General features: G+C 62.6%; 54 protein-coding genes (1 of these 54 running past the window's edge). 15 read left to right on the plus strand and 39 right to left on the minus strand.

Translation table 11 applies throughout. From position 1 onward, the window contains the following. Window positions 1-397, minus strand: partial view of a beta-galactosidase BglB gene (gene bglB, locus NKH05_RS20915; RefSeq protein WP_352494368.1) — the 5' portion only. Its footprint begins 704 nt before the window's first position; only the first 397 of its 1,101 coding nucleotides appear in the window; it begins with the start codon at window positions 395-397; its stop codon lies beyond the left edge, outside the window. Between the two features lie 110 nt (window positions 398-507). On the opposite strand from bglB, the gene NKH05_RS20920 reads away from it, so the two are divergent. Beyond that, a complete protein-coding gene (locus NKH05_RS20920) occupies window positions 508-1,575 on the plus strand; it encodes a LacI family DNA-binding transcriptional regulator (RefSeq protein ID WP_352494369.1) in 1,068 nt (355 codons plus the stop codon). On the opposite strand, the gene NKH05_RS20925 is transcribed toward NKH05_RS20920, so the two are convergent. Both NKH05_RS20925 and NKH05_RS20930 read right to left on the minus strand, forming a co-directional pair. Continuing rightward, complete coding sequence (locus NKH05_RS20925; RefSeq protein ID WP_352494370.1) at window positions 1,560-2,042, minus strand: flavin reductase family protein; 483 nt, start codon at window positions 2,040-2,042, stop codon at window positions 1,560-1,562. The genes NKH05_RS20920 and NKH05_RS20925 overlap by 16 nt on opposite strands. Beyond that, entirely contained in the window at window positions 2,042-3,199 is a 1,158-nt protein-coding gene (locus tag NKH05_RS20930; RefSeq protein WP_023716968.1) for an LLM class flavin-dependent oxidoreductase, read from the minus strand. The genes NKH05_RS20925 and NKH05_RS20930 overlap by 1 nt, the downstream gene beginning before the upstream one ends. Before the next feature lie 224 nt (window positions 3,200-3,423). Between NKH05_RS20930 and NKH05_RS20935 the strand changes: the two genes are divergently transcribed. Next, window positions 3,424-4,080, plus strand: a complete 657-nt coding sequence (locus NKH05_RS20935; protein WP_245278494.1) for a GntR family transcriptional regulator — start codon at window positions 3,424-3,426, stop codon at window positions 4,078-4,080. 60 nt (window positions 4,081-4,140) lie between these two features. After that, window positions 4,141-5,214, plus strand: coding sequence for a Gfo/Idh/MocA family protein (locus tag NKH05_RS20940; protein WP_502895933.1), 1,074 nt, complete (start codon window positions 4,141-4,143; stop codon window positions 5,212-5,214). 30 nt (window positions 5,215-5,244) lie between these two features. On the opposite strand, the gene NKH05_RS20945 is transcribed toward NKH05_RS20940, so the two are convergent. From NKH05_RS20945 to NKH05_RS21005, 13 genes are all read right to left on the minus strand, one after another. After that, the gene (locus NKH05_RS20945) at window positions 5,245-6,303 is read right to left on the minus strand and encodes an ABC transporter ATP-binding protein (protein WP_023716965.1); all 1,059 of its coding nucleotides are present in this window, start codon (window positions 6,301-6,303) and stop codon (window positions 5,245-5,247) included. A 39-nt stretch (window positions 6,304-6,342) separates the two neighbouring features. After that, complete coding sequence (locus tag NKH05_RS20950; RefSeq protein WP_023674179.1) at window positions 6,343-7,164, minus strand: carbohydrate ABC transporter permease; 822 nt, start codon at window positions 7,162-7,164, stop codon at window positions 6,343-6,345. Continuing rightward, window positions 7,165-8,067 (minus strand): carbohydrate ABC transporter permease, encoded by a 903-nt coding sequence (locus NKH05_RS20955; protein WP_245274609.1) that lies wholly within the window; start codon window positions 8,065-8,067, stop codon window positions 7,165-7,167. A 35-nt stretch (window positions 8,068-8,102) separates the two neighbouring features. After that, on the minus strand, window positions 8,103-9,440 hold the full coding sequence (locus tag NKH05_RS20960; RefSeq protein ID WP_023716964.1) for an extracellular solute-binding protein: 1,338 nt from the start codon (window positions 9,438-9,440) through the stop codon (window positions 8,103-8,105). Window positions 9,441-9,501: 61 nt separating this feature from the next. After that, complete coding sequence (locus NKH05_RS20965; RefSeq protein ID WP_023716963.1) at window positions 9,502-10,161, minus strand: GntR family transcriptional regulator; 660 nt, start codon at window positions 10,159-10,161, stop codon at window positions 9,502-9,504. 39 nt (window positions 10,162-10,200) lie between these two features. Then, window positions 10,201-11,085 carry a dihydrodipicolinate synthase family protein gene (locus tag NKH05_RS20970; protein ID WP_023716962.1) on the minus strand — a complete coding sequence of 295 codons (885 nt, stop codon included), beginning with the start codon at window positions 11,083-11,085 and terminating at the stop codon, window positions 10,201-10,203. 202 nt (window positions 11,086-11,287) lie between these two features. Continuing rightward, a complete protein-coding gene (locus NKH05_RS20975) occupies window positions 11,288-13,084 on the minus strand; it encodes an ABC transporter ATP-binding protein (RefSeq protein WP_352963980.1) in 1,797 nt (598 codons plus the stop codon). Beyond that, complete coding sequence (locus tag NKH05_RS20980) at window positions 13,081-14,025, minus strand: acetamidase/formamidase family protein (RefSeq protein WP_352547584.1); 945 nt, start codon at window positions 14,023-14,025, stop codon at window positions 13,081-13,083. Before NKH05_RS20980 ends, NKH05_RS20975 begins: the two co-directional genes overlap by 4 nt. Further along, window positions 14,015-15,658: an ABC transporter substrate-binding protein gene (locus NKH05_RS20985; protein WP_352483692.1), complete on the minus strand. Its 1,644-nt coding sequence runs from the start codon at window positions 15,656-15,658 to the stop codon at window positions 14,015-14,017. Before NKH05_RS20985 ends, NKH05_RS20980 begins: the two co-directional genes overlap by 11 nt. Window positions 15,659-15,690: 32 nt before the next feature. Beyond that, the gene (locus NKH05_RS20990) at window positions 15,691-16,611 is read right to left on the minus strand and encodes an ABC transporter permease (RefSeq protein ID WP_352483693.1); all 921 of its coding nucleotides are present in this window, start codon (window positions 16,609-16,611) and stop codon (window positions 15,691-15,693) included. Further along, window positions 16,608-17,474: an ABC transporter permease gene (locus tag NKH05_RS20995; RefSeq protein WP_352895095.1), complete on the minus strand. Its 867-nt coding sequence runs from the start codon at window positions 17,472-17,474 to the stop codon at window positions 16,608-16,610. Before NKH05_RS20995 ends, NKH05_RS20990 begins: the two co-directional genes overlap by 4 nt. Before the next feature lie 19 nt (window positions 17,475-17,493). Continuing rightward, the gene (locus tag NKH05_RS21000) at window positions 17,494-18,096 is read right to left on the minus strand and encodes an ANTAR domain-containing response regulator (RefSeq protein ID WP_023716955.1); all 603 of its coding nucleotides are present in this window, start codon (window positions 18,094-18,096) and stop codon (window positions 17,494-17,496) included. Then, complete coding sequence (locus NKH05_RS21005) at window positions 18,093-19,220, minus strand: transporter substrate-binding protein (RefSeq protein ID WP_352483694.1); 1,128 nt, start codon at window positions 19,218-19,220, stop codon at window positions 18,093-18,095. Before NKH05_RS21005 ends, NKH05_RS21000 begins: the two co-directional genes overlap by 4 nt. Window positions 19,221-19,737: 517 nt before the next feature. Here NKH05_RS21005 and NKH05_RS21010 point away from each other — a divergent pair. Beyond that, window positions 19,738-20,853 carry a hypothetical protein gene (locus tag NKH05_RS21010; protein ID WP_352483695.1) on the plus strand — a complete coding sequence of 372 codons (1,116 nt, stop codon included), beginning with the start codon at window positions 19,738-19,740 and terminating at the stop codon, window positions 20,851-20,853. Window positions 20,854-20,907: 54 nt separating this feature from the next. Here NKH05_RS21010 and nadE read toward each other — a convergent pair whose 3' ends face one another. The 8 genes from nadE to NKH05_RS21050 all read right to left on the minus strand — a co-directional run bounded on the left by nadE (window position 20,908) and on the right by NKH05_RS21050 (window position 32,026). Continuing rightward, window positions 20,908-21,915, minus strand: coding sequence for an NAD(+) synthase (nadE, locus tag NKH05_RS21015; protein ID WP_352483696.1), 1,008 nt, complete (start codon window positions 21,913-21,915; stop codon window positions 20,908-20,910). Next, window positions 21,912-23,459, minus strand: coding sequence for a class I adenylate-forming enzyme family protein (locus NKH05_RS21020; RefSeq protein WP_352483697.1), 1,548 nt, complete (start codon window positions 23,457-23,459; stop codon window positions 21,912-21,914). Before NKH05_RS21020 ends, nadE begins: the two co-directional genes overlap by 4 nt. A gap of 22 nt (window positions 23,460-23,481) precedes the next feature. Then, on the minus strand, window positions 23,482-23,745 hold the full coding sequence (locus tag NKH05_RS21025) for an acyl carrier protein (RefSeq protein WP_156948004.1): 264 nt from the start codon (window positions 23,743-23,745) through the stop codon (window positions 23,482-23,484). Between the two features lie 19 nt (window positions 23,746-23,764). Beyond that, entirely contained in the window at window positions 23,765-25,702 is a 1,938-nt protein-coding gene (gene asnB / locus NKH05_RS21030) for an asparagine synthase (glutamine-hydrolyzing) (RefSeq protein WP_352846088.1), read from the minus strand. A gap of 293 nt (window positions 25,703-25,995) precedes the next feature. Then, complete coding sequence (locus NKH05_RS21035) at window positions 25,996-26,964, minus strand: NAD-dependent epimerase/dehydratase family protein (RefSeq protein WP_352483699.1); 969 nt, start codon at window positions 26,962-26,964, stop codon at window positions 25,996-25,998. A 109-nt stretch (window positions 26,965-27,073) separates the two neighbouring features. After that, on the minus strand, window positions 27,074-30,532 hold the full coding sequence (smc, locus tag NKH05_RS21040; RefSeq protein ID WP_352547572.1) for a chromosome segregation protein SMC: 3,459 nt from the start codon (window positions 30,530-30,532) through the stop codon (window positions 27,074-27,076). 117 nt (window positions 30,533-30,649) lie between these two features. Beyond that, window positions 30,650-31,396: a DsbA family protein gene (locus NKH05_RS21045; protein ID WP_352963973.1), complete on the minus strand. Its 747-nt coding sequence runs from the start codon at window positions 31,394-31,396 to the stop codon at window positions 30,650-30,652. 129 nt (window positions 31,397-31,525) lie between these two features. Next, on the minus strand, window positions 31,526-32,026 hold the full coding sequence (locus NKH05_RS21050) for a DUF721 domain-containing protein (protein WP_352716265.1): 501 nt from the start codon (window positions 32,024-32,026) through the stop codon (window positions 31,526-31,528). Window positions 32,027-32,082: 56 nt separating this feature from the next. On the opposite strand from NKH05_RS21050, the gene mutY reads away from it, so the two are divergent. Continuing rightward, window positions 32,083-33,195: an A/G-specific adenine glycosylase gene (mutY, locus tag NKH05_RS21055; protein ID WP_352963971.1), complete on the plus strand. Its 1,113-nt coding sequence runs from the start codon at window positions 32,083-32,085 to the stop codon at window positions 33,193-33,195. Between the two features lie 11 nt (window positions 33,196-33,206). After that, window positions 33,207-33,818 carry an HAD family hydrolase gene (locus NKH05_RS21060; RefSeq protein WP_352639127.1) on the plus strand — a complete coding sequence of 204 codons (612 nt, stop codon included), beginning with the start codon at window positions 33,207-33,209 and terminating at the stop codon, window positions 33,816-33,818. A gap of 65 nt (window positions 33,819-33,883) precedes the next feature. Here the strand turns inward: NKH05_RS21060 and NKH05_RS21065 are convergent, their stop codons facing one another. Further along, a complete protein-coding gene (locus NKH05_RS21065) occupies window positions 33,884-35,017 on the minus strand; it encodes a site-specific DNA-methyltransferase (RefSeq protein ID WP_023716941.1) in 1,134 nt (377 codons plus the stop codon). A gap of 180 nt (window positions 35,018-35,197) precedes the next feature. Between NKH05_RS21065 and NKH05_RS21070 the strand changes: the two genes are divergently transcribed. Continuing rightward, window positions 35,198-35,887 (plus strand): HAD family hydrolase, encoded by a 690-nt coding sequence (locus NKH05_RS21070; RefSeq protein ID WP_352639125.1) that lies wholly within the window; start codon window positions 35,198-35,200, stop codon window positions 35,885-35,887. A 38-nt stretch (window positions 35,888-35,925) separates the two neighbouring features. On the opposite strand, the gene NKH05_RS21075 is transcribed toward NKH05_RS21070, so the two are convergent. Beyond that, window positions 35,926-36,630: a hypothetical protein gene (locus tag NKH05_RS21075; protein ID WP_352963969.1), complete on the minus strand. Its 705-nt coding sequence runs from the start codon at window positions 36,628-36,630 to the stop codon at window positions 35,926-35,928. Between the two features lie 127 nt (window positions 36,631-36,757). Between NKH05_RS21075 and thrC the strand changes: the two genes are divergently transcribed. The 4 genes from thrC to NKH05_RS21095 are packed head-to-tail and all read left to right on the plus strand — an operon-like array spanning window position 36,758 to window position 42,965. Then, window positions 36,758-38,155, plus strand: coding sequence for a threonine synthase (gene thrC / locus NKH05_RS21080; protein ID WP_352846083.1), 1,398 nt, complete (start codon window positions 36,758-36,760; stop codon window positions 38,153-38,155). A gap of 14 nt (window positions 38,156-38,169) precedes the next feature. Beyond that, complete coding sequence (locus NKH05_RS21085; protein WP_023716937.1) at window positions 38,170-39,462, plus strand: M16 family metallopeptidase; 1,293 nt, start codon at window positions 38,170-38,172, stop codon at window positions 39,460-39,462. Window positions 39,463-39,477: 15 nt separating this feature from the next. Further along, the gene (locus NKH05_RS21090) at window positions 39,478-40,074 is read left to right on the plus strand and encodes a GNAT family N-acetyltransferase (RefSeq protein ID WP_023716936.1); all 597 of its coding nucleotides are present in this window, start codon (window positions 39,478-39,480) and stop codon (window positions 40,072-40,074) included. 2 nt (window positions 40,075-40,076) lie between these two features. Continuing rightward, on the plus strand, window positions 40,077-42,965 hold the full coding sequence (locus NKH05_RS21095; protein ID WP_023716935.1) for an EAL domain-containing protein: 2,889 nt from the start codon (window positions 40,077-40,079) through the stop codon (window positions 42,963-42,965). A gap of 23 nt (window positions 42,966-42,988) precedes the next feature. Here the strand turns inward: NKH05_RS21095 and NKH05_RS21100 are convergent, their stop codons facing one another. Then, window positions 42,989-43,597, minus strand: coding sequence for a YqgE/AlgH family protein (locus NKH05_RS21100; RefSeq protein WP_023716934.1), 609 nt, complete (start codon window positions 43,595-43,597; stop codon window positions 42,989-42,991). A 147-nt stretch (window positions 43,598-43,744) separates the two neighbouring features. Here NKH05_RS21100 and NKH05_RS21105 point away from each other — a divergent pair, with 147 nt between their 5' ends. From NKH05_RS21105 to NKH05_RS21115, 3 genes are all read left to right on the plus strand, one after another. After that, window positions 43,745-44,551 (plus strand): protein-disulfide reductase DsbD domain-containing protein, encoded by an 807-nt coding sequence (locus NKH05_RS21105; protein WP_023716933.1) that lies wholly within the window; start codon window positions 43,745-43,747, stop codon window positions 44,549-44,551. An 83-nt stretch (window positions 44,552-44,634) separates the two neighbouring features. After that, entirely contained in the window at window positions 44,635-45,135 is a 501-nt protein-coding gene (locus NKH05_RS21110) for a peroxiredoxin (protein WP_352589027.1), read from the plus strand. A gap of 146 nt (window positions 45,136-45,281) precedes the next feature. Then, window positions 45,282-45,761 carry a DUF2938 domain-containing protein gene (locus NKH05_RS21115; RefSeq protein ID WP_023716931.1) on the plus strand — a complete coding sequence of 160 codons (480 nt, stop codon included), beginning with the start codon at window positions 45,282-45,284 and terminating at the stop codon, window positions 45,759-45,761. A gap of 5 nt (window positions 45,762-45,766) precedes the next feature. Here the strand turns inward: NKH05_RS21115 and NKH05_RS21120 are convergent, their stop codons facing one another. From NKH05_RS21120 to coxB, 12 genes are all read right to left on the minus strand, one after another. Then, window positions 45,767-46,360, minus strand: a complete 594-nt coding sequence (locus NKH05_RS21120; RefSeq protein ID WP_023716930.1) for a histidine phosphatase family protein — start codon at window positions 46,358-46,360, stop codon at window positions 45,767-45,769. A 42-nt stretch (window positions 46,361-46,402) separates the two neighbouring features. Beyond that, on the minus strand, window positions 46,403-46,930 hold the full coding sequence (gene rnhA / locus NKH05_RS21125) for a ribonuclease HI (RefSeq protein WP_023716929.1): 528 nt from the start codon (window positions 46,928-46,930) through the stop codon (window positions 46,403-46,405). After that, window positions 46,927-47,889 carry a homoserine kinase gene (locus tag NKH05_RS21130; RefSeq protein ID WP_023716928.1) on the minus strand — a complete coding sequence of 321 codons (963 nt, stop codon included), beginning with the start codon at window positions 47,887-47,889 and terminating at the stop codon, window positions 46,927-46,929. The genes rnhA and NKH05_RS21130 overlap by 4 nt, the downstream gene beginning before the upstream one ends. 5 nt (window positions 47,890-47,894) lie before the next feature. After that, window positions 47,895-48,899, minus strand: a complete 1,005-nt coding sequence (gene ispH, locus NKH05_RS21135; RefSeq protein ID WP_023716927.1) for a 4-hydroxy-3-methylbut-2-enyl diphosphate reductase — start codon at window positions 48,897-48,899, stop codon at window positions 47,895-47,897. 107 nt (window positions 48,900-49,006) lie between these two features. Continuing rightward, a complete protein-coding gene (locus NKH05_RS21140; RefSeq protein WP_352483708.1) occupies window positions 49,007-49,762 on the minus strand; it encodes an SURF1 family protein in 756 nt (251 codons plus the stop codon). Beyond that, window positions 49,759-50,145: a DUF983 domain-containing protein gene (locus NKH05_RS21145; RefSeq protein WP_352859180.1), complete on the minus strand. Its 387-nt coding sequence runs from the start codon at window positions 50,143-50,145 to the stop codon at window positions 49,759-49,761. The genes NKH05_RS21140 and NKH05_RS21145 overlap by 4 nt, the downstream gene beginning before the upstream one ends. A gap of 111 nt (window positions 50,146-50,256) precedes the next feature. Then, the gene (locus NKH05_RS21150) at window positions 50,257-51,138 is read right to left on the minus strand and encodes a cytochrome c oxidase subunit 3 (protein ID WP_023716924.1); all 882 of its coding nucleotides are present in this window, start codon (window positions 51,136-51,138) and stop codon (window positions 50,257-50,259) included. 1 nt (window position 51,139) lies between these two features. Continuing rightward, on the minus strand, window positions 51,140-51,772 hold the full coding sequence (locus NKH05_RS21155; RefSeq protein ID WP_352547562.1) for a cytochrome c oxidase assembly protein: 633 nt from the start codon (window positions 51,770-51,772) through the stop codon (window positions 51,140-51,142). A gap of 7 nt (window positions 51,773-51,779) precedes the next feature. Then, window positions 51,780-51,947, minus strand: a complete 168-nt coding sequence (locus NKH05_RS21160; protein WP_023716922.1) for a cytochrome c oxidase system small membrane protein — start codon at window positions 51,945-51,947, stop codon at window positions 51,780-51,782. Beyond that, complete coding sequence (locus NKH05_RS21165; protein ID WP_352483710.1) at window positions 51,944-52,888, minus strand: heme o synthase; 945 nt, start codon at window positions 52,886-52,888, stop codon at window positions 51,944-51,946. Before NKH05_RS21165 ends, NKH05_RS21160 begins: the two co-directional genes overlap by 4 nt. A gap of 76 nt (window positions 52,889-52,964) precedes the next feature. Then, entirely contained in the window at window positions 52,965-54,617 is a 1,653-nt protein-coding gene (gene ctaD, locus NKH05_RS21170; protein ID WP_023716920.1) for a cytochrome c oxidase subunit I, read from the minus strand. 38 nt (window positions 54,618-54,655) lie between these two features. Further along, window positions 54,656-55,534, minus strand: a complete 879-nt coding sequence (gene coxB, locus NKH05_RS21175) for a cytochrome c oxidase subunit II (RefSeq protein ID WP_023716919.1) — start codon at window positions 55,532-55,534, stop codon at window positions 54,656-54,658. A 371-nt stretch (window positions 55,535-55,905) separates the two neighbouring features. Between coxB and NKH05_RS21180 the strand changes: the two genes are divergently transcribed. Then, window positions 55,906-56,430: an invasion associated locus B family protein gene (locus NKH05_RS21180; RefSeq protein WP_023716918.1), complete on the plus strand. Its 525-nt coding sequence runs from the start codon at window positions 55,906-55,908 to the stop codon at window positions 56,428-56,430. Window positions 56,431-56,548: the final 118 nt, after the last annotated feature.

The following is a 56,548-nucleotide window of genomic DNA, read 5'->3' on the forward strand; positions in this document are numbered from 1 at the left end:
CGCCTTCGGGCGTCCGTGGCAAGGCGGTGACTACCTGCTCGGCCCATTCGCGCAGGACCGGCTCGAAGCGCGGCTGGCGCCGGCGCCGCCACAATTCGCTTAGCGCCAGCAGAGGCGCCGTGGTGTTGACGTTCATCGCAGGGAGACCGGCAGCGATGCGTCGGTCGTACCAGGCCTCGATCGTCTGCAGCAGCCGATCGTCGCCGGTCTGCGCCCACAGCCGAACCAGCCCGTAGAGCCCGACGCCCTGCGGCCATTCCCAGCTGTCGAAGCTGACATAGTCGCCCGGCGTGCCGTCGAGATTCGGCTCATGGAACCGCCCGTCATGACGCAAGCCGGTCATGCCGGCCACGAGGCTGGCAAGCACGGAATTCAGGCGTTCGGCCGACAGCGGCATCACTCCTCCCGTTTCTCCCGCTTCATCGGAACTGTTTCACAGCCATTTTTCTTGCGCAATCTGAAAATTTTTTGCATTAATCGGGTGACTTGGCGGAGATGACGGAGCGGATGAATATCCAGGGCAAGCGCGGGCGCCCCAGCCGCCGCATTCGACTTGAGGAGATCGCGGCGCGTTGCGGCGTGTCGGTCAGCACCGCCTCCCGTGCGCTGAGCGGTGTCGGCGGCGTGAGGGACGAGCTTCGCACCAGGATCATCGAAACGGCGAAGTCGATGAACTATGCCATTCCCGCCTCGGTTGCCGGCCGCAAGGTCATCCTGGCCGCAAGCAGCGTGGCAATGGTGGACAGTGCCCGCAATCAGTTCACCTACCATGTCCTTGATGGGCTCAACGAGCGCGCCCGGTTGCTGGGCGTCGAACTGGTGACCCGGCCGGTTTCGGCGCCCGAGGACGAAATCGCGCTGCTGCGTGAATCCGAGCGCGACGACACCGTCGCCGGCTGCCTGTTTCTGACACTGGACGATGACGATGTGCTGACGCTGACAGCCGGATTCGCCAAGCCGATCGTGCTCGTCAACGGCGACGATCCCTCGATGCGCCATTCGAGCGTGACGCCCTGCAATCGCTCTGCCGCCATGCTTGCCGCGCAGCATCTGATCGGCCTCGGCCACCGCCGCATCCTGTTCCTGATGCGGCGTGGGCGGCGCACGATCGAGCGGCGCTACGAAGGTTGGCGCGACGCGCTGATCACGGCCGGCATTGTCGGCTTCGACGACTTCGTGGTCGAGGTGCAGGACTGGCTGCCGGAACTTGCGAGCAGGGCCGTGACCGAGCGCATCGCGGCCCGCGGCCTCGATTTCACCGCCGTGCTGACGGCCGGCGACAGCCTGGCGTTTGGTGCCATCGCCGGCGTCCAGGAGGCCGGATATTCGGTGCCTGGCGATGTGTCCGTGGTCGGTATGGACGACTTGCCGCTCGCTGCCTTCTGCAATCCGCCGCTGACGGCGATGCACATTCCCATGCGCGAGATCGGATCGGCGGCGCTTAGCCTGCTGCTCGACGACATGGCGCATTCGGGGTCGCCGCCGCGTCGCGTCGAACTTGCCTGCAATCTTGTGGTGCGCCAGTCGACGGCACCAGCCCGGAGCGGCGCCGGCGGTCATCAACTGGCCTCTTGAGGGCGCGACTTGCCGCCAGCAAAGAGCAGCGGCAAACCCTCTTGCGTCTCCAGTTCAAGGACACGTCCAAGCAGGATCATATGGTCGCCAGCCGGAAAGCGTTCGGCGACGCTGCATTCGAACCGCGCCAGTGCGCGCGGCAGCAATGGCACGCCGTGCTCGCTCCATGACAGATCAAGATCGGCAAAGTCCGTCCCCGACTTCGAAAAACGCCAGCACAGATCGATTTGATCTTCCGCCAGCACGTGAATGGCGTAGTGCGCGGAATTAGCGAAGGCTTCGAACCGGCGCGAGTGGCGGCCGATCGACCAGAGCACCAGCGGCGGGTCGAGCGACACGGATGAGAAGCTGTTGGCGGTGATTGCGACCGGGCCGTCGGCCGTGCCGGTGGTGACGACCGTGACGCCGGTGGCGAAACGCCCGAAGGCATTGCGCAAAAGGCCTGGATCGCACACGACATGCTCCATCAGCGGCGCTCCCCCGTTCCCAGTGGTGTCGCCGGGATCCGTTCCGGCACCCGGCCATAGGCGTGCGGGAGCGAGCATGTCTTGAGCTGGGGCAGGACCTTGGTGCCGAAATGACGCGCCTCGTCGAGATGGGGGTAGCCGGAAAAGATGAAGGCGCGGATCCCCATCTTCATATACGCCTCGATTTCCGACAGAACCTGATCGGTCGAGCCCACCAGCGCCGCGCCGCAGCCAGAGCGCGCCCGCCCGACCCCCGTCCACAGATGCGGCTCGACATAGCCTTCGGCATCGGCGATCTGGCGGTTCCTGGCCTGGTGCGATACGCCGAGCGATCGGGCGTCGAGCGCGCGCTCGCGGATCGCCCTGCCCTGCTCGTCGTCCAGCCTCGAAACCAGCTCCCGGGCATATTCCTTTGCCTCTGCCTCGGTATCGCGCACGATCATGTGGACGCGCAGGCCGTAGTCGAGCGTCCGCCCATGACGCTCGGCGCGCTCGTGGACTGCTCTCATGCGGCCGGCAAGCTCCTCCTTGGTTTCCGGCCACATCAGGTAGACGTCGCACTGTTCGGCGCAAAGCTCGAGCGCGTCGGGCGAATAACCGCCGAAATAGAGCAGCGGGCCGCCATTCTGCTGATAGGGCTTCGCCGGCGCCGTCGAGAGCCCTTTGTAGCGATAGACCTCGCCCTCGAAATCGATGCTGTCCCTGGTCCAGGCCTGGCGCAGGATCTGCACCACCTCGCGGGAACGCTGATAGCGGTAGGCGCTGTCGGCTGTCTCGCCCGGAAAGTCCGACGAAATGACGTTCACCGTCAGCCGGCCTTCCAGCATGTGGTCCAGCGTCGCAATCGTGCGCGCCAGCATGATCGGCTGCATCTCGCCGCAGCGCACAGCGGCAAGCAGATTGATCTTCGACGTGATCGGCGCGCAGCCGGCAACGAAGCTCAGCGTGTCCTGGCCGACCTGATAGGACGACGGACACAAGATGTTGCGGAAACCGAGTGCCTCGGACGTCTTCACGATCTCGGAGCAATGCGCCCAGCCCGAGCGCAGTGCGCCGTCCGGCACGCCGAGATATCGATAGTCGTCCGAGCAGAGTGCGGCGAACCACGAGACTTCGGCAGCATCGAGATCCGGCGAGGTGATTGGGACGATGCTCATTGCCACTCTTCAGAAAAGACGTCCGGGCCACTCAATGACGTCCGGAGCTGCGAATAGGGCTTGCGTAGCATTCGTTTCTGTGTAGATCAATACTGTATCAATTTTGGAGCCAAACCCGAAACCGAGATGCGATTGGAACACCGATGCATTTGACAAGGGCGGACCCAGGCCACCGATCCAGCCAGATGCGCGGGCCCTTGCCTGTGCACTTGCAGACCAGCGAAATGCTGATCCGCGAAATCGCGGCCGGACGGCTGCCCGACGGGGCGCGGCTGCCGCCCGAGCGCGAGATGGCCGCGAGCCTCGGGATTGCCGTCGGCACGCTCAGGCGCGCGCTGGCAGATTTGACCGAAAAGGGCCTTCTCGATCGCATCCAGGGCTCGGGTAACTATGTGCGAGCGCGCGGCGACTTGCTCGGGATCTATGCCTTCTTTCGCCTGGAGCGCATCGGCGGTGGCGGCCTGCCGAGCGCCGACGTGCTGTCCGTCGAGCGGCTGCCCAAGCCCGCCGACCTGCCGCAATTCGGCAGCGCCGGCGAAGCCCACCGTATACGCCGGCTGCGGCGGCTCGACGGCGAGCCGGCCGCGGTCGAGGAGATCTGGCTCGACGTCAGCCGCGCCGAGCGGCTCAAGCGCGAGGACCTGTCGGAATCCCTCTATCTCCACTACCGGCTCGCGCTCGGCTTTACGATCGTTCGGGCCGAAGACCATGTTGCCGTCGCACCCGCGCCGGACTGGGTCCCGCTCGAGTTCAGGCCACCGCCGGGGACGGTCGTGGGTTTCATTGAACGTATCGCCTGGGCTGGCGACGGCGCCAGCGCGGAATATTCCCGCAGCTGGTTCGATCCGGGCGCGGCGCGCTACGTCACGCGTTTCAGATAGGCCGGAGGAAGTCGCAGCGTGACCAGATCATCGATCGGCTACGGCATCATCGGCTGCGGCATGATGGGCCGCGAGCACATCCGCAACATCGCTCTGTTGCCCGACGCGCATGTGGCCGCGATCTTCGAGCCGGACCCCGGCATGTTGGCGGCGTCGCTGGCGACGGCGTCGGGCGCGCGATCGGCGGCATCGATCGCCGAACTGCTGGCCATGGACGAGGTAGACTGCGTCTTGATTGCCAGCCCCAACCACCAGCACCTCGGTCAGATGGAGCAGATCGCCGCACTTCGACCACTGCCGGTGCTGGTGGAAAAGCCGCTCTTCACCGACGCCGGTGGCGAGGGGCGGATCGCGGCGCTGAAAGCTCGGCTTCCGCTCGTCTGGGTGGCCATGGAATACCGCTATATGCCGCCCGTCGCCGCATTCGTCGAGCAGGCCCGCCACGCCACCGGCGGCATCCGCATGCTGACGGTCCGCGAGCACCGCTTCCCATTTCTGGCCAAGGTCGGCGACTGGAACCGCTTCAACCGCAACACCGGCGGCACATTCGTCGAGAAGTGCTGCCACTTCTTCGACCTGATGCGGCTGATCCTCGGATCCGACCCCGTCCGCGTGATGGCGAGCGCTGGACAGGCCGTAAACCATCTCGACGAACGCTACGGCGGTGAGAGGCCGGATATCCTTGACCATGGCTATGTGCTGGTTGATTTCGCGAGCGGTGCGCGCGCCATGCTGGAACTCTGCATGTTCGCCGAGGGCAGCCGCTACCAGGAGGAACTCTGCGCTGTCGGCGGCGACGGAAAGATCGAATGTCTGGTGCCGGGTCCCGGTCGCTTCTGGCCGACCCACCTTGGCCCTGCGCCAGTGCCCCAGTTGATCGTCAGCCCGCGCAATCCGCCTGGACCACGCCTGCTGGAGATTCCCGTCGACCCCCGGCTGCTCGAGGCAGGCGACCATAACGGTTCGACCTATTTCGAGCATGTCCGCTTCACCGCTGCGGTGCGCGGACAAGGCAAAGTGGAAGTGACCTTGCAAGACGGCTGGTGGGCCGTCGTCATGGGTCTCGCCGCCCAGAGATCGGCCCGCGAAGGCCGCGCCATCGAACTTGCCGTTGAATTCGCGTTGCCGACCTGAGGCCGACCACGCATTCACCAGACCATAGGGTCAGATGCGCCGACCGGTTGCTGCGTCGAACAGATGCGCACATGCGCGGTCGATCTCGATCCGCACCCCTTCGCCTTGCTTGAGCGCAAGCCGCTCTCGGAAGAGGCAGGAGATTTCTTCACCGGAGCAGTCGACCCTGGCGAAGATTTCGGAGCCAGTCGCCTCGAGAAGAGTGACCGTGCCCGGCATGCCCTGCCCGGTTGCCCGGATATGTTCCGGGCGAATGCCGTAGACGAGTTCACGTCCTGCGGCATCCGCCGGCTGGGTGCCTTCCGGCAACGGCAGGATCAACCCGCCGGCGCTGCGGAACACGCCCTCCTCGATGCGGCCGGCGATGAAGTTCATCGCGGGCGAGCCGATGAAACCGGCAACGAAGAGATTGGCGGGATGGTCGTAGAGGTCAAGCGGCGCGCCGATCTGCTCGACCAGGCCGTCATGCAGCACGACGATCTTGTCGGCCATGGTCATGGCCTCGATCTGGTCGTGCGTGACATAGATCGTCGTGGTACCCAGCCGCTGGTGCAGGGCCTTGATCTCGCCGCGCATCTGGACGCGCAACTTGGCGTCGAGGTTGGAGAGCGGCTCGTCGAACAGAAAAACCTGCGGGTCGCGTACGATCGCGCGGCCCATGGCGACGCGCTGGCGTTGGCCGCCGGAAAGCTGGCGCGGATAGCGGTCAAGCAGCTTTTCCAGGCCAAGAATGCCGGCTGCCTTCCGGACCCGGCCAGCGGTGTCGGCCGGGTCGGCTTTCTTGATCTTCAGGGCAAAGCCCATATTGTCGGCCACAGTCATATGCGGATAGAGCGCATAGTTCTGGAACACCATCGCGATGTTCCGGTCTCGCGCCCGCAGATTGTTGACCATGCGCTCGCCGATTGCGATCCTCCCGCCCGAGATCGTTTCAAGTCCGGCAATCATGCGCAGCAGCGTCGACTTTCCGCATCCCGACGGGCCGACCAGGATGACGAACTCGCCGTCGGCGATATCGACACTGACGTCGTGAATAATCTTGGTGGCCCCGAAGGCCTTCTGCACGTTGTTGATCGTTACCGATGCCATTGGATCTTTCCTGGAAAAAAAGTGATGTCCGGACGCGTCTCAGCCGCCCTTGACGGCGCCGGCGGTCAACCCCGCGACGATCTGCCTTTGCGCGAACATGGTCAGGATCAGCACCGGCAGCGTCACCACCAGCGCCGCCGCGGCGAGCGGCCCCCAGCTGACCTGCTCGTAGGACAGCATGTTGTAGACGGCGACCGGCAATGTGCGCGTCTCCCGGCTGGCGAGCACCACGCCGAAGACGAAATTGTTCCACGAGAAGATCACGGACAGGATGAAGGCGACGACGATGCCCGGCTTGGCGATGGGCAGGGCAACCAGCCGGAAAACCTGCCAGGAGCTGGCGCCGTCGATATTGGCTGCCTCTTCCAGTTCCATCGGCGTGGTCTCGAAATAGCCGATCATCACCCAGACCACGATCGGCACCGTCACCACCAGGTGGATGATGATCTGCGGCCAGAGCGTGCCGAGAATCCCGATCCATTGGAACAGCAGAAACAGCGGGATGAGATAGGATAGCCCAGGCGTCATGCGGGCGATCATGATGACGACGGCGGATCGCTCGGCCTTGAGCCGCGCGATGCCATAGCCGGCCGGTACGCCGATCAGCAGCGCCAGCAAGGTCGCCGTGCCGGTCACCAGAACCGAATTCCAGAGATAGAGCAGGAAATTGTTCTCCTCGAACACCTTTACATAGTTCGACCAGGCGAAACGTTCGGGGATCAGGATCGGCGGATAGGCACCGTTGTCGATTTCGAACTTCAGCGACAGCGAGATCATCCAGAGGAAGAACAGGATCGCCGGCGAGACGAAAACCAGGGCAGCGAAAAACAGACCGATCTGGTTGAGCAGCCGTGAACTCATCTATTTGCCCTCCGTATCGATCCACTGCGAGCGTTGGCGCAGCATCAGCAGGACAAAAGACAGGGCCACGATGACAATGAAGAACACCACGGCCATGGCCGAACCGTAACCGATATCGTAGTAGGAGAAGGCGGTGTTGTAGAGATAGATGTTGATGGTTTCCGAGGCCGTGCCCGGCCCGCCCTGGGTCATCGCGTAGATGATGTCGAAGCTCTTCAGCGCATCGATGGTGCGGATGATGACCGCGATCATCAGGAACGGTGCGATCATCGGCAAAGTGAGATAGCGGAATTGCTGCCAGGCATTGGCGCCGTCGATCTCGGCGCTTTCGAAGGGCTCGCGCGGCACCGAAGCCAGCCCACCCAGCACAATCAGCATGACCAGCGGCGTCCACTGCCAGGTCTCGACCGCAACCAGCGACGGGATGACCGTGTTGGCATTGAATATCCATTCCTGAGCCGGGATGCCGACCAGCGACAGCAAGTAGTTGAGTACGCCGAGCTGAGGATGGAACATCATGGTCCAAACCAGTGCCACAGCAACGGGCGTCGCCATCATCGGCATGACGAAGACGCCGCGCAGCAGACCGCGCAGCGGAAACCTGGCGTCGAAGATCAGGGCGGCCAGGGTGCCCAGGAGCATCGGCGCTGCAACCGAGAGGAAGGTGTAGGTCAACGTATGAACAAGGGATTCCCAGAAACGTGGGTCGCTTGCCAGGCGGAGGTAGTTTTCCATCCCGGCAAAGCTCCGCGACTGGCCGAGCGTCCAGCGGTTGACGCTCATCCACAGCGTGAAAGCCCAAGGAAAAACGATGACGGCGCCAACGACGACGAGTGCGGGGACAACGAAAGGCCAGTAGTTGGGAGCCAGCCGGATCGTCTGGCTCCCGTCGATAACCGGCATCGTCACCCCGGTCTGTTCTGGGGTGGTGGCCGACATCAGCCCTGCTCGCTCCTGTCGAGAACCGGCTGGAACTGCTCGGTGGCCTTCTTCAGCTCGGCGGCGGGATCGGCGCCGGCAATCATGTTGGTCAGCGCCACGCCATAGATGTCGCGGAATTCGGTGACGGGAATGATGACCGGCAGCGCCAGCCGGCTGATATTGCCTGAGCCGATCACGGCATCAAGCCAGCTTGCCGGCATAGTGACGCCTTCGCGCACCTTGGGATCCTCCAGCACGGATTTGCGGAACGGAACGCCGGCGCCGGCCTGCAACAGCCTCGCGCCCATGGCTGGCGATACCGCCCACTGGCAGAACAGATAGGCGGCCTCCTTCTTCTCGCTGGCGGCGGTAACGCCAATCCCGTCGCCAAAGGTGCCCGAGGCATGCGCCTTGGGACCCTTGGGCATGACGCCGTAGCCGACCTTGCCGACCACCCTCGATTTTTCCGGGTTTTCCATCGGCGGGGCAAAACCCACGCCGTCGAGCCACATGCCGATCTTGCCTTGCAGGAAGGCAGACTGTGCTTCGGCCCAATTGAACCCGGTGACGCCCGGAGGGGCGGACTTGGTCATCAATCTTTGATAGAGCGCGGCAGCCTCGATCGCCTCGGGAGCCTCGGTGCGCAGCTTGCCCTTGTCGTCGAGCGGCGTCATGTCGTAGCCGAGCATCAGCGATGTCCACACCGGCGTATTTGCGTTCTTGAGCCCGCGGGCGACGAAGCCGTATGTATTGGTCGACGGGTCGGTCAGCGCTTCGGCGGCGGCCACCAGTTGCTCGAAGGTCTCGGGGTATTTGAGGCCCTTGGCCTCGAACAGCTCCTTGTTCCAATAGAGTATCCAGTAGTCCACCGAGAAGGGTAGCGAGCGCAGCACGCCCTGGCCGTCCTTGGCAAACAGCATGCCGGCCTCGGCGAAGTCGCTTTCGACCAACCCCGGGTCGGTGAGCGACGGGTCGGCGAGGTAGCCGGCGATGTCAGCCAGCCAGCCACCTTTCTCGAACTGGCGCTTTTGCACGTGGTAGCTCAGATGCACGACGTCGAAGCTGGGCTTGCCCGAGCTCAATTCGATCACCGTCTTCTGGCGCTGCTGCTGCTCGGGCGTGGCCTCGGCATTGACCTTGATGCCGGTCAGTTCCTCGAACTCGGCGAGATATTTCAGGATGGTGTCGCTGCGCGGGCTTTTCACCAGATTGACGTCAAGCGTCGTCCCGGCAAAGCGTTTCCAGTCGACGCCTGCGGCAAAGCTAGGGCGGAGCCCCACAAGGCCGGCGGCGGTGAGCGCCGCGGTTCCGGCAAGGAGTTGCCTCCTGGTTGGGTTGAACAGATTGGACGACATTTCTTCCTCCCGGTTGCTGTCGTTGTGGATGCGCCGCGAACCGCGGCGCGGCTATATTTCCTCAGATCTGGAGCGCCAGCCGGCGCGCATTGTCGATATGCAGACTGATCGCTTCAACCGCCTTTTGCGAATTGCGGCTCTCCATGGCTTCGATGACCGCCAAATGTTCGCGCATCACCGGCACCACGCGACCGTCGATGCGGAAACGCTCCTGGTGGATCAGCCGGATTTTCACCGAGTTGACCAGATAGGCCTTGGCGATGATCTCGTTGCCCAGCGCATTGATAAAGGTATCGTGCATGGCCCAGTCGATGGTCTGGGCCTTGGCTTCCATTTCCGGCGTCGGCGCCTGCCCCAGAGCTTGAGCCAGCATCTCCTCGTGTTCGCGCCGCATGCGGGCAAGTTCGGCATCTGAAGCGCTGGCCGTGAATAGCGCCACCGCCTCGCGTTCCATGAATAGCCGAAACTGAAAGGCCTCGCGGATCAGATTGATGTCGATGTGCGCGATTTGCATGCCGCGCTGCGGGATGGTGGTCAGCAATCCCTCGGCCTCGAGACGCGGGACGATCTCGCGAATAGCGCCCAGCGGCAGCCCGGTGAAAGCGACCAGTTCGCGCTGTGACACGAACTGCCCCGGCCGCAGATCACGGGCCAGCAAATGCCGCGTGAAGCTGGCATAGGCTTTCTCCCGGAGAGTGATCGGTTCGCTGCCGTCTTCCACTTCAGCTCGCTTCCTTGTCGGCCAGCCCGGCCTTGTCGGTCAGGCCGCCTCTGTCGCAAACAGCCTGTCGTAGGCCGCGGCAAGCTGCCGCCGTCCTTGTGGGCCGATCGCCTCCAGGGGCGGGCGGACCGCCAGCCAGCGCTCGTCGCCGGTCGTGCGCGCGACCATGACCTTCACCGCCGGTGTGACCGGGTATTTGAGCAATTCGAGCACGAAGTCCTCGACGCGTGGGTCGTCGCGGCCGTCTTCGACCATTGCGAGGATTTCGCCGGTAACAAAATTAGCCATGCCGGAAATCGCACCCTGTCCGCCGCGGCGCACGCTTCTCGCCAGATGCCGTTCGTCGCCGATCAGGATCACCAGATCGCCATGCGCTTCAAGCAGCGCCTCACTGTAGCTCCAGTCCCCGCCGGAATCCTTCACCCCGGCCACCACAGCGGGAAAGGCGGCGCGCAACCGGCCGATCAGCCCAAGCGGGAGCGGCACCATGGTGACAGAGGGGATGTTATAGAGGAGCACATCACGCGCCAGCGGGCCGAGTGCGGCGAAGACGGCGGAAAACCATCCGAACAGCCCGTTCTCGCCGACATTCTTGAAGTAGCTCGGCGGAGCGAGCAGAATGTTGCGAACGCCGCGCTGCAAAGCGTGCCGAGCCTGATCGGCGGCATCTTCGATTGCATCGACCAGCACGCCGGCGACGAGCTGATGTGCCGGTATACCGGCCGCCAACATGGCTTCGGTGACGATCCGCCGCTCGTCGGTGCCCACCGAGGCTCCTTCCCCGGTGGTGCCGAACAGCGTCGCGCTGCTGCAGCCGGCGCCAAGGCAGGCTCGGGCGTGCGCGATCATCGGCGCGAGCGCTATCTGCCCCGACGGGTCGAAGGGTGTGGCTAAGGCAACCGAAAGACCAAAGCGGGAAGCCAATGCGATCTCCGTTGAAATCAATGTGCACGTAGCGTTAGCACGCTAACATGTCAGATGTAAACTGGCGATCTTGCCAACTCGGCATCGCCGATTGGCGCTGCCGCGGCAGCGCCATCACCGATCACATCCTGCCGCCCGAGCATCACATATGCTGCTGTCCCCGAGCGTCTGCGGATTGGCTGGACGAGGCGGCCTAAGCTGATCAAGTGGCGACGAGGTGGCCGTCGCCAACATCTTCAAGCTTGAGTTTCCGGGGCTCGTCACCGATGCGCCGCACAGCGCTTGGAATTTCGCTGTCCAAACGGGCGAACCGGGCGCGGCGCCGGCCTGGATCGGGAACCGGAACGGCTTCGATCAGCCGCTTTGTGTAAGGATGGCGCGGGTTGGAGAAAATCTGGTCGCGGGTGCCCATCTCGACGATCTGCCCCAGATACATTACCGCCACGCGATCGGAGATGTTCTCTACCACCGCCATGTCGTGCGAGATGAAGAGATATGCGACGCCGAATTCGCGCTGCAGTTCCTTCAGCAATCTTAACACGCGCGCCTGCACCGACACATCGAGAGCAGAGACGCTCTCGTCGGCAATGATCAGCTTTGGTCGCAGCGCCAGCGCCCGTGCAACGCAGATTCGCTGGCGCTGCCCGCCGGAGAATTCGTGGGGATAGCGCTCCATCTGGTCAGCGGAGAGGCCGACGCGTTCGAACAGTGCGGCGATCTGGGCGTGCCGTTGCTCTTTGTCGCCGAGGCCGTGGATCAGCAGAGGCTCGGCGACGAGATCGCCTACTCGCATGCGCGGGTCGAGGGACGCGAAGGGATCCTGAAAGATCATCTGCACATTGCGGCGTACAGCCTTGCGCTCCTTGCGGCTGAGCGCCGACAAGTCGTGGCTGCCGATTGAAATGCTGCCGGTGTAGGGCACCAGCCCGGCGATCGCCTTGGCCGTCGTCGACTTGCCGCAGCCCGATTCGCCGACCAGCGACAGCGTTTCGTGCGGCGCGATCGAGAAACTGACGCCCTCGACCGCGTGCACCCTGCGGTCAACGCGACCGAAGAAGCCGCCGCGCAGGTCGAAGCGGACGTGAAGATCGCTGACGGATACAAGCTCGGCCGGCATGTGGGCGGCGTCTTGTCGGTCTTCGGCCGGCCGTCCGCCGCCGATGCGTGGCACGGCGGCCAGAAGCTCGCGCGTATAATCTGCCTGCGGGCGGGTGAAGATGTCGGTCGCGCTGCCCTGCTCGACCATCCGGCCATCGCGCATGATGATAACGCGGTCCGCCATCTCGGCGACGACACCCATGTCGTGCGTGATCAGGATAACACTGGTGCCGTGCTCGCGCTGCAGGTCACGCAGCAACTCCAGCACCTCGCCCTGAACGGTGACGTCGAGGGCGGTCGTCGGTTCATCGGCGATCAGCACATCCGGATTCAGGGCCAGAGCCATGGCAATCATCACGCGCTGGCGCATGCCGCCTGAGAGTTCGTGCGGATAGTGCTCGAGCCGCCGTTCGGCATCCGGAATTCGGACTGCCTTCAGCGCCTCGAGCGCCCTCAGCCGCGAGTTGGAGCGCGACCGCGAGGTGTGTGCCGCGATCGCCTCCGTGAGCTGCCGGCCGATGGAAAGAACCGGATTGAGCGATGTCATCGGTTCCTGAAAGATCATGGCAATGCGGTCGCCGCGGATGCGGCGCATACCACTCTCGCTAAGAGCCGCGAGATCCTGATCGCCGAGCCGGATGGAGCCTGATCTGATGCGTGCCGCCGGCTGCGGCAGCAAGCCCATGATGGCCAGCGCCGTCATCGACTTGCCGGAACCGGACTCGCCGGCGATGCAAAGCGTTTCGCCGCGCATCAGGTCGAATGTCAGGTCGGAAACGACGTCGCGGTCGCCCTCTTCGCCGCGCACGGCGACGCTCAGACCTGAGACGCTGAGTACCGGCCTGACAGAGCCACTCTCCGCGGCGGCCTGCCCGGATCGTTTGATGTCCTCCACCTTCATTCAAAGACGCAGCGCGGGAAGTAGAAAGAAACCACCCAGTTGGGCATGTCAACGATCTCGCTGATGCGCAGGTCGCCGCAAACCGACACAAGCATATAGGCGTCTACCGGATCCATACCGTAGCGGCCGGAGAGCAGGTCTATCATCTGCGAGACGGCGCTCCTGGCGCCGTCCATCAGATCCGGCCCGATACCGGTTGTCACCTCATAGCCCTTGGCGTCGAGATGTCGCGACACCGGACCGGGCGTCGTGAAACGCGGCGTCCGCAGCCGGGCATCCTTGACCAGATCGAGCGTCAGCACGGCGTTCATGGGGCTCTCGATGGCCGTGCCGCAGACCTCGCCGTCGCCTTGCGCGGCGTGCGTGTCACCGACCGAGAACAACGCTCCCGCGACCTCTACGGGCAGGTAGAGCACCGTGCCGGCAGCGAGATCACGGATGTCCAGATTGCCGCCCACCCGCCGCGGCGGGACCACCGAATGCAGACCCGGCTCAGCCGGGGCATTGCCGATGGTGCCGGCGAAGGGCTTGAGCGGCACCCAGCCGCTCTTGCCGAACAGCGCCGGTTCGAGCGAGGCGGCGTCGTACTTCCAGATATTCAGTGCCGGTTGAGTGAAGTCATCCGCCAACAGACCGAATCCCGGGATATTCGCTGTCCAACCGAAGCCGGACGGCTTGAACGCCTCGATGGTGATTTTCAGGGCATCGCCCGGCTCTGCCCCGTCGACATAGATTGGCCCAGTGACCGGGTTCACCTTGGCAAAATCGAGCAAAGCAACGTCGTCAACGGTGCTCTCCATCGTCAGCTGCCCGCCGGACGAGTCCAGGCACTGGAACTCGATCGTCGACCCTGGCGCCACCCGTTCGGCCGGGACAAAGGAATTGTCCCAGCCGAAATGATGGTGGCGCCCGTGGATGGTGTAGTCGCAGTTATTGCACATCGGTCACATACACATTGTCGTAGTTGATCGGGATGTGGACCGGGTCGACATAGAGGTTGTCCGCGCCACCCATGCGGGTTGATTTCATGGTGAAACGCTGCTCGTTGAACACCGGTGCCCAGGGCGCGTCGTCCATGATCTTGCCGTAGATCTCGCTCCACATCTTGGCGCGTTCGCCAGCCTTGGCCGGGTCGACGATGGAGTCGGCTTCGGCCGCCTTGGCGTCGAGCTCCTTGTTGCAATACCACGACCAGTTCCAGCCGCCCGGGACGGCACCAGCGCAGCCGAGGATCGGGCCGTAGAAGTTCGACGGATCGGGGAAGTCGGCGATCCAGGCCATGCCGCCGGACCAGATCATCGGCGCACCGGCCTTGTCGCCGCCGGCGGCGATGACGTTGGCCTGCGCGAGCGACTGGATGCTGGCCTTAATGCCGACCGCCGCCAGATCCTGCTGGATGGCCTGCGCGATACGCGGGTTGGGATCGGTATTCATTGCAAACAGCTGCGTGTCAAAACCACCGGGATGCCCCGCCTCGGCAAGCAAGGCCTTGGCCTTGGCTACGTCATAGGGATAGCCCTTGAATTCTTTGTCGTAGCCAGGCATCGACGGCGGCAATGGCTGATTGGCCGGCACCGCACGGTTGTTGATCAGCTGGACGATGCGGTCCTTGTTGATCGCCATGTTGACCGCCTGCCGCACCTTCAGATTGTCGAACGGCGCCATGGTGGTATTCATGGTGATATAGCCGGTGTGCAACTGGCCGCCCTCGACGACACGGGCCTTCTGCTCGGGATCGGCCATCACCTCCTGGAATTTCGCTGGCGGAATGCCGTCGCCGGGAACGTCGATCTCGCCTTTCTGCAGCCGCAGCAGCGCCACTATCGGCTCCTGGCCGATCTCAAAGGTGATCTTGTCGAGATGCGGCAGGTCCTTGTGCCAGTAGTCCGGGTTGCGCTCGAAGACCACGCGCTGGCCGAGCGTCCATTCGGCGAGCTTGAAGGCGCCGGTTCCGACCGGGTGCTTGCCGAAGTCCGCGCCGTATTTTTCGACCTCTTCCTTCGGCACGACGTGCGAGAAGTTGATCGCCATGACATGCAGGAAGGTGGCGTCGGGCCGGGTCAGCTCGAACTTGATCGTGTAGGGATCGACGACGGTTATGCCGGCCAGGCTTTCCGCCTTGCCGGCAGCGACATCGTCATAGCCTTTGATCGACCCGAAGAAGCCGGCACCAGGGCTCTGTGTCTTTGGATTGGTGACCCGGTCGAGAGAATATTTCACGTCGTCGGCGGTCATCTCGCGGCCATTGTGGAACTTCACTCCTTGGCGCAGCTTGAAGGTGAAGGTCTTGCCGTCGGGCGCAATCTCGTAGCTCTCGGCAAGGTCGGGCCGCAGGTTGGTGGTGCCCGGCTCGTAGTCCATCAGCCCGTCGAACAGGCTCTTGATCATCGACCAGTTCTGCCAGTCATAGCCGATGGCCGGATCGAGCGTAGCGACGTCGTCCTTGTAGGTGATGGTGATCGCGCCGCCCTGCTTGGCATTCGGATCGACGGCGTCTTCGGCGCGTACGCTCGTCATGCCAAGCACCAGCGCAAGCGCCGATGCCGCCACGGTCGATATCAGATATTTTCTCATGTCATGTTCCCTTTCTCTGGTGTTCTTGGTTTTCATCTGAGCTTGATGCGTGGATCGATGAACGGTGCGACAGTGTCGGCCAGGAGATTGCCGAGCACGATGGCAAAGGCCGAAACCAGGGTGACCCCCATGATGATCGGAATGTCGATGCGCTGAATGGCCTGCCAGGCTAGCTGGCCGATGCCTGGCCAGCCGAACACGCTTTCGACAACCACGATGCCGCCCATGAAGATGCCGATGTCGATGCCGATCATGGCAATGACCGGCAGGATGGCGTTGGGCAGCGCGTGCCGGAAGATAATGGCGCTGCGTGCAAGACCCTTGGCACGCGCGGTACGCACGTAATCCTGGCGCAGCACGTCGATCATCGACGAGCGCATCATGCGGGCGTACCAGCCGGCGCCGAGAATTCCCATGGTCAGCGATGGCAGCACCAGATGGCGCCAGGTGCCGTAACCGCCGATCGGGAACCAGCCGAGCCGCACCGCGAATACATAAAGCAGCAGCAGGCCCACGACGAATTGCGGCGCCGAAACACCGACGAAGGAGGCGACCATCAGCGACTGGTCGGTGGCGGTGCCACGCTTGACGGCGGCGATGAGGCCCATCGTCAGCCCGATCACGACTTCGCAAGCAATGGCGCCGACCATCAGCAGCAGGCTTGCCGGCAGACGCGAGACGATAAGCTCCGTGACCTCCGAGCGCTGAATGTAGGAGCGCCCCAGATCGCCGCTGAGCAGGCTGATCAGATAGTGCCAATACTGGACGACAAAGGGCTGGTCGAGGCCGAGCTGCCGGCGGATGTTCTCGACCGTCTCGGGCGTGGCGCTGCGGCCGGCGATCTGGCGGACGGGATCGGCGGGCAGCAGATAGAGCAGCGCAAAGGTGATCAGAGAGACGCCGAGCAAGATGAGCACGGCCTGGACAACGCGGCGGCCGAGATAGGCGATCATGCCCGCCCCCTTTGCGTCGGATCGAGGATGTCGCGCAGCGCATCGCCGACCAGGTTAAAGGCCAACGCCAGCGCCAGGATCGCCGCACCCGGAAAGAAAACCAGCCAGGGCGCTGCCTGGAAATAGGTCTGGTTTTCGAAGATGATGTTGCCCCAGGAAGCAGTCGGCGGTTGCACGCCGATACCGAGATAGCTGAGCGTCGCTTCCAGAAGCACAGTGGTCGAGATGCCGAGCGTGCCCCAGACGATGATCGTCGGCAAAAGGTGCGGCAGGATATGACGGAACAGGATGCGTGGGGCGCTTGCGCCGATAGTGCGCTCGGCATCGATGAACTCGCGCTCGGCGAGCGAACTTGTCTCGGTGTAGATGACGCGGGCGGTCTGCACCCAGTTCACCAATGCGATCACCATGGCGACGATCCACAGGCTCGGCTGGAGTACCGCCGCCAGGCAGATGGCGAGCAGCAGCGCCGGGAAAGCCATCATCAAATCGGTGAAGCGCATAAGCGCGCTGCCGATCCAGCCGCGGAAATAGCCGGCCATGATGCCGACCAGCGTGCCGATCAGAAGCGCCACGCCGTTGGCGACTATGCCGATGATCAGCGACGTGCGCGCGCCGAAGAGGAGACGGGTCAGCAGGTCGCGGCCAAGCAGGTCGGTGCCTAGCCAGAATTGGACTCCAGGCGGCAGTGGCGCGCCTTCAAGCGTGAGCCCGTCAAACATCTGCTCGTTCGGATCGTAGCCTGTCAGCCACGGTGCAAGAATGGCGCCGGCCAAGACAAGGGCAACAATCCCGAGGCCGAACAAAGCGAGAGGCCGTTTTAGCAGACGTCGCCAGACGCCGGCGCGAGGCTTGGCTGGCATACGCCCGGCGGCTGAAAGTTCAGGCGCGATCGGATTGGTCATCGTCGCCTTCTTCTTGTGTCATCGCCACGATCCGGCGCGCGGCGTCCTCGACGCTGATTTGCCAGCTCATCGCCAGCGAGCGGAGCTGCGCATAGGCACGGCCGTCCTCGGCGCCCTTCGACAAGACCTCCACCGCGCGTACGATGGTCTGGCGCTCCGCGACCCGCTGACGAAGCGAGGCGATCTCGCTGGCCAGAAGCTTGCGCGCCTCGAAACTCTGCCTTGCGATCAAAAGCGCGCTATAGACGCCGGCGTTGCCGACCGGTTTCAGCAATTGGGCATCGGCCTTGTGCGACAGTGCCCATTCGACACGCCCCGGCGCCTCGGAGCCGATCAGCGCTATCAGCGGCATCGGTGCCTCGCCCGGCTTCCACGGAAATTGCTCGTCAAAGCCGAGGTCTACGTCGAAGAAAACGAAGTCCGCCGCCAAGGCTTCGGCCGGCAGTTCCGGCCAGAAGCCAATCGCCTCAAGGCCGATGGCCGACAATTGCCTTGTGATCGCCTGCACGGTCGGATGTGGACGATGCAGGACAAAAGCCCTGGCGCCTCCAAGGTTCGGGATACGCGCCATCTTGCTCACGACACCACCCGCAGGCGTGCCCGCCCGAACGTCTCCGTCCGGTCATAGCGGGAAAGGTAGGGATCGGGTGCCACGCCCTTCGTCAGCGTGACCGTTTTGAACGATGTCCCATCGATACGTCCGATCTGCACCGGCAAGGTAGCGTGCTGGGTTTGCGGATCGATGGCGATGTCGCCCAGCGGTGTTCGAAATGATGTTCCGGCAAAGACCTTGGGCAGGTCCGTCCATTGTGCACCGGGGTTGCGGGTGAGGATCTCGGCGAGCGTGCGCACCGAGGCATAAGCCGCCGCCTCGAAGGATGAGGCAGGCATGACGGAAGACACTGAAGCCGCTCCGCGATCCGCCCCCGAGGTGTCGTGAAAATAGGGCCCAACGGAAAGATGACCATCCCCTGCCCCGTTGAGCGCCGGCAATTCGCATTCCGTGAGATTGCAGGACAGGATCGGGCAACGCTCCGGCCTGAAATGCGGGTCGCGCCGGCCAAGCTCGGCATAGGCGGCGATAAACGCATAGGAAGAAGGGCCGATGAGATTGTTCAGAATGAAATCAGGTCTCGTCGCCTGTACCTCCGCGATCAGCCTCGCAACATCGACCTCGCCAAGCGGCAGATAGCGTTCGCCCAGCACCTTGCCGCCGGCGTCCGCAATCAGGTCGCGCGCCACACGGTTGGTCTCCCAACCCCAGATGTAGTTGGAACCGAGCAGGAAGCCGTCGGCGCCGAAACGAGGCACGACATAGGCAAGTAGCGGTACCAGATGCTGATTGGGGCAGGCGTGGGTGTAGACGACATGCTCATTGGCTTCGAAGCCCTCGTACGGGCAGGCATACCACAGCGTGCCGCCTGCCCTTTCCAGGATTGGAATGACCTCCTTGCGGCTCCACGAGGTGACGCAGCCAATGATGTGACGCGCGCCGCTGTTGGCGAGAATGTCCGCGCAGCCGCTTGCATACCGATCGATGTTGCCCTGCGGGTCGCGCTCGACCGGGATGAATTCGAAGGGGACAACGGGATCGGCGTTGACGTCGGCGATGGCGTTCATCGCGCCCGCACGGCAGGATTCGGACACCAGCCGGTAGTTGCCGGACCGCGAATAGAGAATGCCGATCTCGATATGCCGTTTCAAGCAAAGCCTCAAAATGACAATGCCCCGCAGCCACCGCCGCAAGGCGAGGCATACGAGGCATTCTTGCCGCCCGGCGGCCAGAGCCGGTATTTGTCTCACCGTATTACGCCCGCGCCCCCAGTCAAGAGCCGCCACACGAAACTTTGGCCAGCCGAAACGGTTCGACGCGGAGCACGCAACTCATGCCGCTGGTCGTGTAGAGTCCGCCGGGAACCAAAATTACTGATGTCCAGGTATGAGGCCGGACAACCTGGTTCGCTACCATTCAAAGCAACGACTTTAATATCGGTTTACCTGAATCTGCTAGCAGCAATGACGCCGGTTTTCGTCGGTCAAGCAAAGGGTCCACCTTGCCGCAGCAATTCAGCACTCCGTTCAGTCACCGGGGCGACCGCAACTGGTCGAGGTTGCACGGCTTCATGGGCGTCGAGTTGGAACTCGCGTCCGATGTTCTCGTGCCTCGTGTCGCCTTGGCCCGGAAGCTCGGCGGACGGGACTTCGGTGCCGGGAGCCGGGCTTGAGCATCATTCGCGCCTTGCAAGGCGCCGACCTCCCGGCAGTCGCGGACATGTTTCAGCGCGTGCTGCTGAAGGAAGGGACGAAAGCGCCGGCCTCTCTCGTCGAATACATGAGACGGTTTTATCTGGATGCGCCCGGTTGCGGCGGCGACCTCCGGTCGCTTGTCCATGTCAACGACGCCGGTCGCGTCTCCGGATTTGTCGGTGTCCACGTGCTGCCGATGACGTTCAACGGCCGACAACTACGCGCCGCCATCTGTAGCTCGCTCATGGTCGAGGACCATGAGCACGATCCGCTGGCCGGCGCCCGCTTGCTGAAAGCATACCTTGATGGTCCGCAGGACATCTCCTTCAGCGAGACGGCCAACGATATCTCCGTGAAATTGTGGACCCGGCTGCGCGGCGCGGTCCTGCCGCAATACAGCCTTGACTGGGTCCGCGTGATGCGCCCCGCGGCCTTCATGCTCAGCCTTTCCGCCAATCGCCTGACGCTTGCCCGAATGCTCAATCCGTTGGCGCGTGCCGTCGACCGATTTTATTGCAGGAGGATGACGCCCAGCGAACGACGCTGGTCAGGTGTGGCGGTGGAAGGGGCAGGCCACGGAGCATTTCGGATATCCGAAATCGACAGCCACACATTTGCCAAGCTCATCGAGCCGTTTACCGCTCAATTCGCCCTGCGCCCGGATTGGACGGAAGGCCAACTCGACCACATCCTGACCGATGCGGCACAGAAGCCGGATTTAGGCGAGCTTGTCTTCGGTTGCGTGACATCGCCAGTCGGCAACAATGTCGGCGCTTTCGCCTATTACGCACGGAAGTATCAAATTGGTCGCGTGCTGCAGATCCTCGCCCTCCCCGGCCAGGCGGGCTCGGTGATAGACTGCCTTATCGATCATGCCGCCGCGCGCGGCGTCAGCGGCCTGCGCGGACGTGTTCAACCTGCACTTCTGGAGGCGATGCTTGGACGACGCATCGCTTTCCTGACCGTTGCCTCAACGGTGGTGCATTCACGTGATCCAGAGCTGTTGGACGCCATGAAGAACTCGCAAGTCTTCCTGAACGGTCTTGCGGGCGAGCAGTGGAGCCGGCTGATCGGGAGCCGTTTCAGCTAGAGTCGGGACACGTTCAAATCGAACCGTCCATCCGTGGCCCGGTTTCGAGGCGGTTCAGGTGCCGATTTCCTCGACTTCATCAACGAGTTGCGGACGCTGGTGCAGATAACGCGTCGCCTTGCGTTTGGCGATGATATCGGCCCAGACGCGTTCCACTTGTGAGGCGGCCAACCCCGCCGCCTGCCCCACCAGCTCAGCCGCCACGCCGTTGTTGAGGCCGTAAAGGCAAATATCCATACGGTCATAAGGAAGCGAGAAGTAGAACTCCTCCTGGGTCTGCGCCAGCGAGTAGGTATCGGTGGTCGGCGGCCGGTTCCGGATTTCCTCCGGAACACCGAGATGGGCCGCCAGCGCATAGACCTGCGTTTTATAGAGGTGCGCGATCGGCTTGACGTCCGCTGCGCCGTCACCGTTCTTCACGAAGAAACCCTGATCGTATTCCAGCCGGTTCGGCGTTCCAAGGACGGCGAAGTTCAAGCGGTCGGCGTGATAGTATTCGATCTGCTTGCGGGTGCGCTGTTTCATGTTGGTGGCGGCGACGATACCAAGATAGACAGGCAACGGCATTCTCAGTTTCGTCTGCTTGCCTTCCGGATCCTGCACCACCAGGGATGAGATATTGTAGCCCTTGCCCTCGAGGGCGTTCGCGATCACGATCTTCGAGGCCCAGCCTTCGGCGTATTCCGGGACCAATTCGCGGATAAAGGCGTCGCGACGCTGGTAGCAGCCCATCGCGCTCAGGGTCGGCCCGATATCCTCTACGATAGCCTCGACGCCAAAAGTTTCGGCGACGAGGCGGCCGAGCCGCAGACTTTCGGGATCGGAATCGCTTTCCGGCATGAACAGGCAAAGCACATTCCGCGGTCCGACGGCTCGCGCGGCCAACGCGACCGACACGCTCGAATCGATCCCGCCCGAAAGACCGAGCACAAGGCCCCGCTTGCGAAACCCGCGCAACTGCTGACGCAAAGCCGTTACGACACGGTCCGTTTCGGCGGCCAGGTCGATCGCCAGAGCCTGCGCCAGAAAGGTCCGCGCGTCCTTGGCGGGGCGAACATTCATTGAGCGGCCTCCATGGTTTCTGCCGCAAGCCGACGACTGACCTTGCCGGTATCGGTCTTCGGCAGTTCCCGGCGGAACTCGATGACCCTGGGGACCATAAAGTCCTCAAGGTGGCGTGCACAATGACGAATGATATCCTTTTCGCTAAGCGCCGGGTCGGACCGTACGATGAGTGCACCGATCGCATGCCCGAGCACGGGATCCGGCACACCGACAACCACTGCTTCCGCGATGCCCGGATGCGCGTGAAGCACGGCTTCCACTTCCTTGGGCGCGACTTTCTCCCCCCGCGACTTTATGATGTCGTCCTTGCGGCCGACGAAATAAAGAAAGCCTTCCTCGTCGGCCCGGAACAGATCGCCGGTGTAGAGAACCATCTCCCAAGGATTCGGACCTGGGCGAAGGGCTTGTGCCGTCGCAGCTTCGTTTCGCCAATAACCCTGCATGACGTGCGGCCCGCGAATGACCAACTCACCTGCTACGCCCGGCGGCACTCGTTGCCCGTAGTCGTCGACGACAAAGGCCTCGGTGTTCGGAATGGCTATCCCGACCGACCCCGGCCGGTGGTCGAGTTCCTCGGGTGGCAGATAGGTGCAGCGCTTGCATTCCGTCAGGCCATACATCGAATAGAGCCTGACATCGGGGAAAAGAAACCGCAGGCGTTCTATGTGAGCCGGCGGCAAGGCAGCCGCCGTGTTGGAAATATAGCGAAGGCTGGGCAGGAAGCCCGGCGCCAGGTCACGCATCTGCAGGATCATCGCTGCCATCGTGGGCACGAGCGGAAGACCGGTGACGCCTTCCTGGCGGATACGTTCAAAGACCGCCTGGGGAAAAGCGAAGGACTTCTCGAGCACGAGCGTGGCGCCGAGCCTGACAGCCATCAGCAACTGATAGAGCCCGTAGTCGAAAGCCAGGGGCAGAACATTCAAGATGATGTCGTCCGGCGAATTGCGCAGATAGGTGGTGATTGAGTCGGCCGCCGCGTCGCAATTGCGGTGCGTCATCATCACGCCCTTGGGCCGGCCGGTCGAGCCCGAGGTGTAGATCAACATCGCAAGATCGACGTCAATGCCGCGGTGGTCAATCTCCCTGGCTTGGAACGTCAAGCAATCCGCCAGGGATGTGGCGCCTGCCGGGCATTGGTTATCCGCACCAAGGGTGGAAGCCACGAAGATGCCGGTCTTGCCGGAGGATCCGGACGCCTCGGCGACCAAGGGCATCAGTTTTGCTTGCGTAAGGATCGCAGCTGCGTCGCAATCGGCGATGATGTAGGCAAGCTTTTCGGCCTTGGTAGATGCGTTGATCGGACTGAAAGTCGCGCCTGCCTTAAGAACTGCGAAAATCGAAACCGCAGCCTCCCAGCAATTGTCCATGAAGATCAGGACGCGGTCGTCGCGCCTGACGCCATTCGTGAAAAGGGCGGCGGCCAGGCGGCTTGAGAGATCGTCCAGCTCTTCGTAACACAGCCTTTTGTGCTCGGTGATCAATGCCGTTTTGGCTGGATGGGCAGCGGCCTTGGCAGCCAGAAAATGTTCGATCCGCACGGACGCTCCTCGCCAATTGCGCCTACGCTGCCAGCGCTTCTGCTTTCGCCTTGATGAAGGCGGAGATACGGTCAATCGAATCCAGATTGGCCGGTACGATGTCGGTATCGACCATCGCGATGCCGAAATCATCCTCAATGAAAGCTACGAGTTCCAGCACGGCCGTCGAGTCGATGATGTCGTTCTCGATCAGTGATGCCGTGTCTGCAAGCTCGTAGGACGAGTCGCCGAACAGGAAGTTGTCGACGATAAAGGTTTTGACCTTGTCCTTGATTGTTACCATGATGTTTTCTTCCCTCGATTTCTCAGGCCGCTCGTGCTGTACCGACCTTTTGGCCGGTGAAAATCTTCTGCCACAGTTGGGTCGACAAAATGCCGACGAAGGCAGCATTGTCGCGGAACCCGGACGCTGGCTGCAAGCGGCATTTCTCGTGCAGGTTCGCCACCGCCTTGGCGTTGAATAGTCCTCCGGCGGCGATGCTCGCCTCGCTGAGCGAGTCGCGCACGTAGTCCAGTTCTCCGGCTCCAACGAAGGAGCGGGCTTCCGGCGCCCGGTAAGGCTGTTTGGTGCGCTCCCCGATGGCCGTCGGGAGCAAGTGCTTGGCAACTTTGCGCAGTATGTGTTTTTCCACCAGTCCCTTCAGCTTCATTTCCGGCGGAAGTCTTGCTGCAAACTCCACCAAACGATGATCGAGGAAGGGGAAACGCCCTTCAATACCGTGCGCCATGGCCATCCGGTCGCCCTGGCTCGAGAGGATGTAGCCCGGCAGGAGAAAGCGGGTTTCGAGATATTGCCCCTGATGCAGCGGATGCCACCGGGAAAACGCCTCAGGCAACCGGCTGGCCAGTTCCTCGGCTGCGTCATAGCCCTTCAATGTCGCGCGCAGGTCACCGGAAAAGAACATCTTCGCCGCTGATGTGGTCTTGAAACGCGGCCGATGCGAGAACAGCGGATCGTCCAGGGCAGCGCTGCCGGTGCCGAAGAACGCAGCCAGGTACTCCACGGACTGCTGTTGCAGCCCCGGCAGATAGGGATAAAGCTTGCGGAACAGCTGTGGCCTGCTGCGCGATGCCGGCTGTCGTCCGCAGAAACGGCGAACCCGCGCTTCCTTGAAGACATCATAGCCGGCAAAGACCTCGTCGGCGCCTTCGCCTGTCAGCACCACTTTCAAACCGGCCTGGCGAACGAGGCCGGACAGTTGATAGAGGGGGGCGGGGGCGGTGCGGATGATCGGCCGTTCGGCAAAGCGGATGACTTCGGGAAACACACCGGCGATATCGCCGGCACGGCAGGCGATGGTTCGATGATAGGTGCCAAGCGCCAACGCCATTTCGGTCTGAAAGGCGCTTTCGTCATGCTCGGCGCTGTCGAACGTCACGGAAAATGTCTGCAGCTTAAGAGGAGTCATGCCGGCCGCGATTGCCGAAACGAGGGATGAATCGAGCCCGCCCGAAAGGTAAGAACCGACCGGAACGTCGGCGCGCATGCGAAGCTTCACCGCGTCGGTCAAAAGGGCCTGCAGTTCTTCGGCCGCATCGTCCTCATTGCTAATTTTTGATGGCGCGTCGAGATACGGGTAGTCTAGGTGCCAATATGGTTTGACCGTGACTTGCCCCAGTGTCGCGATCATCACGCTTCCCGGCTCCAGCTCGTGGATGTTGCGGAAAGCCGTGCGTGGAGCGATCGGCGCCCACAGCGTAAAGATCTGGTCGAGTGCGATCTGATCGATTTCGGCCGAGACGCCGGGCACCTTCAGCAGGGCTTTTATCTCCGACGCAAAGTAGAGCACCCCGTCCCTGCTGGTGTAGAACAGCGGCCGAACACCCATGCGGTCTCTTGCAAGCACCATCCGCCGACGCCGATTATCCCATATCGCGAAGGCGAAATCACCGTTCAGGAGCGACAGGCAGTCCTCGCCCATCTCGTCATACAGCTGCAGGAGAACTTCTGTGTCGCTCGACGTGCGGAAGCGTCGGCCCTTGGCCAGCAGTCCTTCGCGCAATTCCACGTAATTGAAAATCTCGCCGTTGAACGCAATCGTCAAATTGCCGGTCTCGTCGGACATCGGTTGCTGGCCATCACCAATCCCGATCACCGACAGCCGCGCATGCCCAAGTCCAGCTTCGGGCGCTACGAATTTCCCTTGTTCATCCGGCCCGCGATGGGCGATCGCAGACGTCATGCGCGCAAGCAAAGCTTCCGCATCCCGGACTGAACCGAAATAGCCCCCGAATCCGCACATCTACACAGCTCATACTGAACAGCAAGCCACAGAACATAGCGTTCATAAGCGCCTCAAAGGTTAATCAGATACTTTTCAGCGAGCATGTGGTTAACAGGATGTTAGGACAGTATGATGCTTTTTGCAGTCCGACTTGTACCCACTCCAGGTCACGCTTGATGGTGAGCTACTGTCGCACGAGCCCATGGGCCAGGTTCTTCAAAGCTTCGCGCCGGATCAGTTGCGGATTTGGGCCGAATGCCAGTGATATCGGTTCGCATCGAGATAGGAGATGTCACAGCGAGCGGTGCAAATTACTGCTTCGAGTACGGCCGGTACCAATCGACAAACTTCTTCAGCCCGTCCTCTATCGAAACGCTAGGCCTAAAGCCGAAATCCCGCTCCAGCGCGGTCATGTCAGCATAAGTCTTCTCGACGTCGCTCGCCTGCATCGGCTCGTTGTGGCGGATTGCCTTGACCCCGAGCAGCCTTTCCAGAATGTCGATGAAGTCGCCCAGCCGCACCGGCCGGTTGTTGCCGACATTGTAAAGCCTGTTCGGCGGAACGTCCGTGGGGGGCTTGTCGAGCACAGCGACAACCGCCTTCACAACATCGTCTATGTAGGTGAAATCGCGCCACATTTCGCCATTGTTGAAGACCCGGATCGGATTGCCCTCGAGCATCGCCTTGCTGAACATCCAATAGGCCATGTCGGGGCGGCCCCAGGGACCATAGACCGTGAAAAACCGCAGGCCGGTCTGCGGTATGCCGAACAGATGGGCGTAGGTGTGGCTCATCAGTTCATCGGTTTTCTTGGTGGCGGCGTAAAGCGAGACGGGCTTGTCGACCTGATCGGCCTCGCTGAACGGCACGCTGCGGTTGCCACCATAGACCGAGCTCGACGAGGCATAGACCAGATGCTCGAATGCCGGTTCGGCGCGACAGAATTCGAGCACTTCGAGGTGGCCCATGACATTGGAACGGATATAGAGCCGTGGATTGTCGAGTGAGTGACGCACGCCGGCCTGCGCTGCGAGATGCACGATCCTGACGATGCCTTTCCCGGCCAAAGCGGCCGCAAGCGCGCCCTGTTCGGCAATATCGATCTGGTGGAACGAAAAATCCTTACGGGGCAGAAGGCGGGCAAGCCGCCCCTTTTTGAGCGCCAGGTCGTAATAGTCGTTCATGTTGTCGACGCCGACGACCGCTTCTCCCCGGTTGAGCAGATGGTGGCAAACATGACTGCCAATGAACCCCGCGGCTCCGGTGACAAGTATAGGCAACAAGCTTCTCCACGCGCACAGCCGGGCGGGTATCTGGAGAGGCAGATCCAGCCCATTTCGTCGTGCTATAGTCGAAAGCCGAGGTGGAGACCACCACTAAGCTGATGCTTCAGCTTGCCTCGCGCATGGCTTCGGCAGCCTGCAGGTCGACCGACACCAGTTGGCTGACGCCTTGCTCGGCCATGGTTACCCCGAACAGCCGGTCCATGCGCGCCATGGTGATCGGGTTGTGTGTGATGATGACGAAGCGCGTTTCGGTGGTTGCGGCCATTTCGTCCATCAGATTGCAGAAGCGTTCGACATTGTGGTCGTCGAGCGGGGCGTCGACTTCGTCGAGCACGCAGATCGGCGCCGGGTTGGTCAGGAACACGGCGAAGATCAGCGACATCGCCGTCAATGCCTGCTCACCGCCGGACAGCAGCGTCATCGTCTGCGGTTTCTTGCCGGGCGGGCGCGCCAGGATCTCGAGCCCGGCTTCGAGCGGATCGTCGGACTCGATCAGTTGCAGCTCGGCGGTGCCGCCGCCGAACAAATGCGAAAACAGCCGCTGAAAATGGCCGTTGACCACCGCGAAGGCGGCGAGCAGCCGCTCGCGGCCTTCGCGGTTCAGGCTGTGGATCGCCTGCCGCAGCTTGCGGATCGCCTCGATGATGTCGTCGCGCTCGGAGACGATGGTCTCCAGCCGGTCCGATAGTTCCTTCTGCTCTTCCTCGGCGCGCAAATTGACGGCGCCCAACCGTTCGCGCTCAACCTTCAGCCGGTCGAGCTGACGCTCGATCTCGGCCATTTCGGGCATCGGGCTGTCGGGTTCGAGGCCAGTGTGGCGGATCACCAGATGCGGCGGCGTGTTCAGCGTTTCCTGGATGCGCGCCTCGACTTCCAGCCGACGCTCGTCGGCGGCGGTCAGCCGCTCTTCGGCGCGAACACGCGTTTCGCGCGCTTCGGCGAGCGACTGAATGGCAGCGGTCGCAGCCTTGTCCAGCTCGGACTGCCGGTTCTCCGCTTCCTGCAAGCGGTCACCTGCAGCTTTTCGCAGGCTTTCGGCCTCGGCGAGTTGCGACAGCAGGGCGCGCCGTTTGCCGTCGATCTCGTCGGGTGCGTCGGCCAGTTGCTCGCGCTCGGCCTCAGCCTCTGCCTTGCGTTCGCCGAGTGCCGCGATCTGCGTCGAGGCGTTTTCGGCGCGCTCCACCCAATTGCGCCGTTCCGCGCCGATCGCGTCGAGCCGGCGCGCACGTGCCTCGGCTTCTCGCCTCAGGCCCTCGTGAACGGCACGCGCATCGGCAAGGGCGGCGCGGTCGCGGGCGACGTTGGCCGCCGACTGCTCGAGCTGCAGTTGCAGATCGCCGAGATCGGGAGCGTCTTGCAGCAGCATTTCCGCCTCGACGAATGCCGCCGCCGTCTCCTCATGGCTGTCGACGATACGCGCGCGCGCCTCGTCAAGTGCTGCACGCCGGCTCGACAGTTCGCCGCCGGCTTTTTCGGCCTCAGCCAGCGTATTGCGGGCAGCATCCAGCCCATGCTGGGCGTCGCGCCCGGCCTGTCGGGCATTGCGTTCGGCCTCGCTCGCCTGGGCAAGCGCCTGTTCGGCCTGCGCAAGCGCCTGTTCGGCTTCGCGCAGGATGCGCGTGGCATGAACCGCTTCGGCATCGAGTTCGGCCAGCCGGTTTTTCTGCGCCAGCCGCTGCGCGGCGGCGGTCGGCGCATCGGCGCTGGCGGTGAAGCCATCCCAACGCCAGAGCGCGCCTTCGCGGCTGACCAATCGTTGACCGGGAGCAAGCAGCGTCTGCAACTTTCTTCCGTCGGCGGCATCGACAATGCCGATCTGGGCCAGCCGGCGGGCCAGTTGCGCCGGCGCGCGCACCACGCTAGCGAGGCTCTTTATGCGTTCCGGCAAAGCGACATCGCCGGGCTGGATTTCGCTCTGGCCCCAATGCACAGGCGCGCTACGATCAAGCGGCACGTCGAGATCTTCGCCAAGCGCGGCACCCAGCGCCGTCTCGTAGCCACGCTCGACGCTGATCTGCTCCAGCACCGAGGGAAACAAATCGCCGCTCGCGGCGTTCAGGATCTTGGCGAGCGTGCGGGCCTCGGTTTCGATCCGCGCCAGTTCGGCCTTTGCGTCCTGAACCGGTGGGCGGGCGGCACTTTCGCTTGCGCGTGCCTCGGCGACCGCCTGTTCCGTGGCAATCGCGGCTCGTTCGGCCCCTTCGAGCAGCGCCTGCGCCTGTTCGACCAGCAGCCGCTTCTCGGCGGGGTCGGGCAGGCCGGCGACCCTGGAGACGATCTCCGACAGTTCGCGGTCGACATCAGCAAGCTGGCGGGCAAAGCGGTCGCGGCGCTCAGCGGTATCGCGCAGCGTCCGTTCAATCTGGTTGCGCGAGGCGGCCGCCTCCGCCCGTTCGGCGGTCAGCGAGGCCAGCTTGGCCTCGCTCGAAGCAAGCGTCGATGCCGCCTGCTCGAAAGCCGCGCGGGTGCTGGCCTCGCGCTCGGCGGCGCCGGCGTTTTCGACATTGAGCGCGGCTTCTTCGGCGGCGAGGCGTTCGAGGATATCCGCATTGTCGCGGACCATGCGCTCCTCGCGGGCAAGGTCGCCATCGAGCTGTTGCAGTCGGCGGTCGAGCTCAGCCTGGCGGGCGCGGATGCGGCCTGCCTCTTCCTCGATCTGTGCCTTGGCGATCGACAGACGCTGGAAGGCGGCGGCGGCGGCGGCTTCCGCATCGCGCAGGTCCGGCAGCCGGTGGGCGTTGATACCTTGTTCCCTGGCGGCAGCCATCTGGGCGGCAGCACGGTCGCCGACCAGCGCGGTGGCAATCGCCAGCGCCGAACGCGCTTCGCCTTCCTGCGTCTTGGCCAGCGTCCAACGCAGATGCAGCAGCGTCGCTTCGGCCTTGCGGATGTCGGCCGACAGGTTCTTGAAGCGCGAGGCCTGGCGGGCCTGGCGTTTCAGGCTTTCGATCTGGCTTTCCAGCTCGCCGACGACGTCGTCCAGCCGTTCGAGGTTCTGTTCGGCCGCCTTCAGCCGCAGCTCGGCTTCGTGGCGCCGTGTGTGCAGGCCGGAAATGCCGGCCGCCTCTTCCAGCAGTGCGCGGCGCGCCTGCGGCTTTGCCTGGATCAGCTCGCCGATGCGGCCCTGGCCAACCATCGAGGGCGAGCGGGCGCCGGTCGACTGGTCGGCGAACAGCAGCTGGACATCCTTGGCGCGGGCTTCCTTGCCATTGATGCGGTAGAGCGAGCCGGCCTCGCGCTCGATGCGGCGCGAGACCTGCAACTCATCTGCGTCGTTGAAGGCAGACGGCGCAGTCCGGTCGCTATTGTCGAGGAACAGCGTGACTTCGGCGGTGTTGCGGGCCGGACGCGTTCCCGAGCCGGAAAAGATGACATCGTCCATGCCGGACGCACGCATGTTCTTGTAAGAGCTTTCGCCCATAACCCAGCGTAGCGCCTCGACCAGGTTCGACTTGCCGCAGCCGTTCGGCCCGACGATGCCGGTCAGGCCGCGTTCGATGACGAACTCGCCGGGTTCGACGAAGGATTTGAAGCCGAGGAGGCGAAGGCGCGAGAACTTCATTCGCGCCGACCCATAGCCAAGTTTCGCAAAACTGTTCCGCGGTTTTGCAAGGAGAACCAGCGGCAAGACAAAGAAGTGCGCACGCCGAAGCGCAGCCGCTTCGGCGCTGCCAAAACGTCAGAGCAGAGGGTCGATGATGGCCGACATTTCCGCAATCGACATCGCCCCTTTGTAGGTCTTTCCGTTGATGAAAAAGGTCGGTGTGGAATCGACCTTGAATTCGTCGGCGCCGCGCTTCTGGACGGATCTCACATCGTCCAGAAGTTTCTGGTCCGTCAAGCAGGCCTCGAAGGACTCCTGTGTAAAACCGGCAAGCTTGGCGATTTGCAGCAGTGCGTCCTTGGTATTGTTCACACCAACCCAGTTCGCCTGCTGCCTGAACAGCACGTCGACCATCGGGAAATAGTTGTCCTTGGAGCAGCGCGCCAGCATGAAACCGGCCTCGGCGCTGGGGTCGAACGGAAATTCGCGTAGGATGTAGCGGGCCTTGCCGGTGTCGATATATTTCGTCTTCAGCTCCGGGAATGTAGTTTCGGCGAAATGCGCGCAATGCGGGCAGGTCATCGATGCATATTCGACGATGGTGACCTTTGCGTCGTCCTTGCCAAGCTGCATGTCGGGCAGCGCGCCCGGCTTCAACACGGCCGTCATATCCACCGTGCCCTGAGCTTCAGGCGCTTTGGCAGCGGCTGGAGCGGCCGGCTTCGCAGGTTCCGCCGGTTTCGTCGGATCGGAGGGAGCCGCAGGCTTCACATCCTGCGCCTCGGCTTTCTCGCCGGAATCGCTGCAGGCGGCAAGCAGCGCCACCGCTGGTATGGCGGCGAGCGACGACAAGAGATTTCTGCGGGACAAGGAACGGATCATACGAATCACCTGGCAATAGTTGGATTTTGCAATGCAAAGGCTACAAAAAGCGAGAGTTGGCGCGAATTAAGGCATTGCCACCCCTATTCCAATCGGCAAATCCGGGCATGCCATCACGATAGCGCGAGATTACGGCTTCCTTTGGCCTAGAATGGTGGCGCCAAGCCGCTCCAGCGAGGCGCGCAGCCCGTCGTCCTCGATCAAACCGACAGTGCCCGACAGCTTCGCCTTCTCGGCCACGGTCAGCGGCCGCAAACTGGGTTTCGGCTTTTCCTTGCCCGCCATTACCGGTTTCTGCACGATCCTGATCCGGCCGATCGCATTGAAGCCGAGAAACGCATTGACCCGGTTGATGATCTCGCTGGTCTCGTGCTGCAGATGCAGTGCCGCCACACCCTCGCAGGCAATCACCAGCACCGCCGGCTCGAACGGATCGTCCTCGTGCATGCGGCGCGGCCACTGGATCTTTTCCGGGCGCGAGCGGCCGGCAAGCCGCGGCCCGGCAATCTCTTCCCACGACTGAACCAGCCCGATCGACATGCCGGCCCGCTTGCGCAGCACCGGGTCGAGGATCTCGGTTGCGAGATCGCTCACCGGAACGGGATTGCCGAAGGGCCTTTTCCCTGCCATGTGCGTTCTCCAGTCACCAGCTTCAGCACCAGTGGATTAGGGCCGACCCTCGATCAATGGCACTGCACGACCAGACCCGCAAGGCCGTATCCGGAGACAATGGCGAGATCGCGTTCCGGCTGCTTGGCTGGTACGACGCGCATCACCGCGACCTGCCCTGGCGTGTTCCGCCGCGCGCGCTGGCAAGCGGCGCGCAGCCCGATCCCTATCTGGTCTGGCTTTCCGAGGTGATGCTGCAGCAAACCACGGTCGAGGCGGTAAAATCCTATTTCCGGGCGTTCGTGCAGAAGTGGCCAACTGTCGAGGCACTGGCGGCGGCACCGATCGAAGACGTCATGAAGGCCTGGGCCGGGCTCGGCTATTATTCTCGCGCCCGCAACCTCAAGGCTTGCGCCGATCTCGTCGCGCGGCTAGGCGGCCGCTTTCCGGACAGTGAGACCGGCTTGAAGGAACTGCCCGGTATCGGCGCCTATACGGCAGCGGCGATCGCGGCGATCGCCTTCGACCGACCAGCCGCCGTCGTCGACGGCAATGTCGAACGGGTCGTCTCACGGCTGTTTTCGATCGCCACGCCGCTGGGCGAAGCCAAGGGCGAGATACGCAGCCATGTCGAGCACATGGTTCCCGGGACAAGGCCCGGCGACTTCGCGCAGGCGATGATGGACCTGGGCGCGACGATCTGCACGCCGCGCCGGCCCCGCTGCATGCTTTGCCCCGTCAGGCAGGATTGCAGCGCCACAATCTCGGGCGATCCCGAGCGCTTTCCGGTCCGCCTGCCCAAGACCGAGAAACCCTTGCGCCGCGGCGCCGCCTTCGTCGCCGTCAGGGGCGACGGCGCCATCCTTTTACGCAAGCGCGTGGATAAAGGCCTGCTCGGCGGCATGACTGAGGTGCCAACGACCGGCTGGACGGCGCGCATCGACGGCGCCACAACGGAAGCGGCAGCCCCGTTCCCCGGCGACTGGCGGCAGGCCGGACGCATCGGCCATGTCTTTACCCATTTTGCGCTCGAACTCGACGTGTTCAAGGCGGAGACCGACAGCGTCGCCCCGGCCGGGCATTTTTGGTCGCTGGCCCATGAAATTTCCGGGGAGGCGCTGCCGACCGTCATGAAAAAGGTAATCGAAGCGGCGATACCGGGCGCGACGAAGAAGCAGCGGCCGCATTGAAAGAGAGAAGAATGTCCGAAATCCGCCACATCGTTTTCGACATTGGCAAAGTGCTGATCCACTATGATCCGAACCTGCCCTTCAGCCGCTTGATCCCCGATCCTGACGAACGGAAATGGTTCTTCGACAATGTCTGCACGCATGATTGGAACATCGAGCAGGATCGCGGCCGGACCTGGGAAGAGGCAGAGACGCTCCTGATCGCCCAGTACCCGGATCACGAACAGAATATCCGCAATTTCCGCCGCCATTGGCACGAAATGGCACCGCATGCCTATAATGACAGCGTAGCCATCATGGAGCGCCTGATCGACACGGGCCATGACGTGACGCTGCTGACCAACTGGGCTGACGATACGTTCCGCGAAGCGCGCGACCGCTTTCCGTTCCTGGAGCGCCCGCGCGGCATCACCGTGTCAGCCGAGATCGGGCTAATCAAGCCGGATCGCGCCATCTATGATCACCACGTCGCCGCGTTCGGCCTCGAACCGTCAGCCACGCTATTCATCGACGACAGCCAGAAGAATGTCGACGGCGCCAAGGCGGCCGGCTGGCAGTCGGTGCTGTTCACCGATGCAAAGACGCTCAGGGCGGACCTTGAGCGTCTTGGGATTAAAGTGTGATTTGAATCGCTTCCAGGGACTGGCTGAGCCTTCGCATTAACTGATCTGTCGCAACTCAGAAACCGTCAGGCCCCTGCCCGTTCCATGCCTAGCCGCGCAATGCGGCGAAGCTCGTCGATCGGGGTCAGGCCTCCGCTGCGCTCATAATGCCAGAAGGTCCATCCGTTGCAGGCGTCCAGCCCCTGTACCTCGGCGCCGATCTTGTGGATCGACCCCGCACTGTCGCCGATCGCCAGCGTGCCGTCGGCACGCACCTTGGCCGCCCAGCGCTTCTTGGCGTCGTAGAGCGTGGCGCCGGGTGCCACCAGGCCATTATCGAGCAGGGTGACGAAGGCGACGCGCGGCTCGGCGCGCTTGCCGGTCAGCACTGTCAAATTGGCGCCGTCCAGCGGCCGGACCGCATCGATGCGTTCCATGGCGGCATCGATATAGGCTTGCTCACGCTCGATGCCGACGAAGTGGCGGCCAAGCCGTTTGGCCACCGCACCGGTGGTTCCTGAACCGAAGAAGGGATCGAGCACGATGTCGCCGGGCCGGGTCGATGCCGTCATGACGCGGGCAAGCAACGCTTCCGGCTTCTGCGTCGGATGCAATTTATCGCCATTGTCGTTTTTCAGGCGCTCGCCGCCAGTGCAGATCGGAAACAGCCAGTCGGAGCGCATCTGAATGTCGTCGTTCGACGCCTTCAGCGCCTCGTAGTTGAAGGTATAACCCTTGCCCTTCTGGTCGCGCGATGCCCAGATCATCGTCTCATGGGCATTCTGGAAACGGCGGCCACGGAAATTCGGCATTGGATTGGTCTTGCGCCAGACGACGTCGTTGAGGATCCAGAAGCCCAGGTCCTGCATCTTGGCGCCGACCCTGAAAATATTGTGGTAGGAGCCGATGACCCAGATCGTACCGTTGGGCTTCAACACGCGGCGCGCCGCCAGCAGCCAGGCGCGGGTGAAGGCGTCGTAGGCCTCAAAACTGTCGAACTGGTCCCAATGGTCGTCGACGGCATCGACCTTGGATTGGTCGGGCCGGTGCAGATCGCCATCGAGCTGCAGATTGTAAGGCGGATCGGCAAAGATCACGTCGATCGACTTTTCCGGCAGCCGTTCGAGCGCGGCGACGCAGTCGCCCTTCAGGATGGTATCCAGCCACTCGGATTGCTGGGGAGCATCGGAAAGCTCGTCGAGAAGACGCACGGCAGACATTATGACACCCAAGGCACGCGTTACTGTTTACTATCCGTTATGGTTACCGATCAGCGTAAATATTCAGTGAAGCATACTGCCGAATTTGCGAAGCCCGGCCTGTTGGTGTATGCCGCGCCGCCTGAGCCGTTTGGACCAAAGGCCTCTTGGCATTCCCTTCATCCCGCTTTCCGGATCACCATGCCCCAGCCAGACCTTGTCATCTTCGATTGCGACGGCGTGCTCGTCGATTCCGAAATCATCGCCGCACGCATCGATGCCGAGCTTTTGACCTCGGCCGGCTATGAGATATCGGCGGAGGAGATTTCCGAGGTCTATGCCGGGCTAACTTTCAAGGACATCATGATGCGGGTCGAGGAAAAGTCCCGGATCCCGTTCCAGGCCTCCCTGATCGACAAGGAGGAACAGCTGGTCGATCGCCGGCTGCGCAGCGACGTGCGTGCCATCGACGGGGCGCACGAGGCTGTCGCCGCGGTAACGGTGCCGCGCTGCGTCTGTTCGAATTCGCGTTCGGAGCGGATCGAATTCATGCTGGAGAAGGTGCAGCTTTTGCCGTTCTTTGCCGGCCGTATCTTTTCGTCGCTGGAAACGCCGACCGGGAAAACCAAGCCGGCGCCGGACGTGTTCCGGTTCGCCGCGGAAAAGCTCAAGGCCGATCCTGCGAACACCTTCGTCATCGAGGATTCCGTGCATGGCGTCACCGGCGCCAAGACGGCGGGAATGCGCGTCATCGGCTTCACCGGCGCGGCGCACAGCTATCCCGGCCACGCCGATGCGCTGACCGAAGCCGGTGCCGAAACGGTCATCCGCCGCTGGGCGGAACTGAAAAGCGTGATCGCCGCGCTGTCGGAATGGTCGGCGGACGCCTGAGAGGCCGCCTCCAACCGCCGTGGCGCGAATGCACCGGCTCAGTTGGTCGCGGCGGCTTTCTTCTTCTTCGGCTTGTCCGACGCCCCTTTCGGAGCGCCCTCGTCATACCCGGCAAATGCCTGGTAGTCCCGCGCCGTCGGCTCCGGAACGACGACGTTGGAATCGGTGAAGACGAACTGCGTGGCACTCGAGGGATCGGTAACCTGAACCTGATAGGAGTGAAGCTGCGAATAGAGAACTTCGGTGCCGTGCATCACCGCGATACGGATCGGCATGGTGATGGTACCGGGGGCGAACATCGGACCAGGCACGACCTTGCCGGCAACGGCTATCTTCATCGACAAGGAGCCGTTGGCGCGGCTGCAGTCGCGGGTCACATCGGTGATCGAAGCCTGATAGATGATCTTGGCGGAATCGTCCGGCTGATCGACGCCTGCCGCGTCCGCTGCCGGCTGGGCGGCTTGGGCATCCTCGGCGGCAACATCGGTTTTTTTCTTCGGCTTCGGACCGCTCTTGGCGTAGAGATTGAAGAAGGCGGTGCCGTCACGCAACGTCACTTTCGGGCAATAGGCCTGCAGCTGGCTGGAAAGCACCTTGGGGTCGGGTGGCGGTGGTGGCGTCGTATCCTTCTTGCCGAAGGCGAGAATGCCATTGTCGCTCGATTGGCAGCCTGCGGCAGCAAGCATAAAGCCGGTGAGCGCCAGACCCGCGACAAAACGACCGTTGAATGAATGAAACGCCATGAACTGCACTTCCCTCTCGCAAAGCCGGTGACGTATATCAACCGCGCGGCAAAAATGCGACTGAGCCAGCGCAGAAATCCACCACCTTACGGCGGGCGAAGATTCCCGCAGCAATGGAAACGTGACGATGCAATATGTGAGTACCCGCGGGGAAGCGCCCGCGCTTGGATTCTCCGACGCGGTGCTGGCCGGGCTGGCCCGCGACGGCGGGCTCTATCTGCCGAGCGCCTGGCCGCATTTTTCCGCAGCAGAGGTCCGCGCCATGCGCGGCCTTGCCTATCCCGATCTTGCAATCCGCGTGCTGTCGCCGTTCCTCGGTGGCGAGATCGCGGCGCCGGTGTTCGAACGGCTGGTGCGCGAAGCCTATGCGACCTTCCGCCATGAGGCCGTCTGCCCGCTGGTGCAGAGCGGGCCGAACAGCTTCGTGCTCGAGTTGTTCCACGGCCCGACGCTCGCGTTCAAGGACGTGGCGATGCAGCTTCTTGCGCGGCTGATGGACCATGTGCTGGCCGAGCGCGACCAGCGCGCCACCATTGTCGGCGCCACTTCCGGCGACACCGGAGGGGCCGCCATCGATGCCTTTGCCGGGCGCAACCGCACCGACATCTTCGTGCTTTTCCCGCACGGCCGCGTCTCGCCGGTGCAGCAGCGGCAGATGACGACCTCGACCGCCGCAAACGTCCACGCATTGGCGATCGAAGGCAATTTCGACGACTGCCAAGGCCTGGTGAAGGACATGTTCAACGACCACGGTTTTCGCGACCGGGTGTCGCTATCCGGCGTCAATTCGATCAATTGGGCCCGCATCATGGCCCAGATCGTCTATTATTTCTCCTCCGCGCTGTCGCTTGGCGCGCCCGACAGGCCGGTTTCCTTCACGGTGCCGACCGGCAATTTCGGCGACATTTTCGCCGGCTACGCCGCCAAGAAGATGGGATTGCCGATCGAGCGGCTGATCATAGCCACGAACGACAACGATATTCTGGCGCGCATGCTGGCGACCGGCGAATACCGCATGAAAGGGGTCTTTTCGACCACGTCGCCCTCGATGGACATCCAGGTGTCTTCGAACTTCGAACGCTTGCTGTTCGAGGCGTCCGGCCGCGATGCCTCGACCGTGCGGCGCTACATGGACGGGCTCAAGCAGTCCGGCGCCTTCACCATCGAGGCCGGCGAAATCGCCAAGATCCGCTCCGAATTCGACGCCGGCCGCGCCACCATGGGCGAGGTCGCCGCCACAATCCGCACCACACTTGCGGCGAGTGGCTACCTGCTCGACCCGCATACCGCCGCAGCCGTGCATGTGGCCACTGGCAAAGCCGCCGGTGAGGTGCCAATGGTGGTGCTGGGCACTGCGCACCCGGCAAAGTTTCCGGCGGCCGTCGAAGCCGCCAGCGGCGTGTCGCCTGCCCTCCCCGCATGGCTGGGCGGGTTGATGAGCGCCGAGGAAAAATACACGGTACTTCCATCCGACCTGAAAATGGTGGAAGATTATGTCGGCCGCCACACGCGGGCGGCGCGTTAGGGAGTAATTGCCATATGGGTGTTGAGGTAAGCCGTCTGTCGAACGGCCTGACAGTCGCCACCGAAACCCTTCCAAGCCTCGAATCTGTTGCCCTTGGTGCCTGGGTCAAGTCGGGCGCACGCAACGAGCGTGACGAAGAGCACGGAATGGCGCATTTGCTCGAGCACATGGCTTTCAAGGGCACCAGGCGGCGAAGCGCCTTCGAGATCGCCTCGGAGATCGAGGACGTCGGCGGCGAGATCAATGCCGCGACCAGCGTCGAGACGACCTCCTATTATGCAAGGGTTCTGAGCGACGATGTGCCGCTGGCGGTCGATATCCTTTCCGACATCCTGCAGGACTCCGAATTCGATCCGCAGGAGCTGGAGCGCGAACAGCATGTGATTCTGCAGGAGATCGGCGCCGCGCACGATACGCCCGACGATGTCGTTTTCGATCACTTTACCGAGACCGCCTTCCGCCACCAGACTATCGGCCGCTCGATTCTCGGCACGCCGGAAACCGTCAAATCCTTCACTTCGAAGCAACTGCACGACTTCATCGAACGGCAGTACGGCGCCGAGAACATGGTGATGGTGGCAGCCGGCGACATCAAGCACGACGATTTCGTGCGCGAGGTCGAAAAGCGTCTCGGCGGCTTCCGCGGCAAGGCCGACGGCACCATCCCGCAATATGCGCAATATGTCGGCGGCGATTTTCGCGAAGACCGCGACCTGATGGACGCCCAGATCGTGCTGGGTTTCGAGGGCCGTGCCTATCACGTCCGCGATTTCTATGCCTCTCAGGTCCTGTCGATGATCCTCGGCGGCGGCATGTCGTCGCGGCTTTTCCAGGAAGTCCGCGAAAAACGCGGCCTGTGCTATTCGGTCTATGCCTTCCATTGGGGTTTTTCCGACACCGGCGTCTTCGGGGTCCATGCGGCAACCGGACAAAGCGATATCGCCGAGCTGGTGCCTGTGATCATCGACGAGCTACAAAAGGCCGGCGAAAACATCCTGCAGGAGGAGCTCGACCGGGCGCGTGCCCAATACCGCGCCGGGCTGATCATGTCGGCCGAGAGCCCGGCCAGCCGCGCCTCGCAGATCGCCAGGCAGTTGCTTCTGTTCGGCAGGCCGATCGCCAAGGAAGAGCTGATGGAGCGGCTGTCGGCGCTGACGGTCAAGCGGCTGACGGATCTGTCGTCGCGGCTTTTTTCGACGAAGCCGACGCTTACAGCCGTCGGGCCGGTGGGTACGCTCGCGCCCTATGAAGCGATCCTCGATTCGCTTTCGGGCTCGCAGACCACTGCCCGTAAGCTTGCCGTCTAAGCTTATTCGAGCGTCGTGTTCGCGCTCCCTTTCTTTCGCCGCGACCTGCCGGCACTGAAGGGCGACCTTGTCACGCTGCGTGTGCCGCTGACCAACGACTATCGCGAGTGGTCGGTGCTGCGCGGCGAAAGCCGTGCCTTCCTTGAGCCGTGGGAGCCGCGATGGACCCCTGACGAGCTCGACCGCACCGCATGGCGGCATCGTATCGGCCGCTACCGCGAGGACTATGCGCAGGGGACGGCGATCGCCTTCTTCATCTTCGAGAAAAGCAGCGGCAAGCTTGCCGGCGGTATCACCCTCGGCAATATCCGCCACGGGGTCGCCCAAAGCGGCCATATCGGCTACTGGATCGGCGAGCGCTTCAGCGGACGCGGCCTGATGACCGATGCCGTCAAGGTGGTGACGCGTTTCGCCTTCGAAACGCTGCGGTTGCACCGGATCGAAGCTGCCTGTATCCCCGATAACGCCCGGTCGATCCGCGTGCTTGAAAAAGCCGGATTCCGGCGCGAAGGACTGCTACGATCCTATCTCAGGATCAACGGCATCTGGCAGGACCATTACCTATACGCCCGAATCGCGGACGATCCGCCGGGCGTTGGAACAAAGGGCTGATTTTGACGAATTTTCTGCGCAACGGGTCGCTGCTTGCCCTTATGCTGGCGGCAATCGTCACGCTCTGCGCGGCATCCTCGGCGTTTGCGGTCGAACCGATCAAGATTGCCCGCGACGACGTGGCGCTCGACCTTTCGGGTGCCGTTGAAATCTACCGCAACCAGGGCGAGAATTTCCAGGTCTCAACGGCACCCGGCCCGGACGGCATCGTGCGGCGAATCGAGGTCGAGGCCAATGACGCGCGCTCGACCGGCGACTGGGCGGTGTTCGCGCTCGCCAATACCACCGACCAGCAGCTCGACAGGCTGATTGTCGCACCGCATTTCCGGCTGGTGAATTCCGGCCTGTTCTGGCCGGATCTCGGCTCGACCCGTATCGCCGCGATCACGCCCAGCGAAGGCTTTGCGCTCGACCGCCAGACCAGCCCAGACGCCGACGTGTTCCGGGTGACGCTGAACCCCGGAACGGTGATTACCTTCATCGCCGAGCTCGCCTCGCCCAAGCTGCCGCAGGTCTATCTGTGGGACCCCGAATCCTACAAGGACTCCGTCAATTCCTACACGCTGTTTCGTGGCATCGTCATCGGCATCGCCGGCCTGCTGGCGCTGTTCCTGACCATTCTTTTCGTCGTCAAGGGGACCTCGATGTTCCCGGCGACGGCGGCCCTAGCCTGGGCGGTGCTTGCCTATATCTGCGTCGATTTCGGCTTTCTCAACAAGATCATAGAAATATCCCCGGGCAATGAGCAGATGTGGCGCGCCGGAACGGAGGTGGCGCTTGCGGCGACCTTCGTGGTGTTCCTGTTTGCCTATCTCAACCTCAACCGGTGGCACGGCCATTTCAGCTACGGCGCACTGGTCTGGATCCTCGGGCTGGTGCTGATCGCCGGCGTTGCCATCGTCGATCCGGCGGTTGCCGCCGGCATTGCCAGGCTGTCCTTCGCAGCCACCGCGCTGACCGGGCTCGGCCTGATCATCTTCCTCGGTATACGCGGTTACGACCGCGCCATCATGCTGGTGCCCAGTTGGGTGATGGTTCTGCTGTGGCTATGCGGATCGTGGATGGCAATCACCGGCATGCTGGACAACGATATCGCCCAGCCGGCGCTCGGCGGTGGGCTGATCCTCATCATCCTGCTGATCGGCTTCACCGTGATGCAGCACGCTTTTGCCGGCGGCGCCCTGCATCAGGGCCTGTTCTCCGACCTCGAGCGGCAGGCGTTGGCGGTTGCCGGATCGGGCGATACTGTGTGGGACTGGGACGTGCTGCGCGACCGCGTCGTCACTCGTCCCGACGTCAGCATTCAGCTCGGCCTTGCGCCGAACAGCCTCGGCGGCCCTGCCCGCAACTGGCTGCCGGTGCTGCATGCCGACGACCGCGACACGTTTCGCACGACGCTCGACGTGGTGCTCGAGCACCGGCGCGGCCGGGTGTCGCAAAACTTCCGCCTGCGCGGCGCCGACGGGCACTATCACTGGTTTTCGCTGCGTGCCCGGCCGGTGATCGGCTCGGACGGCGAGGTCATCCGCTGCGTCGGCACCATGGTCGACGTGACGGAGCAGAAGAAATCCGAGGAACGGCTGCTGCACGACGCCGTGCACGACAATCTGACCGGCTTGCCCAACCGCGAGCTGTTCATGAACCGGCTGGAGGCGATCATCTCGATCGCCCGTACCGAAGAGAAGGTGCGCCCGACCGTCTTCGTCATCGACATCGACCGCTTCAAGCAGGTCAATGACGGGCTCGGCATCTCGGCCGGCGATACCATCCTTTTGACCATCGCGCGGCGGCTGCACCGGCTGCTCAAGCCGAAGGATTCGCTGTCGCGATTTGCCGGCGACCAGTTCGCGCTGATGCTTTTGTCGGAGCAGGATCCGGCTCGCATCGCGGCCATTGCCGATGCCATCAAGCACGCCATCAACAACCCGATCACCTTCGCCAAGCGCGAGATCGTGCTGACCGCCTCGATCGGGCTGATCACCTGGACCTCCACGCAGACCTCGGCTGAGGACATGGTCAAGGACGCCGAGCTTGCCATGCATCAAGCCAAGCGCTTCGGCGGCGACAGGATCGAGCCGTTCCGGCCAGCCTTCCGCACCGTCGGCACCGACCGGCTGCAGTTCGAGTCCGATCTGCGCCGCGCTATCGAACGACGCGAATTCACGCTTGCCTACCAGCCAATCGTGCGGCTGGAGGACGGCAGCGTTGCCGGCTTCGAAGCGCTGCTGCGCTGGGACCATCCGCGTCGCGGCATGATCCCGCCGGCAGATTTCATCCCGGTCGCCGAAAACTGCGGCCTGATCGTGCAGCTTGGCCTGTTTGCCATGCAACAGGCTGCCGAAGACCTAGCAGGATGGCAAAAGCAGATCGGCGATGCGCCGCTCTCGGTCTCGGTCAATCTGTCCAGCCGTCAGCTCATCCGCCGCGACCTGGTCAGCGACGTCCGCTCGGTGATCGCGCGGGCCAATCTGAAACCGCGCTGCTTCCGGCTCGAACTCACCGAATCGCTGGTGATGGACAATCCCGAGCAGACCGCCCATGTGCTGACCAAGCTGAAGCAGCTTGGCATCGGCCTGTCGCTGGACGATTTCGGCACCGGCTATTCATCGCTGGCCTATCTGACGCGCTTTCCGTTCGACACCATCAAGATCGACAAGAGCTTCGTCGACGACGCGACGCCGAAACGCGCGGTGCTGCTCAAATCCATGGTCAACATGGCGCATGAACTCGGCCTGTCGGTTGTCGCCGAAGGCATTTCGGACGAGAGCGATGCGCTGGAGTTGCGGCAGATGGGCTGCGAATACGTGCAGAGTTTCATGTTCGGAGCGCCGATGCCGGGCGACCAGGTGCTGAAGACGCTGAAGGAACAGTATCCGCTCACTCAGGCGTGACAAATTTCGGGACGTAATGAGGTTCAGGCGTGACCGGCAGCCAGGCTGAGATGCGCGAGATCGATGCCGATCGAGGCAAGGATCCGGTCGTATTTGCGGTCGATGTCGGCGTCGAACAGAAGCTCGGCACTAGCCGGGCAAGTCAGCCAGCCATTCTCGACGATCTCGTTTTCAAGCTGACCCGCACCCCAGCCGGCATAGCCGAGCGCCATCAGAGCCCGCCGGGGTCCGCGGCCGGAGGAGATGGCGCGCAATATGTCGACGGTCGCAGTCAGGCAGACGTCGTCGGACACGGCGAGCGAGGATTCCACCCGGTAGTCGCCCGAATGCAGGACGAAGCCGCGGCTGCGATCCACCGGTCCGCCATTGCGCACGACGAAGTCGCGCGCCGGCGGCGGCAGGCGAATTGCCTCCAGTTCGTTCATGATCCCGAGTTGCACGAGCAGGTCCGGAAACAGCATCTGCTGCGTCTGGTTGATGATCAACCCCATCGCGCCTTCGTCGCTGTGCGCGCAAATGTAGATGACGGAGCGCGTGAAGCGGTCGTCCTTCATGCCGGGCATGGCAATCAGGAACTGGTCGTCGAGAAAGCCGGGTCCTGCGGCCGTCTTTTTATGACGCAACAAATCCATGACCACAGCGTAACGCGTTTCCAGGGCGCCGAAAAGATGGGCGGCGCCCGATTTGATCAGGCTCATAAGTCAAAGGTCACGCAAATATGATGCCGGCGGCGTCATGAAATCATTGTGCGGCCATCAACAGACGATCAAATAATTGCCATGCAAAGCTTGAAAATCCTGCTGCTTGGCGTGGCCATTGGGTCGGCGACCTGCCTCCCCGCCTCAGCCTCCTCGTCGGCCTGGTACAATAGCGAAGGCGGCCGGGTGCGGCTGGTGACGAGCGGCAAAGCCGACGAGGCCGGGCGTCTCCAAGGTGTCCTCGACATTGCGCTGAAGCCAGGCTGGAAGACCTATTGGCGCGATCCGGGCGATGCGGGCGTGCCGCCACAGATCGACATCTCGGCCAGCACCAACATTGCCGACGCGACGCTTTCGTTTCCGCCGCCGCAGCGCCACGATGACGGCTATGGCAAATGGGCCGGCTACGACCACCCGGTTTCATTGCCGGTGACGTTCACGCTTGCTGCACCCGGCCAGCCGGCCGTCATCGATGCGGACATCTTCCTCGGCATTTGCGAAACCATCTGCATCCCGGTGCAGACAAGGCTGACCATCGATCCCGGCGCCGATCCCGACAACGCCGAGGATGCGGCACTGGTCAAGGCAGGCCTTGCAACTCTGCCCGCCACGGCAACGCCCGATTTCGGAATAAACGTACTGCCGGGCGATCACGAAACCCTGATTGTCGAAGCGAGCTTTCCGGGCACTCCCGAGGCCGCCGACTTCTTCGTTGCCGGCGAACGCGACTACATGTTCGGTGCCCCGACCCGCAGCGAAAAGGATGGCAAGCTGATCTTTACGGTGCCGATCCTCGACAGGCCGTCGACAACGCCAACCGATGGCGGCCTTCACTACACACTGACAAGTGCCGCTGGCGCGGTCGAAGGCCTGCTGCCTTTTCCGTGATGCCAACGTCTGGACGGTTGCCGGGCGCGCCTTAGTTCGCTATCGCAAGGACACTCCCTTTCCATTCTCAAGCGAGGACCATCATGACGATCTCCGTTGGCGACAAACTGCCGGATGCGACCTTCAAAACAATGACCGCCGACGGTGCAAAGCCGATCACGACGGGCGAGATATTCTCAGGAAAGACGGTCGTGCTGTTTGGCGTTCCAGGCGCTTTCACGCCGACCTGCAGCAATAATCACCTGCCGGGCTACCTGGATAATTACGACGCCATCCTGGCGCGCGGCGTCGACACTATCGCCGTCGTCTCGGTCAACGATGTTCACGTCATGGGAGCCTGGGCTCGCTTCAGCGGCGGTGAAGGCAAAATACTTTATCTTGCCGATGGCAATGGCGATTTCGCCAAATCGGTCGGCCTCGACGCCGACCTCTCCAGCGGCGGCATGGGGCTGCGCTCGAGGCGTTTTTCGATGATCGTCGATGACGGCAAGGTCACCGCACTCAATGTCGAGACAAAGCCCGGCGTCGACGAGTCCGGTGCGGCTCACATTCTCGGACAGCTTTCCGTCTTGGCGACAGCCTAGGCCAGGGATGACAAAGGGCGCCTTCGAGCGCTACGCGTTCAAAGGATGCCGCCTTTTCATCGGCGCATGATCCTTCCGAAAGCCGACCCGGTTTTCAGGGCCATGCGTCGGCGCTTCGGGACTGCTTGCTTTTTGGGACCTCGGTTATGTCTGACATCTTTTGGCGCGCTGTCGCGATCGGTATCGGCGCAACCGCGCTTATGGATATCTGGGCGATTTTCCTGAACAAGGCGTTTGCTCAGCCGCGGCCGAACTGGGGGCTGGTCGGCCGCTGGGTCTGGCATCTCAGGGAAGGCAAGGTCTTCCATGACGACATTGGCGAGGCCTCGCCCTATGCGCATGAATCTGCACTTGGCTGGGCCTTTCATTATGCTGTCGGCATCGTCTACGGCATCATACTGGTCGTGCTGGCCGGAACGGGCTGGCTCACCGCGCCGACCTTCCTGCCGGCCTTTATCCTCGGCATCGTCACCGTCGGCGCCGGTTGGTTTCTGCTGGCGCCCGGCATGGGTGCCGGCTGGGCCGCTTCGAAGCGCCCCAATCCAATGCAGGTCCGCGCCCTCAATCTGGTGTCGCACACGGTGTTCGCGCTCGGACTGTTCGGCACCGCCCTGCTCATCCGATAGCCAAGTCAGCCGTCGCGGCGCTGCGCCGGCCTGTCGATCGGCTGCCATCCATGGATAACGCGACGCGCACCGGTATCGTATGCGAAGTAGTTCCCGCCGCCCGCTGGCTGATCCGCCTCGCGGCTGATTTCCCGACCGCTCAAAGAGAGCAGCAGGAGCGTTCCGACACCTCCGTGACCTATGAATGCGACGTCGACAGCGGCGTCGGTGCCTAGCACAGTGTCTACCTCGCTTAGAATACGACGCTGGGCATCGATAGCTCGCTCCCATCCACGAATGCTGCTGTTTGGATTGGCGAAGAATTGGTCGGCGACCGCTTCGAACTCGGAAGGCGGCAGGAAACCGGTTGCCGATCGGTCATTCTCATGCATCCCTTCCCTCACCTCGATCGCAAGGCGGAGATGCCTTCCGAGTATCTCGGCGGTTTCTATCGCCTTGCGTTCACCCGATGACACGATCCGCCGAATCGACCCAACCCACGGCTGATCGAGCATTGCCGATGTTCTCGCTCGCCCGAGGTCGGATAGTCCCCATTCCGCCACTGGAACGTTGGCATCGACCTGAACCTGGGGATGCGTGATGTAGTATGCGATCGGCATGATAGAGCTCTTCCTGCCAGAGAGCGGACCCGCAGCCGGAATTCAATAGCTTTGGGTCGAGCGCCGCGCCTTTGTGGTCGTCGGCTGCTTTGACTGCGAACCTGGTACTGGTGCCACAGTCTTGACGAGCCCTTTCTTGAATGGCGCCATGCCGAGCCGCGCCAATTCGTCGGCGCGCTCGTTCTCGGGATGGCCGGCATGGCCCTTGACCCAATGCCAGGTGACCTGATGGCGGTTACGCGCTGCATCGAGCTGCTGCCACAGCTCGGCATTCTTCACCGGCTGCCTGGCGGCCGTCTTCCAGCCGTTGCGCTTCCATCCGTCGATCCAGCTGAAAATACCGTCCTTGACATAGTTGCTGTCGGTATAAAGATCGACGGCGCAGGGCTCCTTGAGCGCATTAAGCGCCGAGATGGCCGCCAACAGTTCCATACGGTTGTTGGTGGTGGCAGCCTCGCCGCCCGACAGTTCTTTCGTCACACCGTTGAAGCGCAAGATCGCGCCCCAGCCGCCAGGCCCGGGATTGCCCGAACAGGCACCATCGGTGAAGATTTCAACGCGCTTGGTCATGTTAGTCCATATTCGGAAGGAGAGTTGATCGCCCGATGGAAGCGCATCCGGCGGATATATTCGGTCGGGTCGCGTTTCATCACAAGCCCGCCGTCCGGGACCGTCAGCCAGTCGTAGAGCCGGGTCAGCATGAAGCGCAGCGCCGAACCGCGCGCCAGCATCGGCAGCGCCGCTTTCTCGTCGCTGCTCAGCGGCCGCACGCTTTGGTAGCCGGCAAGCAACGCCGTGCCCTTGGTCAGATTGAAGGAAAAATCCTTCTCGAAGCACCAGGCGTTGAGGCACGTGGCAACATCATAAGCGTAGAGGTCGTTGCAGGCGAAATAGAAGTCGATCAGCCCGGACAGTTTCTCGCCGAGGAAGAATACATTGTCCGGGAAAAGATCGGCATGGATGATGCCCTGCGGCAGACCGTTCGGCCAGTTCCGCTCGAAATCGGCGAAATCGGCATCGACCTCGGCCGCCAATCCCGGCTCGACCTCATCGGCGCGGGCGTGGGCGGCGTTCCACAGCTTGCGCCAGCCATCGATGGCAAGGGCGTTGGGGCGGGTCATCGGGAAATCCGCGCCGGCGAGATGCAGTGCCGCCAGAGCCTTGCCGACCTCGCCGCAATGCCCAGCTGTCGGCCGCCGCAGCGATAGACCCTCAAGGAAGGTGATGATGACCGCCGGCCGGCCGGCAAGCGTTCCGATCACACCGCCATCCTGCGCGGTGACCGGGAGCGGGCACGAAATGCCCTTTCTGGCGAGGTGGGCCATGAGGCCCAGAAAGAACGGCAGGTCAGCCTTGTCGACGCGCTTCTCGTAAAGCGTCAGTATGTAGGAGCCGCTGCTGGTGTGCAGCAGAAAATTCGAATTTTCGGTGCCTTCGGCGATGCCCTTGTAGGACAAGAGATCGCCGACCGGATAGTTCCTGAGGAACGCGCCGAGCTCGCCCTCATTGACGTCGGTGTAGACCGCCATCGTTGCTACGCAGCCCCGTTGACGAAGGCCATGTCGGCTGCCGTCAGTTCGACATCGCGCAACACCCGCATCACCGGAAAATCCTCCGTCTCCGTCGCCGTCACGGCCAACTCGATGGTTACGTCGAAGCGCTGCCGGAAGGCATCGACAATCTCGTCGACGATGATCTCCGGCGCCGAGGCGCCCGCCGACAGGCCGAGTGTCGAGATGCCGGCAATGTCATTCCACGGAATTTCGGAGGCGCGCTGCACGAGAAGCGACATCGAGGCGCCGGCGCGTTCGGCCACTTCGACAAGCCGCCGTGAGTTGGAGGAGTTAGGCGCACCGACGACCAGGAAGAGATCGGCGCCGGCCGCTGTTTCCTTGACCGCCTCCTGGCGATTGGTGGTGGCATAGCAGATCGATTCCGCCGCCGGCGCGTGCAACTCGGGAAAACGTTGCTGCAGGGCGCGGATGATGCCGGCGGTGTCCTCGACCGACAGCGTCGTCTGGGTGACGAAACCGAGCGCTCGCGGGTCTGCGGGCACGAAGCTTGCGGCGTCGGCTTCGGTCTCGATCAGAGTGACCGCGCCATCCGGCAACTGGCCCATTGTGCCGATCACCTCAGGATGCCCGGCATGGCCGATCAAAAGCACGTGGCGGCCAAGCCGCTGATGGCGCATTGCCTGCTTGTGGACTTTCGAGACCAGCGGGCACGTCGCGTCGAGATAGAACAGGTTGCGGGACCGGGCGTCGGCCGGCACCGATTTCGGCACGCCATGCGCCGAAAAGACGACCGGGCTCTGGCGATGCTCGGGCGGGATCTCGGAGAGCTCCTCGATGAACACCGCGCCGAGGCTTTGCAGCCCTTCGACGACGTAGCGGTTGTGCACGATCTCGTGGCGGACATAAACCGGCGCGCCATATTTCTTGAGCGCCAGCACGACGATCTGGATGGCACGGTCAACGCCCGCACAGAAACCGCGCGGCTGGCAGAGCCGGATGGTCAGCGGTGGCTTTGTCTGAAGCATGATTGCATCTTACGCTGATTGTAGGCCGGTTGATCGGACTATGACTTCTGAGCTCAAGGCGCGAAATGAGGTGTGCGGCCCTGCCCTGTCAAGGGTAGTGGCGGCGATCATTGGTCTTTCGCCGGGCGGCGGAGCCAGGAGATCAGGACACCGGCAAGGGCGACGGCAAGGCCGTACCAGGTTATCGCATATTGCAGATGGCTGTTCGGCAGGTCGATGACGGTGACGCCGCCGACGGGCAGCCCGCCGGGGTTGGCGGCGGCGTTCGCATCGATGAAGATCGGCACCAGCGCCGCACCTGCCGGCAGGCCGGCGCTCGAGGCCATCGCGTCACGATCTTTCCAGTAGAAGATGTTCTTCTGCGGATCATTGTCGGGAAGCATCATCGAGGGCTTGGCCGGCAGCGGGTTGCGGGCGAGCCCCGTCACCGTCACTTTGCCCGTCACCTGCCCCTGCGGCCGCTTGGCGGGGTCCTTGAAATCGTAGGGCACGAAGCCGCGGTTGATCAGCACGAAACGGCCATCCTCGAGTTGCAGCGGCGTGAAGACATCGAAGCCGGACTGGCCTTCCCAGGTGGCGAGGAAATGCCGTTCGCCTTGATGCAGGAAAGTGCCGGTCACTATCACCGGCGTGTAGTCCACGTCGCCGGTGGCAGCAAACCGCTTTTCGACCTCGGCCAATGGCACAGGCGCCGAATGCGTGCGCTGGTCGATCGTCTGGAGAAGGCCCTCTTTCCAGTGCAGGCGCTGAACCTGCCAGGTGCCGAGCGCCAGCAGGATCAAAGACACGACGATACCCAGGCCGAGCGCCAATGCGCGTTTCGGCCGCGACCGGCCGGCCACCAAACCTGATGCCTCGCTCATTCGCCGCGGTCCAGCCGGCCCTCGGCCGCCTTGTTGCGGTATTGCAGCGTCAGCAGCACGCCCTTGATCAGCCTGAGCGCCGCCAGGCACAGCACCAGCGTCAGCGGAATCCACAGCAACAGATGCAGCCAGAGCGGCGGATTGAGCGTCACCTCCATCCACAGCGCCAGGCCGACGACGATGAAGCCGATGATCAGAATAACGAACACCGCCGGCCCGTCGCCGGCATCGGCGAAGGAATAATCGAGGCCGCAATTGGTACAGCGATCGCCGACTGTGAGGAACCCGAAGAACAGCTTGCCCTCGCCACAGCGGGGGCAGCGGCCATGCAGGCCGGCCGAGATCGGATCGATTGGTGGCCAGATCGCCTTGTCGTCGCTCATGGGGTCATCCTAGGAGCATTTGCCGCAAAAGATAAGGCGGCCACGTCGCCGCAGCCGCCTTGTCTATTTCCTCGGCCCCATTTTCCTCGGGCCCATTTCCTCGGGCCAATGTCAGTGCGGTTCGATCATTGCGCCGTTCGATGCCCAGACATAGATCGAGGCAAACAGGAATAGCCACACCACGTCGACGAAATGCCAGTACCAGGCGGCGGCCTCGAAGCCGAAATGCTGCTTGGGCGTGAAGTCGCCCTTCATGGCGCGGATCAGGCAGACCAGCAGGAAGATAGTGCCGATGATGACGTGGAAACCATGGAAGCCGGTCGCCATGAAGAAGGTGGCGCCGTAGATCGAATCCCTGAAGCCGAACGGCGCATGCATGTACTCGTAGGCCTGCACCATGGTGAACAGCATGCCGAGGCCGACGGTCAGCACCAAGCCATTGATCAGCCCTTTGCGGTCGCCGTGGATGAGCGAGTGGTGCGCCCAGGTCACCGTGGTGCCCGACAGGAGCAAGATGACGGTGTTGTAAAGCGGCAGATGGAAAGGGTCGAGAACTTCGAGGCCCTTGGGCGGCCAGACGCCGCCGGTGAAGGCGGTACGGGCATACTGATGGACCTCGCCGGGGAACAGGCTGGCGTCGAAGAAGGCCCAGAACCAGGCGACGAAGAACATCACCTCGGAGGCGATGAACATGATCATGCCGTAGCGCAGATGCAGCGACACGACACGAGTGTGGTGCCCCTCATGCGCTTCCTTGATCGTATCCGACCACCAGGCGAACATCGTGTAGATGACGATCAGCAGGCCGATGAAGAACAACCATGGATTGGCGATGTTGAAACCGAAGATGGGGAAATCGCCGCCCTTGAGATATTGCATGTAACAGACGCCGCCGATCGCGGTCACCAGCGCCCCGACGGAGCCCAGGAAAGGCCATGGGCTCGGGTCGACGAGGTGGTAGTCATGTTGCGGTTTTGCGTGTGCGTCTGCCATATCAACCCCCGAGGCTTGCTTCGGTATCTGAACTCTTGTTGCGGCGGCCGTCGGCCGGCACCGATGATGCGACCGGCTTGGTCTTGTCGACCGGGAACATCGTGTAGGACAGGGTAATCGTCTTCAAATCCTTCAATTCCGGCGCGTTGACGATGTCGGGATCGACATAGAACACGACCGGCATGTCCAACGTCTCGCCCGGCTTCAGCGTCGTGTCGGTGAAGCAGAAACACTCGACCTTGTTGAAGTAAGGTCCGGCCAGTTCAGGCTGTACATTGAAGGTGGCGCGTCCGGTGATGGGCCGGCTGAATTTGTTGGTCGCGCTGAAATGCGCCTCGGCTGTTTCGCCGATCTTGATGGTGATCGAGCGGGCGACCGGCTGGAATTGCCAGGGAATGCCGACAGTGTTGGCATCGAAGCGGATGGTGATGTCACGGTCGAGCACCCGATCGGCATATTGCTGGGTCGCCCGTTTAACGGTGCCGCCGTAGCCTGTCGCCTGGCAGAACATCGCGTAGAGCGGCACTGCGGCATAGGCCATGCCGATCATGCCGCCGAAGAACGCGATGCAGACGCCGGCGACGACGCGGTTCGTATTCTTCTTCGTAGGATCGGTGACTGTTTGCCTGGTCATGTTCAGCTCACATCGAACCGGTGACGCTGTGACCAAATTTCACGATGGTCGCGACGTAGAATATGACGACCAGCGCCGCCAGCGCGAAGCCGATTGCGGCCGAGCGATTGCGGCGGGCCTTCTGCTGACGGTCGGTCAGCGTGACCAGTTCAAGCTTCTTTTCGGCCATGCTCATGCTCCACCGATGGTCAGCGCGCGCGCGACGACGCAATCGCCAAGGTAGGCGGCGAAGATGGCGAAGAGATAGAGCAGCGAATAGCCGAACAGGGCCTTGGCCGGCTTCATCGCCCGGTCGTCATCGGCCATTTGCAGCACCTTCCACGCATACCAGACGAAGCCGGCGCCGAGCAGCAATGCAACGACGCCATAGGCTGGCGTGGTGAAGCCGAGAACCCATGGCAGCACGCCAACCGGTGCGAGGACCAGCGCATAGGCAAAGATCTGGCGTCTGGTCGAAGCCTGGCCGGCGACATTCGGCATCATCGGAATGCCTGCCTTGGCATAGTCCTCCGACTTGAAGAGCGCGAGCGCCCAGAAATGCGGCGGCGTCCACAGGAAGATGATCAGGAACAGCACCAAGCTTTCGAGGCTGACCGATCCGGTTACCGCCGCCCAGCCGATGACCGGCGGAATGGCACCGGCAGCACCGCCGATGACAATGTTCTGTGGCGTCCAGCGCTTCAGCCACATCGTGTAGATGACGGCATAGAAAAAGATGGTGAAGGCCAGAAGCGATGCGGCCAACCAGTTGACCAGCACGCCGAGCGTCATCACCGACAGAACCGACAGCACCAGCCCGAAGCTCAATGCCTCGCCAGGCCGTATGCGGCCGGCCGGCACGGGACGGCCGGCGGTGCGCGTCATCACCGCATCGATGTCTGCGTCATACCACATGTTGAGCGCACCGGACGCGCCGGCACCAATGGCAATAGCCAGGATCGCGATCACCGCCAGCAGCGGATTGATGGTCACCGGGGCGGCGACCATGCCGACAAACGCTGTGAACACCACCAGCGACATGACGCGCGGCTTCAGCAGGGCGAAGAAATCGCCCGCCGTCGCTTCCGACATGCGGAAGCCCGGCTCGTCAATCAGTCTGTCTTCGGCAAGGGCCATGCGTACTTAGAGTCCATCATTCCGTTGGCCAAAACCGCCGGACGGCCGGCGGTTCCGTATTAAAGGAGGCAACCGCCTACTTGATCTTCGGCAGCTGTTCCCATTGGTGGAACGGCGGCGGCGAAGGCAGCTGCCATTCCAGCGTGGTCGCACCCTCACCCCAAGGATTGGCGCCGGCGACCCGCTTCTTCTGGAACGCCTCGAAGACGCCGAACAGGAAGATGACGACGCCGACAGCCGAGATGTACGAGCCGTAGGACGACACCATATTCCAGCCGGCGAAGGCATCGGGATAGTCGATATAGCGACGCGGCATTCCGGAGAGACCGAGGAAATGCTGCGGGAAAAAGACCAGGTTGACGCCGACGAAAGTGACCCAGAAGTGGGTGTTGGCGATCACCGGCGAATACATGTAGCCGGTCATCTTCGGGAACCAGTAGTACCAGCCGGCGAAGATGGCGAAGACCGCGCCCAGTGACAGCACGTAGTGGAAGTGCGCAACCACGAAATAGGTGTCGTGCAGCGGGCGGTCGAGGCCGGCATTGGCCAATTGCACGCCGGTGACGCCACCAACTGTGAACAGGAAGATGAAGCCGATCGCCCACAGCATCGGGGTCTTAAGCGAAATCGACCCGCCCCACATAGTGGCGATCCACGAGAAGATCTTCACGCCCGTCGGCACCGCGATGACCATGGTGGCGAAGACGAAATAGCGCTGGGTGTCGAGCGACAGGCCCGTCGTGTACATGTGGTGGGCCCAGACGATGAAGCCCACCGCGCCGATGGCAACCATCGCATAGGCCATGCCGAGATAGCCGAACACCGGCTTCCTTGAAAAGGTCGAGATGATATGGCTGATGATGCCGAAGCCCGGCAGGATCAGGATATAGACTTCTGGATGGCCGAAGAACCAGAACAGGTGCTGGAACAGGATCGGGTCGCCGCCGCCGTCCGGGGCGAAGAAGGTGGTGCCGAAATTGCGGTCGGTCAAAAGCATGGTGATGCCGCCGGCCAGCACCGGCAACGACAGCAGCAGCAGGAAGGCGGTGATCAACACCGACCACGCGAACAGCGGCATCTTGTGCATGGTCATGCCGGGCGCGCGCATGTTGAAGATGGTGGTGATGAAGTTGATGGCGCCAAGAATCGAGGAGGCGCCGGCGATGTGGATTGAAAGGATCGCCAGGTCCATGGCCGGTCCAGGCTGGCCCGATGTCGAGAGCGGCGGATAAAGCGTCCAGCCGCCACCGACGCCATAGGCGCCCGGCGCACTCGGGACGAAGGCCGAGATAATCAGCAGGATGAAAGCCGGCGGCAGCAGCCAGAACGAGACGTTGTTCATGCGCGGGAACGCCATGTCCGGCGCGCCGATCATGATCGGCACCATCCAGTTGGCAAAGCCGCCGATCAGCGCCGGCATCACCATGAAGAAGATCATGATCAGCGCATGCGCGGTGGTGAAGGCATTGTACATGCTCTTGCCGCCGTCGATGGCGGCGTCACCGTTCATGCCGTAGACCATCTGTGCCAGGCCAGTGAATATCTGGATGCCCGGCTCCTGCAATTCCATGCGCATGACGACCGATAAGGCGCCACCGATGCAGCCCGCCATGATCGCGAAGATCAGATAAAGCGTACCGATGTCCTTGTGGTTGGTCGAATACACCCACCGGACCCAGCCATGATACGGCTTGTGGTCGTGGTCGTCGTGAGCTGCAGCGTCTGCCATGGTCGGCTCCGTTCCCTGAATCTTTTCTGGTCGCGGCATCAGTTGCCGGCGGCCGCTACCTTGTTCGTGCCATCGACCTCGGCCATCAGCGCCTTGTTGGCGCCGGGAAGATCGGTCTTGGCTGCCGCCAGCCAGGTCTTGTATTGCGCATCGGAGACGACGCGAATGGCGATCGGCATGAAGGCGTGGTCCTTGCCGCAGAGTTCCGAGCACTGGCCGTAATAGAGGCCTTCCTTGTCGGCCTTGAACCACACCTCGTTGATGCGGCCCGGCACCGCGTCGGTCTTGATGCCGAAGGACGGCATGGCAAAGGCGTGAATCACGTCGGTCGCCGTCACCAGCACGCGGGTCATGGTGTTGACAGGCACCACCATCTCATTGTCGACGGCGAGCAGGCGCGGATAGGCGGCGCGATCTTCCTTGCCGGCAGCAGCCCTGTCGGCATCCTGAAGGATCGCGGAATTGAAGGAAAGCGTGTTGTCGACCTGGTATTCGTAATCCCAGTTCCACTGATTGCCCGTCGCCTTGACGGTCAGCTTGGCTTCTTCCGGCGGCGTGTATTGCGCGGTCAGCAGCTGGAACGAAGGAATGGCGAGACAGAGCAGGATGACGACGGGACCGACAGTCCAGATGACCTCGATCAGCGTGTTGTGGCTGGTGCGCGACGGGGTCGGGTTGACGCTCGCCCGGAATTTCAAAATGCAGTAGGCGATCAGAAAAAGCACCAAGGCGGTGATCACAATGATGAACGCGAACGAATAGTTTCCGAACCACTCGATCTGCCTCATAATATCGGTCGCCGGAGGCTGAAAACTGGTTTCCCAGGGTTGAGGCTGGGCTGCATGAGCGGATGCAGCGGCAAACAACGTGGCGGCGGCACTAGCTACGATTTTGGCGGTTGCCAGGAATTTTCTCATCGCCCTCGTCATCTCCCAGTTCCTCGCGATCGGACCGCAAGAATGCCGAATAATGCCGGGACGGGAATCCCGGACAATTCAAGGCTGGTTCAAACCATACTCTATTTGCCTCCGCAAGAAAGGAGCGGCGGAACCCGTGCGGCATTTTTGCGCGCAAGCGCGGCTGTAGCTTCGTGCGGTGACCGCTCGTCGCGAATCACCGGAGCGGCATCCCGGCAGAATGAGCCGCGCGGCGCGCGAAACCGTCGCAATTAGGGCGAAATTGGCACGGAAAAGCGCATTGTCGCCTATGTCGGGGCAGACCGCGGGGGTCTCGTCCTTTACTTGGGTTTAGTGCGGCTTAAAGTGCCGTGATTCGCAATGGAGCCGTCATGAACGCGTGGCTTTCGAGAACCTTGGCGGAGGTCATCCTTGTTGCCGCCGCAATAGCCTTGTCAGGCGGCGGCCTGGCCAATGCCGCGCAGCCAAGCGGCACGGTGAAGTCGACGCATGGGGCGTGGTCGATCATCTGCGATACGCCGGCCGGTGCTACGTCCGAACAATGCGTGATGATGCAGAACGTCGTCGCCGAGGACCGCCCGGAAATGGGTCTTTCCGTTGTCGTGCTGCGTACAGCCGACAACAAGGCCGAAATCCTTCGTGTGCTGGCGCCGCTCGGCGTGCTGTTGCCCAACGGCCTCGGCCTCAATGTCGACGGCAAGGATATCGGCCGCGCCTATTTCGTGCGCTGTTTCCAGGACGGCTGCTATGCCGAGGTCATCCTGGAAAAGCCGCTGCTCGACACGCTGAAGACCGGTACGTCGGCGACCTTTATCGTCTTCCAGACGCCCGAAGAAGGCATCGGCATTCCCGTCGACCTCAAGGGTTTTGCCGACGGCTTCGCCGCCCTGCCTTGAACGCGGTCTTGTAGCACGATCCAGTGATTGTTGACCGGCCGCGGTCACGGCAAATCTCATTTCAGATTGTCTGTGCAGGCCTTCGCGCCTACATCGTGGGAAACAATCCTCCTGCGAA

It is taken from the genome of Mesorhizobium sp. M1399 (assembly GCF_040317735.1).
Taxonomy (GTDB): Bacteria; Pseudomonadota; Alphaproteobacteria; order Rhizobiales; family Rhizobiaceae; genus Mesorhizobium.

Bases quoted from the DNA above. Each gene is read 5' to 3' on its own strand.
- NKH05_RS20935 (WP_245278494.1), top strand. From the start codon at position 3,424: ATGCTGATCCGCGAAATCGCGGCCGGACGGCTGCCCGACGGGGCGCGG.
- NKH05_RS20995 (WP_352895095.1), bottom strand. From the start codon at position 17,474: ATGCCAGCCAAGCCTCGCGCCGGCGTCTGGCGACGTCTGCTAAAACGG.
- NKH05_RS21180 (WP_023716918.1), top strand. From the start codon at position 55,906: ATGAACGCGTGGCTTTCGAGAACCTTGGCGGAGGTCATCCTTGTTGCC.
- ispH (WP_023716927.1), bottom strand. From the start codon at position 48,899: ATGCTTCAGACAAAGCCACCGCTGACCATCCGGCTCTGCCAGCCGCGC.
- NKH05_RS20930 (WP_023716968.1), bottom strand. From the start codon at position 3,199: ATGAGCATCGTCCCAATCACCTCGCCGGATCTCGATGCTGCCGAAGTC.
- NKH05_RS20950 (WP_023674179.1), bottom strand. From the start codon at position 7,164: ATGAGTTCACGGCTGCTCAACCAGATCGGTCTGTTTTTCGCTGCCCTG.
- NKH05_RS20975 (WP_352963980.1), bottom strand. From the start codon at position 13,084: ATGAAGGTGGAGGACATCAAACGATCCGGGCAGGCCGCCGCGGAGAGT.
- thrC (WP_352846083.1), top strand. From the start codon at position 36,758: ATGCAATATGTGAGTACCCGCGGGGAAGCGCCCGCGCTTGGATTCTCC.
- NKH05_RS20920 (WP_352494369.1), top strand. From the start codon at position 508: ATGAATATCCAGGGCAAGCGCGGGCGCCCCAGCCGCCGCATTCGACTT.
- NKH05_RS21110 (WP_352589027.1), top strand. From the start codon at position 44,635: ATGACGATCTCCGTTGGCGACAAACTGCCGGATGCGACCTTCAAAACA.
- nadE (WP_352483696.1), bottom strand. From the start codon at position 21,915: ATGAATGTTCGCCCCGCCAAGGACGCGCGGACCTTTCTGGCGCAGGCT.
- NKH05_RS21150 (WP_023716924.1), bottom strand. From the start codon at position 51,138: ATGGCAGACGCACACGCAAAACCGCAACATGACTACCACCTCGTCGAC.
- NKH05_RS21045 (WP_352963973.1), bottom strand. From the start codon at position 31,396: ATGATCCGTTCCTTGTCCCGCAGAAATCTCTTGTCGTCGCTCGCCGCC.
- ctaD (WP_023716920.1), bottom strand. From the start codon at position 54,617: ATGGCAGACGCTGCAGCTCACGACGACCACGACCACAAGCCGTATCAT.
- NKH05_RS21070 (WP_352639125.1), top strand. From the start codon at position 35,198: ATGCCCCAGCCAGACCTTGTCATCTTCGATTGCGACGGCGTGCTCGTC.
- NKH05_RS21065 (WP_023716941.1), bottom strand. From the start codon at position 35,017: ATGTCTGCCGTGCGTCTTCTCGACGAGCTTTCCGATGCTCCCCAGCAA.
- NKH05_RS21105 (WP_023716933.1), top strand. From the start codon at position 43,745: ATGCAAAGCTTGAAAATCCTGCTGCTTGGCGTGGCCATTGGGTCGGCG.
- smc (WP_352547572.1), bottom strand. From the start codon at position 30,532: ATGAAGTTCTCGCGCCTTCGCCTCCTCGGCTTCAAATCCTTCGTCGAA.
- NKH05_RS20960 (WP_023716964.1), bottom strand. From the start codon at position 9,440: ATGTCGTCCAATCTGTTCAACCCAACCAGGAGGCAACTCCTTGCCGGA.
- asnB (WP_352846088.1), bottom strand. From the start codon at position 25,702: ATGTGCGGATTCGGGGGCTATTTCGGTTCAGTCCGGGATGCGGAAGCT.
- NKH05_RS20955 (WP_245274609.1), bottom strand. From the start codon at position 8,067: ATGCCGGTTATCGACGGGAGCCAGACGATCCGGCTGGCTCCCAACTAC.
- NKH05_RS21050 (WP_352716265.1), bottom strand. From the start codon at position 32,026: ATGGCAGGGAAAAGGCCCTTCGGCAATCCCGTTCCGGTGAGCGATCTC.
- NKH05_RS20985 (WP_352483692.1), bottom strand. From the start codon at position 15,658: ATGAGAAAATATCTGATATCGACCGTGGCGGCATCGGCGCTTGCGCTG.
- NKH05_RS20945 (WP_023716965.1), bottom strand. From the start codon at position 6,303: ATGGCATCGGTAACGATCAACAACGTGCAGAAGGCCTTCGGGGCCACC.
- NKH05_RS21145 (WP_352859180.1), bottom strand. From the start codon at position 50,145: ATGAGCGACGACAAGGCGATCTGGCCACCAATCGATCCGATCTCGGCC.
- NKH05_RS21085 (WP_023716937.1), top strand. From the start codon at position 38,170: ATGGGTGTTGAGGTAAGCCGTCTGTCGAACGGCCTGACAGTCGCCACC.
- NKH05_RS21120 (WP_023716930.1), bottom strand. From the start codon at position 46,360: ATGCCGATCGCATACTACATCACGCATCCCCAGGTTCAGGTCGATGCC.
- NKH05_RS21115 (WP_023716931.1), top strand. From the start codon at position 45,282: ATGTCTGACATCTTTTGGCGCGCTGTCGCGATCGGTATCGGCGCAACC.
- NKH05_RS21075 (WP_352963969.1), bottom strand. From the start codon at position 36,630: ATGGCGTTTCATTCATTCAACGGTCGTTTTGTCGCGGGTCTGGCGCTC.
- NKH05_RS21155 (WP_352547562.1), bottom strand. From the start codon at position 51,772: ATGACCAGGCAAACAGTCACCGATCCTACGAAGAAGAATACGAACCGC.
- NKH05_RS20990 (WP_352483693.1), bottom strand. From the start codon at position 16,611: ATGATCGCCTATCTCGGCCGCCGCGTTGTCCAGGCCGTGCTCATCTTG.
- NKH05_RS21165 (WP_352483710.1), bottom strand. From the start codon at position 52,888: ATGGCCCTTGCCGAAGACAGACTGATTGACGAGCCGGGCTTCCGCATG.
- NKH05_RS20940 (WP_502895933.1), top strand. From the start codon at position 4,141: ATGATGGGCCGCGAGCACATCCGCAACATCGCTCTGTTGCCCGACGCG.
- NKH05_RS21060 (WP_352639127.1), top strand. From the start codon at position 33,207: ATGTCCGAAATCCGCCACATCGTTTTCGACATTGGCAAAGTGCTGATC.
- NKH05_RS21100 (WP_023716934.1), bottom strand. From the start codon at position 43,597: ATGGATTTGTTGCGTCATAAAAAGACGGCCGCAGGACCCGGCTTTCTC.
- NKH05_RS20980 (WP_352547584.1), bottom strand. From the start codon at position 14,025: ATGTGCAATAACTGCGACTACACCATCCACGGGCGCCACCATCATTTC.
- mutY (WP_352963971.1), top strand. From the start codon at position 32,083: ATGGCACTGCACGACCAGACCCGCAAGGCCGTATCCGGAGACAATGGC.
- coxB (WP_023716919.1), bottom strand. From the start codon at position 55,534: ATGAGAAAATTCCTGGCAACCGCCAAAATCGTAGCTAGTGCCGCCGCC.
- rnhA (WP_023716929.1), bottom strand. From the start codon at position 46,930: ATGACCAAGCGCGTTGAAATCTTCACCGATGGTGCCTGTTCGGGCAAT.
- NKH05_RS21130 (WP_023716928.1), bottom strand. From the start codon at position 47,889: ATGGCGGTCTACACCGACGTCAATGAGGGCGAGCTCGGCGCGTTCCTC.
- NKH05_RS21140 (WP_352483708.1), bottom strand. From the start codon at position 49,762: ATGAGCGAGGCATCAGGTTTGGTGGCCGGCCGGTCGCGGCCGAAACGC.
- NKH05_RS21160 (WP_023716922.1), bottom strand. From the start codon at position 51,947: ATGAGCATGGCCGAAAAGAAGCTTGAACTGGTCACGCTGACCGACCGT.
- NKH05_RS20925 (WP_352494370.1), bottom strand. From the start codon at position 2,042: ATGGAGCATGTCGTGTGCGATCCAGGCCTTTTGCGCAATGCCTTCGGG.